This window comes from Shewanella cutis (assembly GCF_022410515.1).
GTDB lineage: Bacteria > Pseudomonadota > Gammaproteobacteria > Enterobacterales > Shewanellaceae > Shewanella > Shewanella cutis.
In genome coordinates this window covers 57672-115342 of the sequence record NZ_JACSDI010000011.1, presented here as the reverse complement: position 1 = coordinate 115342, position 57671 = coordinate 57672, and the positions used below count along the sequence as shown (strand labels likewise).

Here is a 57671-nt window from a genome sequence, read left to right as displayed (position 1 = left end):
GCTGCGCCCTTAGCTAAGCAAACGAGGTTACCTAACACCATGCCAAAACAATGGTATAAAGGTACCGGGATGCAGAGCTTGTCGTTACAAGTAAACTTCATCGCCTCGGCCACTAAGTAACCGTTATTCAAGATGTTATGGTGGGATAAGGTCGCCCCTTTGGGGCTGCCTGTGGTGCCAGAGGTAAATTGGATATTAATCGTATCATAAGGACTAAGCGACTCAGCGATTTGCTCGAGCGCTGCCCTGTCATCAGGCGTCACGTCAACCAATAAATCATCAAAGTTCAACATGCCGGGAGACTTTTCAGCCCCCATGCGGATCACAAACTGCAACTCGGGCAACGTTTTGGCCTGTAATTGCCCAGCGTTACACTCCATAAGCTCCGGTGCTAACTCGTAGAGCATCTGCAAGTAGTTACTGGATTTAAATTTGTCAGCGCAGATCACCGCTCGGCACCCCACGTTAGTCAGGGCATATTGTAATTCTTCAGGCCGATAAGCGGGATTAATGCACACCATGATGGCGCCAATTTTGGCGGTGGCAAACTGGGATAAACACCATTCAATATTATTAGGTGACCAAATACCGACCCGATCACCGGGGCCTATACCCAATTTGAGTAAACCTGTGGCAAGGGCATCAATTTGCGCAAGATATTGACGGTAATTCCAACGAATATCTTGATGGTTAACGACAACTGCTAACTGTTCGGGATAGGTGCTAGCGATATCGTCAAGGTATTGCCCTATGGTTTTTTCAACAAGTTCCGGGGCATTAGGCCCCCGGAACTCACTGTATTTAAGGGGACTAATGGTTTGATTAGTTGCTTGAGTGATTGAAACAGACATTAAGGCCTCCGTGCTTTTTATTATGATTAGCGGGGTTAAAACTAACCAATCCACGGAATATGTCACAAGCAAAAAAGCACGGTATTAGACTAAAGAGTAAGGTCATTCCCTCCCCACAAAGCCCACATTAACGGCTAATATACGCAACTGGCTTGTTGGATGCAGGCGACTCTAAACGCTGCAGGCGCTCCATAATGGCAAACAATACTCCTTGACGGCGCATATTTTCTAACACGCCTGGGCTGAAAACCTCTAAGCGTGTCATCGCGGTTAATAGCAGGCGACATTGGGTAGCACTCGCCTCTTGAATATATGCAGGCTTATCAACTAAGTAACTGTTGTTATACCAATAATCCCAAGTGAAATTAGCCAGTAACCAGCCCTGCGAGGTTAAATCGCTAATAAATTCCAACATACGCTCACGATGTATACTCACATCACCCGCGGTGAAATCCTTAAGATATTTAGTGTATAAGCCGCAGTTTGTGGTCATTTCTGAAGTTTCCATAGCACACCTCACTGTCTCAATATCACTCTTACGAAGTCGGGTTTTGATAAAAATTAGATTGGGACCAAAAACGGCCAACTTTGCAACTATCCGCGGCGCTATTGCACCGCCGCATAATGCATACCAGTCTCAATAATGGCAACAGGGTAAGCGGTGTTAACTGAACACTGACTTAACGCTCCAGATAATGGCTCTGAATACGGTTATCAGAATACGGTTAACTGTGAGGCACACAGAAAGTAAGATAAACTCAAGGAATTAACGCAATAAAATGGCTATTTCTATGAAGGATGAAAGATGAACTATTGGCTTATGAAATCGGAGCCCGACGAATTTAGCATCGAAGATCTTAAAGCAAGACCCAATCAAACCGAACCCTGGTTTGGGATACGTAACTACCAAGCGCGTAACTATATGCGCGATGTGATGCAAATTGGTGATAAGGTATTTTTTTACCATTCAAGCTGCAAAGTACCCGGTATTGTCGGCATTGCCGAAGTGGTAACAAATGCTTATCCTGACAGCACAGCCTTTGATCCCGAATCAACCTATTTTGACCCTAAGTCAGATCCTAGCAACCCAAGATGGCTAAGGGTCGATATTCGCTTTGTGGAACAATTTAAGCAAATCATTCCACTGAGTTTGATTAAAAGCTTGCCACAATTAGCTGATATGTACTTAGTATCCAAAGGTTCAAGGCTGAGTATTCAACCCGTTACCGCTGAGCAATGGCAAGCCGTACTGATGCTCACCCGATAACACCTTATATTGAGCTAAAATTCACCCATACGAGGTTGAATTTAACAGGGAGGAAGAAAGTATGAATAGATTCACCACTTCACTGATTGGCGGAGTCGTTTTCAGCTTAATCGCCCCGATAGGCGCTTTGGCAAAACACGATAATGATAAAAAGGACAAAGAGTTACCCCCTGGCTTACAGAAGAAAGTCGATAACGGCCAACCTCTCCCGCCTGGGTGGCAGAAAAAACTGCGGCGAGGCGATATCTTAGACTACGACATTTATGATCGCGGGCGCGTGGTTGTGCCCTTAGACAAAGATGGCAGGATCAGCATCCAAGTTGAAGGCTCTATCATTAAGCTGGATGAAAAGAGTCGCAAAATCCTTGATATCGTCAATATCATTACTGATTAGGCGCAACACTTATGGGTACGCTCTACTATTTTTAGAGCGTACCATCGTTGCATACAAAGCTTTTATCCCACTTCCCTTGGCTTTCTTTCGATTGCCACATCAATATTGCTATATTAACAACGCATGTTACAACTAAGTAACATGCTGATATTTATCATATCTTTACGCTCTGCAGTTTGGTCGTGAATCGGTAGGATGTTAGACTCTACAAATATTAAGCTGCACATAAACATAAAATGAAATGGCTACCGCGGTGCGCAATAACTGAAGTCATATCGATGCTAAGCATCTTAAAACCTTCGCGTATAACACTGCTTCGACTCAATAAAACAAGCATCAAAAAAGCCGTTATGTCGCCAATCTAAAGGGATGATGCGCTTGAAGTATAAGCCGAATTGCATGCATCCCATCCAAATAATGATCGCAAACTGACGCTGGATTTTGAATATGGAACAGACTTCACTTCAACGAGTTAAGCAAGCGATTGTTGCGGGATTCTGGGCATCTTTGGCCAGTATTGTCGTGGGTTTTCTATTCAAACTTTGGTTAGCACAATGGGTAGCCAAAGCCGATCTTGCACTCTATCACACTGTTATCGATATCATTTCCTTGTCGCTGATCCTGATGACAGGGTTTCGCTCCTCTATGGTGGTAACCTACTCACAAACCAAACAAGATGTGGATATCACCAATATATTCCGCTACAGCTTAATCGCAATGGTGCTGCTCGCGTGGGGCGTTGTGCTACCTTATATCAAACACAAACTCCACCTTAATGTAGAATATTTTCAATTGGTTGGCATTATTTTGAGTATGGGACTCAAGGTCTATTTCACCAATCAAATCGCCATGTACCGGCTATATGCCATTTCCAATCGCGTGACATGGCTTGAGCCGCTTGCGCAAGTGACCAGCTTTTTATTTTGTTTTTATGGGTTACAACAAACTGCCATTGCATCTCTCTTTTATAGCATGACACTGTCATCGCTTATCGTTGCTTTATATATGTACTTAACACGGCGTAAGGATATCGCCACACCGCCCTTAACTGCAGTGCATTTTGATACAGATTTACGCAATTTTATGAAGAAAAGCCTAACAGCCTCGATGGAAGCGGGTGCCAGTATCTTGATGATTTACATTACCGTACTACTGACGATTGCGTATTTCAGCATAGATGAGCTAGGGGATTTCCAAGTAGTAGTGCGGCCGATGATCACATACCTCACCCTGCTTTTTGTCTTCCCCATTTACCGTTTTGTACTACCCGAAGTCGCAGTGTGCGTGCGAGAAAAACGCTTTGAGGAAGTTCAGCAAATTAAATCATGGCTGACAAAGGTTTCGTTGTGGATCAGCGGAATATTTTTCGTGGTGATGTTATTCGCGAGTAAGCCATTGGTTGCTTGGTTATTCCCCGAGCAATACCTTAAAGCGGCCCCAGTGTTAATGCATTTTTCTATGTTCTTTATCTTTATGATGCTTAATGGCTATCAGTTAGCCAATCTCAAAGCCCATGGCTATTTTACCCATAGCCTACTCATCCGCCTTAGCGGTATCCTCGTACTGATTGGCACTTTCTACGCTTATCGACTGTATACAGAAAATGTTGTAGCGGTGATTTTGGCCTTAGGCACAGGTTATTTAATGATGTATTTGATATCGAGACAGGTTGAAAAGCAGATTCAGCAAGGTCTTAAACACAAATAAAACCCGCTTAAGCAAACCAAAAACGACAATAAAAAGGCATCTCAAGAGCTTGTTTGGGATGCCTTACCAATAGAAAGCGCGATGACTCGATTTTACGGTTTATGTCGATTCGACCGATAACTTAACGGCCATCAATCATACGACCAAGACCACCGAGGACTGAACCTTCGCCGCGGTCGCTACCACCCGCTGATGGTGCATGAGCAATAATACGATCCGCCATCCGTGAGAACGGCAGACTCTGTAACCATACCGTGCCATGGCCTTTTAAGGTGGCTAAAAATAGTCCCTCGCCACCAAAAAACATCGATTTTAACGAGCCTGCGCGCTCGATATCGTAGTCAATGCCAGGGGTAAAACCGACGAGACAACCGGTATCGACCCTTAAGGTTTCACCTTTCAGTTCCTTTTTAATCAGCGTGCCACCCGCATGGATAAACGCCATGCCATCGCCTTGTAAACTCTGCAAAATAAACCCTTCACCACCAAAAAAGCCCGTACCTAAACGGCGGTTAAACTTCATGCTAACGCGAGTTCCGAGGGCTGCAGCAAGAAAACTGTCTTTCTGGCAAATCAGCTCGCCACCATATTGGGCGAGATCGATAGCTAAAATCGTACCGGGATAAGGCGCGGCAAAGGCGACTTTGCGTTTTTGATGCCCGAGGTTAGTAAAGTGCGTCATAAAGATACTCTCCCCAGCCAACGCCCGTTTACCTGCCCCCATCAATTTGCCAAAAAAGCCTGAATCCGGCTCGGAGCCATCGCCCATTTTGGCCTCGAAGCTAATATCCTGCTCCAGATAATTCATTGCCCCCGCTTCGGCAATCACAGTTTCGTTGGGGTCAAGTTCGACCTCAACCAACTGCATACTGTGGCCGATAATTTCATAATCCACTTCATGACAACGTCTAGACATACGATTCCCCTTTACTCTGGCAGTCCTTATTGGCTGGGCGACCACATCCACATCGCCCCAATTCTGTGAGCCACTTTATGACATAAAATGTCAAAAGGCGATTAATTTTTATCTCAATTTTGCAGCAGAAAGTTGTTTCAAAACATGACAAGTAGCAGCGGATTAACCTAAACCCACCCCATTAAACTGCTCTGCCTTAGCAAATTCCTCTAGGATCAATTCAGTAAACAGCTTACCCGCACGGCCCAGGGGGCGCTCAAGGGTCGACACTAATTGGGGGATAAAGGTATAACGACTGCCACCGACAAAGTCGACCTCCACCAACTCACCGCTCAAAAGTTCCGCTTGCACTAAAAAGTCTGGTAGCCAGCCAAAGCCGAGTCCTTTTAATAACGCATTCTTTTTCATAATAAAACCAGAAAGATAAAACACTTTATCGCCACCGAATTGCAGCTCATCACGGTAAGTTTTATTGGGGGAGGAATCTTCGATGGTCAGCTCAACATGCTGCTGTAACTCAGGCAGACTGATTTTTTTTAATAGTGCCAGCGGATGTGAAGCACTCGTCACCAGCACGCTAGTAATCGCTGGCAGCGGCTGTGGGTGATAATAGGGGCCAGTGCGGTAGTCTTTAACCAACATCAGATCCGCATTATCACGTTCGAATCTATGCTGCACACCGCCGAGAAACTCCATGTTGAGCTGAATTTTCGTCGGGATTTGATGCTCAGCCATTCGTTTAAGCGCAGTCATAATCGGCTCCATCGGCAAGGCGCCATCGATCACTAACTCCAGTTTTGGTTCCCAACCTTCACTAAAACGACTGGCAAGATGTTCAATATTGGCAAGGTGTTGTAACAGTCTTTGCCCCTCGGCCAAGATCACCCGCCCTTCACTCGTCAGCTCGGCGCGGTATTGGTCACGGCTAAAAAGTTGCACACCTAAATGTTCCTCTAGCTTTTTGACCTGATAGCTAACCGCCGATTGCGCCTTGTGTAAACGCTCGGCAGCCTTAGCAAAACTGCCCTCTTCCACTAACACTTGCAGGACATTAAAAGCATCAATATCGATGCGCATGGGGACTCCTTGGCGCGAATAAAAATGTCACGCAAACGCTACGAAGCGTAAAGCAGTTAATACCATCTATTTTTTAGATGGAGATGACAGATTTATTATTCTTTTTTTTGTTCATCTAAGCAACTAAATTGATAAGAAGATCACAGTAATGCAACTTGCAACATAACAATAAGCCCTGTAGAGCACTGCTCGCAGCGCATAAAACTCAAGGATCCACCATGCCATTTTATGTGAAACAAGGCCAAGTACCCCATAAGCGCCATATCGCATTTGAGAAGGAAAACGGCGAGCTATATCGTGAAGAGCTGTTTTCAACCCATGGTTTTTCCAATATTTACTCGAATAAATATCACCACAATATGCCAACTAAGGCGCTTGAAGTCGCTCCTTACCGCCTCGGTCACGGTGCCCAATGGGAAGATTCTTTAGTTCAAAACTATAAATTGGACTCTCGCACGGCCGATCGTGAAGGCAACTTTTTCAGCGCCCGCAATAAAATCTTTTATAACAATGATGTGGCACTTTACACCGCAAAAGTCACCCAAGACACCGCTGAGTTTTACCGCAATGCCTACGCCGATGAAGTGGTCTTTGTGCACGAAGGTGAAGGCACGCTCTACAGTGAATATGGCACCCTAGAGATTAAAAAATGGGACTACTTAGTGATCCCACGCGGCACCACACATCAGCTCAAATTTAACGATTACAGCAATGTACGTTTATTCGTGATTGAAGCCTTTTCAATGGTGGAAGTGCCTAAGCATTTCCGTAATGAATACGGCCAGTTACTCGAATCAGCGCCCTACTGTGAACGCGATTTGCGCACGCCCGTTTTGCAAACTGCCGTGGTTGAGCGTGGCGCATTCCCGCTGGTATGTAAATTTGGTGATAAGTACCAACTGACAACACTAGAGTGGCATCCGTTTGATTTAGTGGGCTGGGATGGCTGTGTTTACCCTTGGGCATTTAACATCACCGAATACGCGCCAAAGGTAGGGAAAATCCATTTACCGCCTTCGGACCATCTCGTGTTTACCGCCCACAACTTTGTGGTGTGTAACTTTGTGCCGCGCCCCTACGATTTCCACGAGCGCGCCATTCCCGCGCCTTACTATCACAACAACATCGATAGTGACGAAGTGCTGTACTACGTTGATGGCGACTTTATGAGCCGCACCGGGATTGAAGCTGGCTACATCACCCTACATCAAAAAGGCGTGGCGCACGGCCCGCAGCCCGGCCGCACCGAAGCCTCGATTGGCAAAAAAGAAACCTATGAATATGCAGTGATGGTGGACACCTTCGCCCCACTGAAACTAACCGAACATGTGCAAAATTGCATGAGTAAAGACTACAACCGCTCCTGGCTAGAAAACTAACGCTGCACCGCAGCTTGAGTGAATGGCTTAACTAAGCCGACTAGCCGTAAGTCACCACAGTTTACAAAGCAACAAGAGTGACTGCGTGTTGAATTAATCAAGAGGAACAGATCATGGCAAGCGAACTCAATCCACTGGGCTTACTCGGTATCGAATTTACCGAATTCGCCAGCCCCGACAGCGATTTTATGCACAAAGTGTTTATCGACTTTGGTTTTTCACTGCTGAAAAAAGCCAAAAATAAAGACATTTTGTACTACAAACAAAATGATATTAACTTCCTGCTCAACAAGCAGCGCGAAGGCTTCTCTGCTAAGTTTGCCAAATCCCACGGCCCTGCGATTTGCTCTATGGGCTGGCGTGTAGAAGATGCCAGCTTTGCTCACCGTGTGGCGGTGGAGCGTGGTGCAAAACCCGCCGATGATGCCAACAAAGATCTGCCCTATCCGGCGATTTATGGTATTGGCGACAGCTTAATTTATTTTATCGACACCTTTGGTGCCGACAACAATATCTATGCCACTGACTTTGAAGACTTAAGTGAACAAGTTATCACCCAAGAGAAAGGCTTTATTGAAGTCGACCACTTAACCAATAACGTCTACAAAGGCACCATGGAGCATTGGGCCAACTTCTACAAAAACATTTTTGGTTTTACCGAAGTGCGCTACTTCGACATCAGCGGCGTACAAACTGCACTGGTGTCTTACGCCCTGCGCTCACCCGATGGCAGCTTCTGCATTCCGATTAACGAAGGTAAAGGCAACGATAAGAACCAAATCGATGAATACTTGAAGGAATACAATGGTCCAGGCGTACAACACTTAGCCTTTAGAAGCCGCGATATCGTTAAATCTTTGGATGCGATGGAAGGCAGCTCTATTCAATGCTTGGATATTATTCCTGAATATTACGACACCATTTTCGATAAAGTCCCGCAAGTGACCGAGAACCGTGAACGTATCAAGCATCACCAAATTCTGGTGGACGGTGACGAGTCAGGCTATTTATTGCAGATCTTCACTAAGAACTTGTTCGGCCCGATTTTTATCGAAATCATTCAACGTAAGAACAACTTAGGTTTTGGTGAAGGTAACTTTACCGCACTGTTCCAATCGATTGAACGCGATCAAATGCGCCGTGGCGTGCTTTAATCGCAGCCTTTAATCTCATAAAAAAGAAAAACGGTACGCACTGCGTACCGTTTTTCTTGCTAAAAATATCGACTTCGCCGTCAAGGTGCAAACCAATTACTCGACATTAACGTTCCTGTGATAATCCACATCGATAGGTTTGATAACCTTACAAGGGTTACCTGCAGCCACGCAGTTCGACGGAATGCTCTTATTCACGACACTACCAGCACCGATGACACAATTATCGCCAATGGTCACACCGGGTAACACAGAGACGTTTCCACCCAGCCAGACATTATTACCGATTTGAATTGGCGCGCCGTATTCAATTGTCTGCCGCGCAATAGGGTCGATAGGATGCGTCGCAGTTGAAATCATCACATGAGGACCAAACATCACGTTATCGCCAATCAAAACGGAGCAAACATCCAGTATGGTTAAGTTGTGATTAGCATAAAATTGCTTACCGATATGGATGTTGTAGCCGTAATCGCAAAAGAAATTAGGCTCAATGTGAGCGCAGACAGGAATATCGAGCAGGCCACGAAGATGCGTCATACGCGCATCAAGCAAAGTCGGATCGGCCTGATTAAACTGATGGCAAATAGATTTCGCCCGCATCCGCTCAGCCAATAACGCATCATCCCAAGCCTTATAAGGCTGGCCCGCCAACATTTTTTGTTTCTCAGTCATGGTATTGTCAACATTCGGTCAATAATGGCTTCACCCTAACAATCGATTGATGAAAGTTCAAGGACTGCCTCATAGGCGATTGAGTGCCCTCTAATGGCATACCATTTAGCTAACAGCCAATGTACATCACATTCAAGCATTCAATATCAATCGAGACCAAAGACATTATCTTTGTTGCTCATAACACTAGGGCGTGTTGACGTTTCAGGGTTGTTTTTGCAGCAATTTGGCTGGCTTTTATGCAAGGCAAAGTCCGTGCTGTGTAGTTATTCTGCATAAACGGACGTTAACGCGGCAGAAAAGCCAGCCCAATGCTGCAAGCCCTTGCTCTTACTTTCTGTCATAAGAGCCGCTCGTCATTTGAGTAGAATAACGACACATCATTCCTCGTTTCGCGAGCACAAGCTTGCCAGAACGAACAAAATCTAATCTCGAAACGTCAACACGCCCTAGAGTTCGGCAAATAAATACACTAAACATAAGCTGTTAAGCGGCATGACCGGATTTGTCCAAATCATTCGGCTGTGACGCCCAGCTTCGCCGAAAATCTCGAGCAATAAATCCGAAGCACCATCGAGTGCTTTGGGATGTTCAATGCAAGATTGATGAACATTTAGCACCCCTTCTAAGCGGTAAATTTGTTTTATTCGCGAAAGCTCACCACAAGCCTGTTTCAATTGCGCAATGGCATTCAGGGTTGCAAGACGACAGGCAGCGTAGCCTTCACTCACAGTATGATCGGTGCCCAATTGTCCTTGATACAGAAGCTTACCCTCTAAATAGGGAAACTGACCCGAGGTCATTAATTGGCTGCCAACAATTGAATAGGGTTCGTAATTCCCTAGAGCCGCAGCAACCTCAGGTAATTCAAGCCCAGCCGCTACTAGCCGCGATTCCGGAGTGTTCATCATAATGTCACCTCCTGAGATGTGACATTCGCAGGATTAAGCAGCGGGGCTAACCACGTCGTCAAATGCGAAGGATTGGCTGCCAACCAGTTCGCAGCGGCCTCATCTTCCGTCATTCCATGTCGATTAACCGCATAATCGAGTTCTGCAACAATTTGATTAGATAACACTATGTTATCAAGTACTTGAATTTGTGCCGGCGAGAAATTAATCGCTAACTCGCGTTCACGGGCGAGCAAAACCGCTTTATCTTTTCCCCCGAGTAACCCTTTTGAGTCCTGAAGATCACGAATACCGTATTGATGGTGTAAAAATTGCGGATGCCACAATGGCACAATTACCCAGTCCCGTACTGACACTGCCGATTCAAATGCCGCCACACAATCAGCTTGAGTACCCGTTCGAAACTGATAGCCCGCTGCGGTTAATTGGTATTCACGCATGATATTTTTAGAGAAACGGGTAATACCCGCCCCCTCACCAATACCTTGAATCACCGGTCGCATCCGTTGTTTTACCTCAGGTTTTAGCAGATCTTCGATGCGAGAAACCGCATCCTCTGGCACATAATCCGGTACTCCCCAGAGTGCGTACGGCTCGTAATGTAGTCCCAATTCACGCGTTGCGACTTGGGTCTCAACATCCTGCTGATAAACGCCATGACTGTGAGGCAACCAAGCTGAGCTCAACAAATCTATCTGCCCAAGTTTGAGCCGATGAAAATTTGCCTCGTGCAGCGCATAACTTATTTCAACTTGTTTGCCCATTAACCGCATTACGTGGGCAACAACCGCCGCCGTTACTCGATGAAAACTTAGATCTGTAACGCCTAACTGGATCAGTTGCCCTGAGGCCTGCATCTGAGGCTTTTGACCATGTTCATATTGATTTTCTTGATTGATATTCGGTAAATTCATCGCTATCGCTCCGAGGCTTAATAAACTAGATGAGGCCATGCCGCCGACACTTAGCGCCTGTAATAGTTGTCGACGCTTGAGGTCGATTGCTGTCATTTATACCAATCACATTAAATATCTAATCAGTTCAGAGCCTCACAGGCATCTCAATCCAAGGCGCATTGACGAAGAAATGGTTATTCCCTTTTAAGTCAATGTAACACGGGAGTGAGATGCCTGCGAGGCTCCCGCAGGGCGGGGTTGAACGGGCTTTATACTGCGTTTAAGGCTTTCGACAGAGCACCACTATGCCTTCAAGCCTTCGCCTTGTCTAAAGCCCGTTTAACTCCCGCTGAATGAGCAGATATTTAATACGATTGGTATTAGGCTTCATCCTCAGGTAGAATCGCGAGCCTTGCCATTGCAATCCCGACCACCGCGTTATCCCTAGAGTAAGGAAAAATCATCTCCACAGTGATACCGTTTGGATCTTCGAGAAATAATTGATGTTCAAGAATTTCTGGAACAATTCGCTCCCTAAACGGGTATTTTAGTCGGCATAAATGCTGCTGCATTTGAGCAAGATCTGTCCCCCGAAACGAAAAATGATCGACTCGACCGGAGCCAAACTGGGCTGGACTTTCTCCTAAATAGGCATCCAAGGCCCGGCTACCGGCCTCCACTAAATGCAGCACGGGTTTATCTGCCGCATAGAGCCAATGTCCAGGAAAGCCAAACCGAGGTCGCCATCCCAGTGTTAAACCCAACACATCTTGAAAAAACGCGACGGTTTCGGCCAACTTCGGGGTACGGATGGTAAAGTGATCTAATCCAACAATGTTCATATGACTTTCTCCCTGTGAGTGTTAATTGCCAGGCACACCAGCAGCTAAGGGTTTAAAACGAAAGATATAATACGGCGGCATGTTTTCTGCTTTGCCATGATTTAACGGCGCGGATAGCGGTAATTGTGCTGCGCCCGAATACAGGTAGCCGTCTTTGCCAAAGCTCACGCCATCGGGCCAAACCATAAGTTCATCATAGGCATAGCTTTGATACTGGCGCGTGTTCGCGGGGATGATGCCAATAGCACGCTCGCCCACTTCGGTAAGGTAAAGATTATTAGCAGCATCAATACTGAGGCCACCGTTGTTGGGTTTGTCGGCGTAGGCTTCCACCTTGGCAGATAAAGCTTGAGGGCTTAAATCCGGATTGAGCAAATCCTCCATCGCTACTCGGTAAACTTTGTCCTTGTTCATCGGTGCAAAGTAAAGCCAATGCTGAGCGCTATCTAAAGCGATACCATCGGCGCCAACATATACGTCAATTTGTTTAGGTTTGGCGCTGTGGCTATCGATAATAAGTGGCCGCTGCAAATCAGGCATCACACTGTTATCACCTTGCAATACCCGGCGACTCTTACCCGTGGTGAGATCGACTACGACTAAGGCAGCTTTATCACCAATAGGACCCGTCGCAATGCCTTCGTCCGCGATGATGATGGCTTGATGGCGAGATGAAATCACAAAGTCATTGTGCTGTGACTCAGGGAGCGATACGGGAAAAGGCAGATGAATAATCCGATCTAACTGATTTTTAAGGGTATCCCACGCAACCAACTTAGGTTCGATTCGAGGCTCTGCTTGACCCGAGTCAAGTAGCCATACTTTATCTTGATTATCGGTACGCAGTCCTAAAACCCAATTCAAGCAGGTATCGGGATCTTTGGGTTTACCTTGGGGATCATGACAAAGCTGCCAATCTGAATTGGGAAAAGGTTTAACTTTACCATCAGCCAACAATTCACCCACCTTGACTTTGGGTTGATAAAAAGGGTGATAACTAAAGATAAGCCTATCGCTTGAGGTAAAACTAATGCCACCTACAGCACCATCGAGGCTGGCGTAAACCTCAGGTTGAACCTGAGCAATGGCCTGTTGACTTTGCTGCTGTGCTATTACTTGTGATACAACCAACACTTGGCTCACCAATAACAGATTAAGCACAAAGGTTTTATGGTAAGAACGTAATGCATATTTGTTCATTGGTCTAACCCTCTTTAGAACCCGCTAAGAAGGTCAAACTCGCTTCACCCAGTCTATGCTGCCACAGATAAAACCCAACTAAAGCGGGAGTAGCATTGGCATCTATCGGTAATTTGGCCACATCTAAAGCATGAACAGTCCACACATATCTATGCTCACGACCTTTGGGCGGGCAAGGTCCAAAAAATCCTGGCTTACCTAAATCCGTATTAGCTTCAACTGAACCAGTAGGCAATTCACCGCCATTGACACCACCTGCTAATGTATTGATTTCTTTTGGAATGTTGTAGACCACACGATGCCAAAAACCACTCCCTGTTGGGGCATCTTTATCATAAAAAGTAATCGCAAAACTTTGGGTGCCCTTAGGGGCATGCTCCCAAGTTAAAGAAGGTGCGATATTTGCGCCTGAACAGCCAAAGTTATTCCAATAATAGTCGGCAGGAATTAACTCGTTAGGTGTTAAATTACTTTTTAAGTTAAACGAGGTTTGCGAACTCTCTAATAAGATTGCTTCAGTCGCGTTAGCTTCCGCATTAATACTGGCCATATTAACAATAATCACCGCTGCTATTAGTGAATATTTAATCGGATAACCAATTGAAAATTTTTGCATAATAAAATCAACTCACAGTAAAAAGTGTCATGATGATTAAGCATAACCTGGCTCAATATTTTGATAAGCCACACTTTACTGATATGAGTTTCAAAAATTATTAGATAATCGCCATGGATTAATCCTTAAAAAAATAGGTTATGCTGTTTTATCAGAGGCATTATTTATGCGTATTTAACCTAATGTTAGCTGGTAATATAAACTGATTTTATCACACATCTATATCATAAAAGGAGGATAACTCTATGGCATCAACTCTCTATCAACCTTGGTTTCCCCTTGAGCGCAGCCTAAGTCCTTACCCCCTGATTAACTGCCAACTCAATAACTTATCGTTAACGCTTAGTTGGCAAGGACAAAGCAGCACGCCTCTAGCCATGGAAATTTATTTTCCAACTATCGCAGGGCTTCAAATCATTGATGAGTCCAGCTATCAAACCTATTGTCATCAACTCAATAATAACGAAACAGCATTCCCTTTAGAGCCAGAGTTAAATATTGATTTTATCAAGCGTGATGACTTTAGTTTGCCTTGGCCAGCATGGAAGTCGGTAAGAAATGCAAGACTACATTGTTATGGGCAGTTAGGTGAGCATATTTATCAGAATTTATATAGTTATTATATTATTGGCCAAGAGACGGTTTATTTAATTGATACCGAATGTGAACCCGTAATTACTCAGTTATTGATTTAACTATAATAACTTTCATCGATTTCAGCGTATTACCTTTATGGTTACAGCCGTTTGTAATAGTAAGTAACACAATCTAAAGAAAGTCAGAGCACGGATCCGTTGCTAAATCAGTCATTTTGATTACACTAGCGTTCCGGTTATTTTCACATCGAGATCCAAAAACATGCCAGATTTTGCCTTACTTGCAGTTTTTATTCCGACTTTTTTCTTTGTTTCTATCACGCCCGGTATGTGTATGACACTTGCCATGACACTTGGGATGAGCATTGGTGTGCGCCGCACCCTGTGGATGATGCTCGGCGAGCTTGTGGGTGTGGCCTTAGTCGCTACCGCAGCGGTCATGGGCGTGGCCAGCATTATGCTTAACTACCCTGAGGTTTTTCAGATATTTAAATGGGTGGGCGGCATTTACTTAGGCTATATCGGCGTGCAGATGTGGCGCGCCCGAGGCAAGATGGCCATGCTCAGCGATGATGACACCAACCCAAGAGCCAGTAACTTCACGCTGATTTCGCAGGGCTTTATTACCGCCATTGCTAACCCTAAGGGCTGGGCGTTTATGGTATCACTCCTACCGCCGTTTATTAATGCTGAGCGCGAAGTCGCGCCGCAGCTCCTTGCCCTGCTTAGCATAATTATGCTGACAGAGTTTACCTCCATGTTGGCCTACGCCAGTGGCGGCAAGAGTCTGAGGATCTTTTTAAGTCGCGGCGATAATATTCGTTGGTTAAATCGTATTGCTGGTAGCCTAATGATTGGTGTAGGGATCTGGTTAGCGGTGAGCTAATCAAACAAGCCGTCTTGAGTGATATGTGCTTAGCATATCACTTTTTGTATAGCATCATTCGCGTCGCGCCAACGGATTTGTTAACGCGACGCTTTACTTTTATGGTGGTTATTGGCCCTTTTTATAGGGCAACACTTCACACATCTGCAGCATATACACTTGCATTTGCGCGGCTTCCTCCTCGGTAAAATGCGCAATCGCTCGCTTAAAGTCAGGATGGGCAATATTGTGATAGGAATAGAGTGCCACAGGCTCAAAACCGCGCAGCACTTTATGTTCCCCCTGCGCGCCGGCATCAAATAGATCAATCCGATGGGCGATGCAGTATTTAATGCCCTGATAATAACAGGCCTCAAAGTGTAATCCTTCGAGCTCGACAATACTGCCCCAGTAACGACCAAACAAGCACCTCTGCCCAAGCTCGTTACAGCCTATAAAATACAGCGCGCTAGCTAACTTCTGCCCTTTCGCATCACTCACCACGAGCAAGACAATGTGCTCGGCCAAACGCTCGGCAATCATGTTAAAAAATGTTGGAGTTAAGTAGCCGCGATGCCCGGAACGTTTAAGGTAAGTTAGTTGATAACATTCTATAAAATGCTGCCATTGCTGACTGTTAATATCCGCTCCCGCGACAAACTCATATCGCAAACCATAGGGCTGGAGCTGGGCGCGCTCCTTAAGGATGTTTTTACGCTTACGGGAGGTTAGCGCCGCTAAAAAGGCTTCGAAATCTTTATAGCCACGGTTATGCCAATGGAACTGGGTGCTTAAACGCCGAAGTGCGGTGTGATTAGATGCCTCTGCAAATAGCGCTTGCTGCGAAGACGAGACAAATAAGCTATGCCACGAGGACATTGGCGCATCCGCATTCGCTAATTGCTCATTTAAACACGTAAATACGGCGCGAGTTAGCAGCTTGACCTCCGCAGCGGAAAGCGTAGGCGATAGCCCTAACCGCCGCCCCTGCACTGGTGTAAATGGGATGGCATTTAACAATTTAGGATAATATTCAAGGCCATGACGCTCATAGGCCTGCGCCCACGCCCAATCAAACACATATTCGCCATAGGAGTGGTTTTTTTGATAAAGCGGCATCAATGCCAGCAGGGGTAAATCGATAAAATCTGCGACATCTTTTTGGCTAACAATGACAGCATCCGGCGCTAATTCTTGCACAAATTCACTGCCTGTTGCGTCGAACACACACAAATGATGTGGCCGCCAGCCCGTCGCGGCACAGGCCGACAAACTCTGCTCTAAGCTGAGGAAATAAGCATGCTGGCAAAAGGGATTGCCCTTCCCCATCAATCGGTCCCAGCTGTTAGCGTCAATACTCTGCACCACGCTGGCAAAGGCCAATATCAGTTGTCTCATTCGTTGAATTCTTATCCGTTAAACACATTAAGCCAAGATCCAATGTTGCAATTAAGCCTAATTCTCGGCACATTGCATAGCTATAATGAAAATAAATTCAGGATTGAATATGCGCCGCGCAGAACCTTTTAGACCTCTAATTCTCGCCATCGCCATGGCACTGCCTTTGTTGTCTTCGCCCACTCTCCATGCTGATGAGCCTTCGATTTTCAGCCAAATGGCTACGGCACAACCCGTATGGGCAAAACATGGCATGGTCGCCAGCCAAGAAATGTTGGCCAGTCGCACAGGGGTTGAGATCTTGAAACAAGGCGGTAATGCCGTCGACGCTGCGGTGGCGGTCGCATTCAGTTTAGCGGTTACCTTACCCCGCGCGGGCAACATTGGCGGCGGTGGCTTTATGCTTGTCCATCTAGCCAAAGAAAATAAAACCATTGCCATCGATTACCGCGAAATGGCACCTTCGAAAGCGAAAAAAGATATTTTCCTTGATGAAAAAGGCGATGCAGTAGCCAAACTGAGTCGCGAGCATGGCCTGGCGGTCGGTGTACCTGGCACCGTAATGGGCATGAGTTTAGCCCTAGAAAAATATGGCACTATGACAATGGCGCAGGTCACGGCGCCCGCCATCAAAATGGCACAAGAAGGGATAAGCGTCAGCCCTGATTTAGCAGTATCACTTGCAGGCTTAAAGCGCCGAATGAGTCAATGGCCAAGCACCGCAGCGATTTTCTACAAGGCCGATGGTAGCGATTATCAAGTCAATGATATGTTAAAGCAGCCAGAACTTGCCCACTCCCTGCAACTCATCGCCGAGAAAGGTACCAAAGGGTTCTATGAAGGTGAAACCGCAGAAAAGCTAGTTAAGGCCGTGCAAGAAGCTGGCGGTATCATGACCTTAGAAGATCTAAAACACTACAAGGCGGTTGAGCGCGAACCGGTGCGGGGCCAATACCGTGGCTATGAGGTGGTTTCTATGCCCCCACCGTCTTCGGGTGGTGTGCACATCATTGAAATGCTCAATGTACTGCAGCAGTTCCCTATCGATGAGTTTGGCCACAATACGGCACAAACCATTCATGTCATGGCTGAAGCCATGAAGCATGCCTACGCCGATCGCAGCGAATACTTAGGCGATCCCGATTTTTATACAGTGCCCGTCAAGCAGTTAACCGATAAGCATTACGCCCAAAAGATTGCCAGCCAAATAGCGCTAAATAAAACCACTCCCAGCAGCGAAATTAAACCCGGTAATCTAGCGCCCTATGAGAGTGACCAAACCACCCACTTCTCGGTAGTCGATAAATGGGGCAATGCGGTGTCTAACACTTACACCTTAAACTTTAGCTACGGCTCAGGTTTAGTCGCCAAAGGAACCGGGATTTTACTCAATAACGAAATGGATGATTTCTCCGCAAAACCAGGCAGTCCAAACGGTTACGGCCTAGTGGGTGGCGAGGCCAACTCGGTAGAAGGTAACAAGCGTCCACTAAGTTCGATGAGCCCAACCATAGTGATGAAGGATGGCAAACCCTTCTTAGTGACAGGCAGCCCAGGCGGTTCTCGCATCATAACCACCACGCTGCAAATCATTATGAACGTAATTGACCATGGCTTAAACATTGCTGAAGCCAGCAATGCCGCGCGGGTACACCACCAATGGCTACCCGATGAACTGCGGGTCGAAACCAGCCTTAACCGCGATACCATTTCATTGCTCGAAGCCAAAGGCCACAAAGTTAACGTACAATCGGCCATGGGCAGCACTCAATCCATTATGGTGACTGAACAAGGGATTTTTGGCGCCTCTGACCTTCGCCATTCTGGGAGCGAAGCGGTGGGTTACTAAACACCAATTATCTAGATGTGATGCTTAAAGAAATAGATAGAACACATCGGGAATAGTATAAAACTAAGCACTGACCTATTTGAGTTAAGTCATGTAACTAACTTTCGATAAGGTAACAACCGACGCCTTCCGCAAGGATATCTTCTCGAAGGACGGCAGTGACAATCCTGTGCTGATGTTTAATGATTTCCGAGGTATAGAAGCGAGAATTGAACCACTACTGCGCAGCCGAGATTTACTCGTGGACGATTCAAAAACCGCATGGTGAAAACCATACGGGAGATGTTGCAAATATAAAGACAAGAAAACAAACGGGGAGCAATAAGCTCCCCGTTTTACTTTCTATTTAAAGAGTTAATTAATTCTTACAGGTAGAGATAGCACCTGAGTTGCAACACCACTTGGGGTTTCAACTTCAACAATAAAAGTCCCCGAGTTTGGCTTATCCTCACCTTTGATGGACACACTGAACTCTCGTCCCGCATTATAATTGCTACTTGGCCATGTATACTCAGCACCGCTTGCTATAGAACCTGCACTGGTTTTGAATCGAACAGTACTGCCCGCTGGCATTTGCTGATTATGTAAATCGGAGATAGTTAAATACACAGTAGCAGCATCTTTACCTATAATATCAATGCTTTGATCTTTACTTAAGCTGTAACTATCATCAATAAGCACATCTGCTCTAGGTGTTGCATATGCAGCACTGCCCGACATCACGATCACTAAACTTCCCCGAACATAGAGTGATTTAGAATCTGATACACCATCAGCACAAGCTGCATGAGCAGGTACAGAACAAAGTACACCATTATATTTGCTATCTTTCAGGTCAAATACACCATTCGCGTTAAAGTCAATCAGCTCTTCTAAGTCACCACCCGCTTGACCTCCCGACTGCTGAGGGTTGAAAATACTGTCCTCATTGTAGTCGTTAAAAGCGTCATCCAAATCGAATGGTTTACCACTCACATCTTTTTGATTTAAAAAAGCACTAACTTCAGATGCATCAAAACGACCATTACCATTGAGATCAGGAAAAGACTCTTCTCCAATCGCCGTTGCAGTGATTGTTGCCCTGCCGCCATATTTTTGACCATAGAAGTTACCTAAATTAGTGGCAAGAGTTGCAACAGGAGGGCGAACCATTGCACCTGTGGCATCAATCAGAGTTTGTCCCTCAGGTTTGGCAAGCTGGCTAGTCCAAACAACGCTACAAGTACCTTTAACTGTTTGACAAGCATCCTCAATCGCCCCACCCTCAGTTGTGAACGAAACGGTCGTACCATCTGGTACAGGGTTATTAAATGCATCAGCCAAACGCGCTGTCACGGTCACTTTAGTACCATCAATATCCCAACCTTCAGCATTCAAAGTCGATGCAGATAGTGAAAAACTATCTTGGTCAGGAATGCCTGTAGATACAATTAATTGACTAGATTGGCTAGAAATAACAGGGGATGAACCAGCAACAGTTCCAGTTACACGAACAGAAGTTGCAACAGTACCGGTTTTAACAACTGTCTGCACAATACCTTGATTGTTCGTTGTTGCGCTCACAGGGTCTAACTCAATACCACCGGTAGTGGTGTTAAGGCTGAAATTAACCAACTGATTACTAACAGGATTACTGTTAGTATCTAACACTTTAAACTTAACTTCGGATGACTCTACACCACCCGTGCCTAAGATGGCAATGTTTTGTGGTGTAGCGGTTAGAAATACAATACTTCCCACATTTGCGGGCAATACATTAATGGAACCCGTTGCAGAAAGATTCAAACCACCAGCATTCGCAGTCACATTGATTGGATCAGGTCCGACACAACCTTTAGCTAAATAGGTTGTTGTTGCTACGCCGTTAACTGAAGGTACAGGAGAACTAATTACCGCTTCAGGAGATGCTTTAGTTGAGCAGGCGGAAGAAAACTTCACATCTACAGGCTGAGTAAAAGGTTTGCCTTGATCATCTTGTATCACTACAGAGATGGTTGCTGTTCCGCCGGCAGTTAACTCAGCAACACTGACATTTGCCTTACCCACAACAAATGGATTGCCGCTCCCCATGACAACATTAGTTGCGCCAACAACAACGACAGCTGTGCCTTTCTCACCACTCGCTAGGGATGCAGTAATAGTTCCTGCACCTAAGGTGTTACCTGCATAGATGTCGACACTCGCCTTTCCTTGGCTATTTGTTACTGCAGTTTTTATTGGTAAGTCACCAATATCATTTTCAAAAGTCACAATTGTAGGTTTATTAATACCTGTTACTGTTGCAGTGAGTTTTCCTGGATTTAATGAGGTGATAGTTTGGATTGCGGTTCCGTTAGTGTCAGTGAGAGCAAGATTAACCTGTGCACCACCGCCAGCCTCACCGCCATCGCCCTTCATTACAAAACCAATTTTGCCAGATTCACCAGTATCAATCTTAGCTGTAACGGTACCAGCCCCAGCGATGGTTGCTGTGTTTAGTATGATAGTCGCTAGGCCTTCACTATTTGTTAAGGCAGTCGCTGTTGAGGGATCAAAAGAACCTATATTTGTGTTGCTTAAACTAAATGTAACTAACTCCCCCGCAAGTGCGCCCGCTTTTGAATCAACAACTTTAGCTGTTACAGTGGCTGGAGCCAGTGCTGAAATATTGGTATTGGAAATCCCCATAGTAACAGTGATAACACTTGGGGTGGGCGTGGTGCCAGAGCCATCATCAGAGATACTGCCTCCGCCTCCGCATGCAACCAAGAAAAGTGAACATAATCCTGCGAGAAAAACCTTATACGCTGACTTCATTGTCAGGCTCCCTGTTACTCTAATGATAATACTAAAATTGACGCTTATAACTTATAGGCTAACATTACACAATTTTCACGTGACTTTACCATTGATCTCTTATTTTATTTCGCATATTTTTCACATAGTTTGACATTAGAACTCATTTAAACTTCTGCATTTTCTTGCTAGGCTTGTCGTCGCCAATATTAGAACGTATAAAAAACACACAGGACCCCCCCATGGCAACCTCATTACAAAATAAACTCGGACTGACCAGTAAAATCTTAATCGGCATGGCAACCGGCATTATACTCGGACTTATTCTGCGCAATTTGTTCCCCGACAGTATCTTTATTAAGGACTATATCACCGACGGTTTTTTACATGTGATCGGTACGATTTTTATCTCAAGCTTAAAAATGTTAGTGGTTCCACTGGTGTTTATTTCATTAGTTTGTGGGACTTGTTCATTAAGTGAGCCATCTAAGTTAGGGCGTTTAGGGGGTAAAACCTTAGCCTTTTATTTATTCACAACTGTCCTTGCATTAGTGTTGGCCGTGTTTGCTTCGGTCATAGTCCATCCTGGGGATGCGACATTAGCTAACGAAAAGTTAAATTATGTGGCAAAAGAAGCTCCCAGTTTTGCTCAGGTCATCATTGACATGATGCCTACCAATCCGGTGCAAGCTATGAGTGAAGGAAATATGCTGCAAATCATTATTTTTGCAGTTATTTTTGGTTTCTCCATTGCTCATCTTGGGGAGCGAGGTAACCGTATCGCCCAGCTTTTTGATGACCTAAATAACGTAATTATGCGGGTAGTAACACTAGTTATGCAGTTAGCGCCCTATGGTGTGTTTGCTCTGATGGCAAAATTAGCCTTGACCTTAGGTTTAGAAACCTTTGGCAGTGTCGTTAAATACTTCTTCCTTGTACTTACGCTGCTACTTATTCATAATTTTGTGACCTATTCAATCTTACTTAAAGCATTTTCTGGATTAAATCCGCTGGTTTTCATTCGCAAAATGCGCGATGTGCAGCTGTTTGCTTTTTCAACGGCAAGCTCTAACGCAACCTTACCTATCACCATTGAAGCCTCTGAACACAGACTCGGTGTCGACAACAAAATTGCCTCTTTTACCCTGCCATTAGGCGCGACCATTAACATGGATGGTACTGCGATTATGCAAGGTGTAGCCACGGTATTTATCGCCCAAGTATTTGGTATTGAATTATCGCTTACCGATTATGCAGCGGTGGTTATAACTGCAACTTTGGCATCAATTGGTACTGCGGGTGTTCCGGGTGTTGGCCTTATTATGCTTGCTATGGTGCTTAACCAAGTAGGCCTCCCCGTTGAAGGTATTGCCTTAATTATTGGTGTCGACAGACTATTGGATATGGTTCGTACTGCGGTTAACGTCACCGGCGATTGTGTGGCCACAGTCATCATCGCCAAATCAGAAGGCGAATTTAATGAAACTGTATTTAACAATACTCAAGCAGGCAAAGTTGCCCCTAGCTTCGATGAACAAGTCCATAAAATAGACTAAAAATACCTCTATAATTTTCGGTTAATGTTTATCCTCCAAGCCCAACATTGTTGGGCTTGCTTATTATTGAATATCGTCAAATCGTTGTTTTGTGAACAAGCAAATAGAATAGTCCTTTAAATATCGCTATATTAGCCCACATCAATATTGTTATTGGAGAACATTATGTGGTGGAGAGTGAGTTGGATTATTGTTGCCTATTGGCTGTTAAGCGCACATTTTTTACGGTACGACCAACTCGTGTTCACCAGTATTTTTGCCTTAGCGCCTGTTGGCTTAATCATTAAACATCCAGTTATCATTCGTCTGCTGCAAGCCGTTTTGTGTATCAGCGTTATCATCGTTTGGAGCACCACAGCAATTGATGCCGTACAGATGCGGATCTCCCACGGCGCGCCTTGGTTAAGACTTGCGCTCATCATGGGTGGCGTAATGATATTTAGTTTAGGAGCGGTGTGGGGCGCCAATGACATCTGGCGCAGAGCGAAAAGTACTTATGTTAAGGCCCAATAGCCACAAAAATATGCTTTAAAGATAATGACTTTAAAGACAATAGATTAGGGCGTATTGACGTTTCAGGGTTATTTTTTCAGCAATTTAGCTGGCTTTTATGCAAGGCAAAGTCCGTGCAGTGTAGTTATTCTACATAAACGGACGATAACGCAGCATAAACATCAGCCAAATGCTGCCCGAAGGGGTCGTCTGGCAAGCGCTTGCGCTTATTTTTTGTCATAAGAGCCGCTCGTCATTTGAGTAGAATAGCTACACATCATTCCTCGTTTCGCGAGCACGAGCTTGCTAGAACGAACAAAATTTAATCTCGAAACGTCAACACGCCCTAGTACTTATTTTCACCACAGACTTACCTCGGTCAGCCAAGGTTAAGTTGTTATTGGCTAAGATAAGACAATATTTGGCTCCCGCGTATATTTTGCGTACACTGAGTCCAGTCGACGTTAAGGCATGAGTATTATGAGAATTTTGGTTGTTGAAGATGATCTTATTTTATCCCACCATCTAAAAGTACAGTTAAGCGACTTGGGCAACCAAGTTCAAGTTGCCCTCACCGCCAAGGAAGGGTTCTTCCAAGCGACCAATTACCCCATAGATGTCGCCATTGTCGATTTAGGTTTACCTGATCAAGATGGCATTAGCCTTATCCAACAATTACGTGAAGAAGGCGTTAAAGCCCCTATTCTTATCCTCACGGCGAGGGTAAATTGGCAAGATAAAGTTGAAGGCCTTAATGCGGGCGCTGACGATTATTTAGTTAAACCCTTCCAAAAAGAAGAGCTTGTCGCAAGGCTTGATGCCTTGGTCAGACGCAGCGCCGGATTTGTCAAACCTGTCATTACCAGTGGTGAGTTAAAACTTGATCTTGCCGCTAAACAAGTAACGCTCGGCAATGACATTATGGAAGTCACCGCCTTTGAGTATCTTATCCTCGAATATTTAATGCGCCATTGCCACGAGGTAGTAGCAAAGCAGCGGTTGCTAGATGTGATTTATGGCGACAAAGAAGGCGACCCAAATACCATTGAAGTTATGGTGAGCCGTTTACGTAAAAAACTCACCCGCGATGGAATAGATAATCCGATAGCAACAATCCGTGGCCAAGGATATAAATTCAATCTGCCATGCAACTAAGACTCAAGTTTAAGAAACGCTTACTCACGCGGATGTTTCTCACCTCGCTATCCATCATCACCTTAGTGGGGTTTGGCCTCGCATGGATGGTAAACGTTCTGCATGCTCAAAATAGTTATAACGAAGAAACCGCCCAGCTCATCGCCGAAATTCCTCAAGTAGCCGCCGAACTGAGGGAGCATGATCTCATCCCCGATACCAGCGCTTGGTTAGAGGAAAACAACAAGCAAGAACGCTATGTGATTGCTAGTTGTGATGAAAAGTTTAAACAAGTATGGACCTCATCCCTCGCTGTCGACCGTGGCCTATTCGATACCTGCGAACGATTTAACGAAATCCGTAACGACTCTCCGCCCTATTACCTCACCATGGCAGATGACAGAGGTTACTTTGTGTATTTGCTCGCGGTTGAAATCGCAGGTGTGCATTACAATCTACTGGTGATGAAAGACGCCGCTAAACTGGAGCAGGAATATAGCAAATTCAGTAAACGTACCTATATCCGTCTTGCCATGGTGCTCGCATTAGCCCTTATTTTATTGGTTAGTGCCGCGTATTGGGGGATGCGCCCGCTCGTCAGAATGCAAAATGAACTTCAGTCGATTAACCAAGGTAAGACGAAATCTCTGTCTGAAGGCTATCCCGTTGAACTCGAAGGGGTAACTCAAGCGCTTAACCAGCTATTACAACAATCGAGCGCTCAACAGCAACGCTATCAGAATGCAATGAATGATCTGGCACACAGCTTGAAAACTCGCCTCGCCGCCGTTCATGCCATTACCGACGACACAAGTCTCAATAAACAATCTGCCAATGAAAAAATCATGGAGCAGATCAGCCAAATGGATCAACTGGTTAAATATCAACTAAAACGCGCCATGTTAGGTCGCCAAGGGTTAAAGCAAGAACACACCCCCATTGCGCCACTTGTTGAACAACTCGCACAAATGCTATTTAAGATTTACCGCGATAAACAAGTACAATTCAAAGCCAACATTTCGGCTAATTTATTGTTTCCCGGCAATAAAGGCGATTTGATGGAACTTTGCGGCAACTTAATGGAAAACGCCTTTAGATTATGTATTAGCCAAGTACAGGTGACCGCACATTTTAATGAGCAGGGTGATTTTGAGTTAATCGTCGAAGATGATGGCCCAGGCGTAGAAGAGCAATTGCGACAAAAAATTATTCAACGGGGCGTGAGAGCCGACACCCAATCCCCAGGACAAGGGATTGGTTTAGCCGTATGTGATGAAATTGTCAGTAGCTATGGTGGAAGCCTGAAAATAGAGGAAAGCCATTTAGAAGGCGCACTATTCAGGATTACCATCCCAGCCTGACCGTTTTATGCATAAACAGCATATAGCTGCTCGGCCCGATTAAACATCACCCAAGAGGTGGCAATGTATTTATCATTACTGATAGGCATATTGCCGCGATGGGAATGGGTAAAGCCTGCTGGCGCAATCACCATAGTGCCTTTTTTAGGCGAAATCTTACGTTGCTGGTAATAAAACTCGGTCTCTCCCCCCTCCTCCACATCGTTTAAATAAAACATATAGAGCACCACACGGTGTAAGGCTTCATTGTGGTTTAGTTGAGGGAATTGCTCCGAATGCCAGTGGGGATATCCACCTTTATTCATTTGATATTTTTGGATATTAATACTGCCACTACGGTATAAATATTTGACTAATGCCTCCGCTCTAGGCTTACCTAAACGCTCAAAATTGCTCGGTGTTAAGGTAACCGCTTGACCTTGCTCATCACTGACTGAAACCGCCACAGCCCCCATTAGTGCCATTGCATATTGGCTAAAATAGTCTGCCGTTCCCTTAAGAGTGTAAGATAGCAATTCATTTTTAAGTGGCTCTAAATCGGAGAAATTATCTAATGTAAGATCTCGACTGATCTTTTTTTCAAGGTCAACACCATTGCCGGTTTGCCCATCAACGACGCCAGAGTGCTTTTCAAACGCAAGAATGAGACGATCACATAGATCATCAGGTATTGCATTAGGGTATACTTCGATAAAATCCATATATGCTCGATGCTTCGGCTATTTTCTACACTTACTATGCTGACATGTTAGTTAAGTAATTGTAAAGCTGCATCAATAACAGAATGCCGACCACCTTTTGAATTGATGCAAAACGGAAGTAGAATGCCTTAGTCACTCTCTACCGGCAGTAAATGTTAACACGTGGTAACGCACTGTACGTTGGATTGGTTATTTTTAACTCAGCCCATGAGGTCTGCAAATAGCCGCCTTGCCTAAAGTGCGTTAAACTCCCGCGGTTCTCTAAATCTTCAGGTTGTCTGGGGATAAAATAACTTCATTGGCTTCGCGATAACAGAAATATGAAAAAAAGCTGTAAAGTCTCAGTTCATCAATTACAGGTAGGGAATTTTGTGCGTTTACCCGTAGCCTGGAAAGATCATCCTTTTTTATTCAGTAGCTTTCACATCAAACAGGCTGCGCAAATTGAATTAATTAAAAATCTTGGTATTGAACACGTTATCGTCGATTTAGAGCGCAGTGAAATCGCCCCCTTAAATCCTGAAGCGGTGAACCCCATAACACTGCCTCCCAGCCCTGAACTCCATGATCTTAAAAACGATATGGATATCTACAAGGCTGAGCAAATTGAAGTACAAAAGAAACTTCGCCGAGATATTCATAAAACCGAGCAAAATTTCACTCGTTCAGTTGCCATGATGCGCAGTCTGATCTCTAAGCTACGCAATCGACCATTAAATGCCGTTGATGACGCCAAGGTGTTAATTCACAGTATGGTGGAACAACTCTTAACCTCCGACAATCTGGTGCTGCATTTAATGAGTGATGCCAAGCAAGATGAGAGCATTTATTATCATTCATTAAATGTCTCCATCCTCTCCATGCTGATTGCCAAAGAGATGGAATGGGACCGTAGTGAAATCGAATTAGTCGGCTTAAGCGCTCTGTTTCATGATGTGGGAAAACTCAAAGTACCCCCGCAAATTTTGAAAAAAACCACACCTTGGTCTGCACCCGAGCTTAATTTTATTAAGCAGCATCCTCTACTTGGGGTTGATTTACTCAAGCTAGCAGAGAATTTTCCTGAGGCCGCACTCCCTGCGATCATTAATCACCATGAGTTTCTGGATGGCAGTGGTTATCCCAAAGGGTTAAAGGAAGCGGACCTTGATAAGATGTCTCAATTATTAGCGGTCGTGAATGAATATGACTCCCTGTGTTATCCCAGTAACCAAGGTAAAGCACGTATGCCCTACGCCGCATTAGGACATTTGTATAAGCAATATAAAACGAAATTAAATCAGGAATATATTGGCAAAATGATCAAAATGCTGGGCATTTATCCGCCCGGAAGTGTGGTGGAGTTGTCAAGCGGCCAATATGCCATGGTGATGTCGGTTAACTTGCAAAAACTACTTTGCCCTAAAATCCTCGTTTACGATGCATTAGTACCTAAAGATCAAGCGCCGATTGTCGATCTCGAAGTTGAAGGGATCAGTATTGTCCGCTGCCTCCCCGCTGCAGCTTTACCTGAAAAAGTACACGAATACCTCAACCCACGGGAACGTGTCAGTTATTACTTTGGCGGTGAGAGCCGCAAGTAAAACATCAATAAAAAGCCGGAGAGACTCCGGCTTTTTACTTTTTAAAATCCGTAACTTAATTAAAGCCAGTGTTTACGTTTAAAGAAGAAATAGGTTCCTGCAGCACTCGCGAGCATCATTAAAATCGCCATAGGATAACCATATTGCCATTGCAACTCAGGCATACCGTTAAAGTTCATCCCGTAACTACTCGCAATCAGTGTCGGCGGAAGAAAGACTACGGCCGCAACCGAGAAGATTTTGATGATCTTATTCTGCTGCAATCCACTGAAACCCATCGCAGCGTCCAGCAAGAAGTTTAACTTGTCGAAGATAAACTGGCTGTGAGGCATTAAAGACTCGATATCCGAGAGCATCTCACGTAAGTCCTTTAAATGTTCATCAGACAATTGACCGCGGTAGTACCGCTGCATATAGCGTAATGAACGCTGGGTATCGAGCAAACTTAACCGAATTTTCCCGTTAGAGTCTTCCTGCAGCGTAATCAGCTTGAACACATCATCGAGTTCTTCGCTGTCGAAAACCTGTTCGCCAACATTTTCAAGCACGGTATACACGTCCTCAATTAAGTCGGAGAGGTAATCCACTTTTAAGTTAAACAGTTCGAGAAATAATTCCTGAGGGGTAGAAACTTCTAGCCGACCTAAACGCAAATAGTTACGTAAGAGGCGGATAAGTCCGACATCTTCTTCACGGATAGTCAGTAGGAAATTGGTACGTAGGTTAAAGGAAACGTTCACGCCACGCACATCTTGCCCTACTCGCTGTGGGAATAAAGAATTGATATGCAAACCATCGCTGTTTTGATAAAAACGCGCCGAAGCCTCAATCTCATTGATATCTTCTTCGTCAGGTACTTCTTCAACAGAAAAATGACTTAACCATTCTCGCTCTGCATCATCAGGTTTATAAAGATCCAACCATATGGTCGACGCCGGAATACTGTCTTGAATGTTAATCTCAGTCACCGTCAACTGACGGTTTTCATAGACGTAGGCAGTAATCATGTGTCCTCCTGAAAAAAACTTAAGCTAAAAGTCCACTTAAGTGCAGGCTAAAAAATTGTCGCTAGTTTAACGCATAACTTAGTAATGAAAAGGCGGGAGCGATAAATTCATAAAATAAATCTGTTTTAGTCTTCCAAGATCTCCAACCGCTCGGCATTTGAGAAGCGAATATGCACGCCCTCAACCGTGACCATCTTAGCTTCTGAGATATCGCCTTTACGGGCATGATAAACACCAGCATGTTCACCCGATGGAGACACAATGGTCACTGTCACCACTTTGTGCTGATCGCGCCAGTACCATACACTGTAGCTTAACAAGCAAAGTCCCAGTAACAAAAATGCCCCACTCATTCCATAACGGCGCCATAAACTTTGCGACACTGGCGCCTCGGACACTGTCACTTGAAGCGCGCCAGGCTTACGCTTAACGAGCAGCAATATCGCCATAATGATAACGGCTAAGGTGAGCAGTAATTTTGTTAACAAGATAAACTCCAGAGGAACCAACTCGCAGCATTATAATCGACAAATCAATAGGAAACTGTCATTACGATCAAGCTTATGCAACTCAGACTAATCGTATTGGACATTAACCTTGAATAGAATATAACGCCAGAAGATGACAAACAAAGGAATGCTAAAAAGCCTCGAACAGTTTTGCCATCCTTCGAATTTGAGTTAACGGCACACCATGGCGATTACGCTCGGCGCACAGCTTTTGATGAACAGAGTCTGACGGTTCGCCTACTAGCACGATACGCACTTGATAATCGAGCGATTTGGCAGCAGCTTCATAGGCCATGTATTCCCAGCGACAAAGATTGGTATTATCACAAATCACGATAGGCTGGGCATTGCTTAACGCTTGAATAAAAGCGGTTAAGTTACGCTGATGGTATTCGGAAAGTTTTTTCGCGTCGAATCGGTACACATCTCCCTCGTAGAAAAAACTATCGGTCGAGAAAATCCCACCTTGGCGGAGACGCAATGCATCCTCCAAAGTCAGGTTGGCAATAAACTGCTCAACCCAATGGGATTTTCCACTTCCGGGCAAGCCACGCATGATAATTGCAAGTTTTTGCTTCATCAGTTAGTCACTCATTCGGACAAATCGGAGCCAATGACTTGTCCGGCCAAAATGGTCTCCACGAGTTTAGGTACTAAGTTACCCGCTTTACCAGTTAAATGATATTGAAACTGACTGTGCCTATCGGGTGAGACTAAATTGACCTCCACTGTTTGCGCGCCATGATGATTGGCCGTATCGACAAACCCAGCCGCCGGATACACTGTGCCCGATGTACCAATAGCAATGAACAAATCGCAGTTATCGAGTGCATCGTGAATTCTGTCCATCCCCTGCGGCATCTCACCAAACCACACCACATGAGGACGTAGTCTTTGGGCGGGAATGCAGCAGGTACAGCAATTATTCACCCCAAAAGGTTCTCTTAATAAAAAGGTTTGACGCGAGCGCGGGCAGCGACCTTTAGACAATTCACCATGCATATGCAATAAGCGTCTTGAGCCAGCACGCTCATGTAAATCGTCAATATTCTGAGTCACAACCAATAATTGACCAGAAAATTCAGCCTCTAATTTGGCTAAAGCAAGATGCGCCGCATTGGGCATCACGGTGCCACTGTGCAACTGCTCCCAACGACTGTTATAAAATCGCTCAACCAGCTCGATATCGCGGGCATAACCTTCGGGAGTCGCCACATCTTCAATATGGTGCTCTTCCCACAAACCATCTTGATCGCGAAAGGTACGTAATCCCGATTCAGCTGAAATGCCCGCGCCAGTTAACACCACAATATGCTGGTACATACCGCTTCCTTTTATTGTAATTATTCTATCCATTGTCCCGAATTATTACTTTCGTGAACATTATTCCTTGGTATAACCTTACAAAAATTATGCTTGAATTGCCGCAATTTATTGCAATTTCGCGCTAAGAGACACAATTTATCTGCATCTAGCCCTATAAAGCCAGAACAAAGGTTTAAGTTTTTAATTTGACCCCCTATAATGGCAGCACTATCCACGGATGAACCTATTGGTTCTGCAATCAAGAGATTAGCAATGACAGATGGAAATCAAGCGCTCAAAAAAGCCGGTTTGAAAATCACCCTGCCACGAGTCAAGATCCTCGAACTGATGCAAGGACCTGAAAACCAACATATCAGTGCAGAAGACTTATACAAGAAACTGCTCGATTTAGGTGAAGAAATTGGTCTAGCAACAGTTTACCGTGTATTAAACCAGTTTGATGATGCCGGTATCGTATCTCGCCACCACTTCGAAAGTGGCAAAGCGGTATTCGAATTATCGACTCAACATCACCACGATCACTTAGTTTGCCTCTCCTGTGGCAAAGTAATTGAGTTTTCTGATGAAGTGATTGAACGTCGCCAAGACGAGATCGCTAGCAAGTACAATATTAAACTGACCAACCACAGCTTATATTTGTACGGTCATTGCACTAACGATAAGTGCGATCATAACGACGAGTAAGCAGATTTAGCTCAATCTGGATATCAACCAGACAGACCTAATAAAAAACCAGCCATCTAGGCTGGTTTTTTTGTTGAAACGCTCAAGCACTGTTAGAGCACCTTCGCGTACACATTCACTTTATGCCCCATAAACTCGCTAGGTTCACGCCAATGCATTCCTATGCGTTTAGCGACACCTTCAGAGCCAATATTACCCTCTAGGATCAATGCAATGATTTGCGTAATACCAAACTGCGGGAACACGCTAATTGCCGCTTGAGCAGCTTCGGTACCAATCCCCTTGCCCCAATACTCGGGAAAATAGCGATAGCCAATTTCGACTTCATTATATTCGGGAATAAACTTTGGCCCGCAAAAGCCAATCACTTTATTATCGGCTTTATGCTCGACGGCCCAGCGTCCAAATCCATGCTGCTGATAATCCTGCGAAATCACGTTATGGAACAGCTCCCGCGCCTGCTCACGATCAGTAAAAGGTACGGTTGGAATGTATTTCAACATCGCAGGGTTAATGTTCATTAAATAGAGGGCATCGATATCCTGCTCGGTAAAGGGTCTAAGTATTAAACGCTCAGTTTGTATAATCATATTGGCTTCCTTGGTATTGCCCTCTACACACTAATATCCAGAGCTGCGATTAACGGTGAAAGTCACCGCTTCGCTCTGGCTGATACATAATTTCTTCGATACGCACTTTGACCATTGAGCCTGCTGGGCCTGGCCACTCAATTTCATCCCCTTGTGATAAACCCAATAAAGCACTGCCCACGGGCGCGAGGATAGAAATGGTGCCCTCGCCTGCCGCATCCTTGGGATAAACTAACCGTAAGCAGAAGGTATCTTGACTGGATGACACGCTAAATTTTACTTCAGAGTTCATCGTCACCACATTCCCTGGCATTTGCGCTGCGGGCACAATATCGGCTCGGTCAAGTTCCGCCTCCAATGCCGCACGCCCCGGGAAGGCGTTTGCAGGTAATGACTCCAGCAGACGCTCGATTCTTTCTAAATCGATTTCTGACATAATAATCTTTGGTGTATTCACTGTCTTTCCCTCGTGTAAATAGATGCCCCTTAGGGTTAAACATCTGTGCTGGCCTATCCTCCCCCAATGGGATAAACCGATAAAAAAATACGCTCGCAGCTTAATGCCGCAACCGCGTGATAATTAAGTACAAGATTTATTGCTGAAATAGCCGTGGGGCCATAAGCACAAGGCTTAGGTTGTGGCTCTACCAATACAATCGAACGTTAACCGAATAACGATATCGAGTAGAGAAGCTCAATCTAACCCTTTGTAAATAAAAATGCTAGCCTGCGCGGTGTTAGCTTGCCCATTCTCACACTTTACTGCTCGGCACTGGCTAACAGGCGCGCAATAAAAAAGGCGCCTTAGGCGCCTTTTCGTGTGTTAACGGTTAGATTACCAACCCGTTTTAGCACGCAGCGCTTTGCCGATATCCGCTAACGAGCGGACAGTTGTCACGCCCGCTGCTTCTAGTGCAGCAAATTTGTCAGCAGCAGTACCTTTACCACCGGCGATAATTGCACCCGCATGACCCATACGCTTACCCGCAGGCGCAGTTACACCCGCGATGTAAGACACAACTGGTTTAGTCACGTGAGCTTTGATGTAAGCAGCCGCTTCTTCTTCAGCAGTACCACCGATTTCACCGATCATCACGATGGCTTCAGTCTGTGGATCGTTTTGGAACATTGCCAATACGTCGATGAAGTTAGTACCTGGAATTGGGTCACCACCAATACCTACGCAAGTAGATTGGCCGAAACCTTCGTCAGTGGTTTGCTTAACCGCTTCATAGGTCAGCGTACCAGAACGAGAAACGATACCGACTTTGCCTTTTAAGTGGATGTGACCTGGCATAATACCAATCTTACATTCACCTGGAGTGATAACACCCGGGCAGTTTGGACCGATCATGCGAACGCCAGTTTCTTCTAGCTTCACTTTCACTTCCAGCATATCCAGTGTTGGGATACCTTCAGTGATACAAACGATTAGCTCGATACCACCGTCGATTGCTTCAAGGATTGCATCTTTACAGAAAGGCGCTGGAACGTAGATAACAGAAGCCGTGGCGCCAGTTGCTGCAACAGCGTCTTTCACAGTGTTGAACACTGGCAGACCTAAGTGCTCAGTACCACCTTTACCAGGAGATACACCACCGACCATTTGCGTACCGTAATCGATCGCTTGTTGAGAGTGGAAAGTACCTTGACCACCGGTAAAGCCTTGGCAAATTACCTTGGTATCTTTGTTAATTAATACAGACATTATTTGCCCTCCGCAGCTTTAACTACTAGCTCAGCCGCATCAGTCAGACTGTTAGCTGCAATGATATCAAGACCTGATTTAGCTAATACTTCACGGCCTAATTCAGCGTTAGTACCTTCTAAACGCACTACAACTGGAACTTTAACGCCCACTTCTTTAACAGCGCCAATGATACCTTCTGCGATCATGTCACAACGTACGATACCACCGAAGATGTTAACCAGAACGGCTTTCACATTGCTGTCAGACAGAATGATCTTAAATGCTTCAGCAACACGTTCTTTGGTCGCGCCACCACCTACGTCGAGGAAGTTAGCTGGCTTGCCGCCGTGCAGGTTAACGATGTCCATAGTACCCATCGCCAGACCAGCACCGTTCACCATACAACCTACGTTACCGTCTAATGCCACGTAGTTCAGTTCAAACATCGCAGCATGAGCTTCACGGGCGTCATCTTGAGATGGATCGTGCATTGCTTTGATTTTGGGTTGACGGAACAGTGCGTTACCATCGATACCAATTTTACCGTCTAAGCAGTGCAGGTTACCTTCAGTGGTGATAACCAATGGGTTGATTTCTAATAAAGCGAAATCGTGGTCAACGAACATCGTTGCCAGACCCATGAAGATCTTGGTGAATTGCTTCATTTGAGTTGGGTTTAAGCCCAGTTTGAAGCCAAGATCACGCGCTTGGAATGGTTGAGGACCTGTCAGCGGATCAATGATCGCTTTGTGAATGAGTTCTGGCGTTTCTTCGGCCACTTTCTCAATCTCAACACCGCCTTCTGTTGATGCCATGAACACCACACGACGGGTAGCACGGTCAACAACTGCACCTAAGTACAGTTCGTTCGCGATGTCGGTGCAGCTTTCTACTAAAATTTTAGCAACCGGCTGACCTTTCTCATCAGTTTGATAAGTCACCAGATTTTTGCCTAACCAGTGTTCGGCAAAGGCTCTGATTTCTTCTTTATCGCCAGTGACTTTAACGCCACCCGCTTTACCGCGGCCGCCTGCGTGTACTTGACACTTAACAACCCATAAATTTCCGCCAATACGGCCTGCCGCTTCTACAGCTTCTTGGGCTGTATCACAGGCAAAGCCTTCTGACACTGGTAAACCATATTCGGCAAATAGGGATTTTGCCTGATACTCATGCAAATTCATGATGATCTATCCATATACTTCTAATCAAATCCAACTGGCCCAAGGGGCCAGTCACGAGGGTATGTCTTACTTTTGTCTTTAACAAACTCTTTAAACTGAATCGTTTATCGAGTTGGATTACAGATCAAGCAGCAGACGAGTTGGGTCTTCTAAGAAGTCTTTAATGGCGACTAAGAAGCCAACAGACTCACGGCCATCAATAATACGATGGTCATATGAGAGAGCTAGGTACATCATGGGCAGGATTTCAACCTGACCATTGACTGCCATTGGGCGATCTTTAATAGCATGCATGCCTAAAATCGCGCTTTGTGGCAGGTTTAAAATTGGGGTAGACATTAACGAGCCGAATACACCACCGTTAGTCACAGTGAAGTTACCGCCAGTCATATCCGCCACAGTCAGCTTGCCATCACGGCCTTTGATCGCCAGATCGCGTACTGCTTTTTCGATATCAGCCAGACTCATAGTGTCGGTGTCACGTAGCACTGGCGTTACCAGACCACGTGGTGTAGATACTGCGATGCTGACGTCAAAGTAGTTGTGGTAAACGATATCGTCACCGTCGATTGATGCGTTCACTTCTGGGAAGCGTTTCAAGGCTTCTGTCACGGCTTTCACGTAGAAAGACATGAAACCTAAACGGATACCGTGGCGCTTTTCAAAAATATCTTGGTATTGCTTACGGATATCCATGATTGGCTTCATGTTCACTTCGTTGAAGGTCGTGAGCATAGCAGTAGAGTTTTTCGCTTCTAACAAACGGTTAGCGATAGTTTTACGTAAACGTGTCATTGGCACACGTTTCTCGCTACGACCAGCAGCGAGTGGCTGTACCGCGGGAGCCGCTGGGGCCGCTGCCGCTTTAGGTGCAGACTTGATGAAGGCTTCAACGTCTTCTTTAGTGATACGACCGCCAACACCAGTGCCCTTCACTTTGCTGGCATCAACATTGTGCTCAGCCAGTAAACGACGAACTGAAGGACTTAACGCATCGTTTGATTCATCACTTGCCGCTGCAGGAGCGGCGGCTTCTGCTTGCGCTTTAGTCACTTCTTGGCCAGAAACTGCGCCAGCGATGAACTTAGCAATGACTTGCTCGCCCAATACGGTGTCGCCTTCGTGGAACAGGAATTCACCAATATGACCATCTTCTGGTGCAACCACTTCCAATACCACTTTGTCAGTTTCAATATCGACCAGATTTTGATCACGAGAAACTTGCTGACCCACTTTTACGTGCCAAGTGGCGATAGTCGCATCGGCAACAGATTCTGGCAGTACGGGTACCTTGATTTCGATACTCATGAAAAACGATCCTTTTTTATATAATGTCTATTACTACAGTCTTAGCTATTACAGCTTTAGGGCACTGTTCACTAAAGATTCTTGTTGGTGAGCATGCAACTCAGGGTAACCACAAGCTGGTGCAGCAGACGCTTCACGGCCAGCATAGGTCAGTTTTGCACCCGCAGGGATAGCAGCCCAGAAGTGATGTTGGCTAGAGTACCAAGCACCTTGGTTTTGCGGCTCTTCCTGACACCAAACAAAATCCTTCACATGTTGGTAGTCAGCTAATGCAGCAACCATTTCTTCATGTGGGAACGGATATAACTGTTCGACACGGATTATTGCAATGTTATTGATGTTTTCTTTACGGCGTTTTTCGAGTAGCTCGAAGTACACCTTACCGCTACAGAACACCACGCGATCGACCTTGCTCGCTTCTAACGTATCGATTTCGCCAATCACGTTTTGGAAGCTGCCATTGGCCAATTCGTCCATGCTAGAAACCGCTAAGGGGTGACGTAGCAATGACTTAGGTGACATCACCACCAGTGGACGACGCATTGGGCGCACCACTTGGCGACGCAGCATGTGGTAAACCTGTGCTGGTGTTGATGGCACACACACTTGCATATTGTGATTAGCACAAAGCTGTAGGAAACGCTCTAAACGGGCGCTTGAGTGCTCTGGACCTTGACCTTCATAGCCGTGAGGCAACAACATGGTCAAACCGCATAAACGGCCCCACTTCTGCTCACCAGAGGACAAGAACTGGTCGATAACCACTTGCGCACAGTTAGCAAAGTCACCAAATTGCGCTTCCCAAATGGCTAAACCACTAGGCTCTGCCGTTGCGTAACCGTATTCGAAGGCCAGTACTGACGCTTCAGAGAGTACTGAGTCAGTAATATCGATTGGACCTTGGTTTTCAGCAATATTACGCAGTGGTAAATACGTAGTCGCATCGTTTTGGTTATGCAGAACCGCATGACGGTGGAAGAAAGTCCCGCGGCCAGAGTCTTGACCAGTAATACGAACACGTTGCTTATCTTCAAGAATCGTTGCGTAAGCTAAGGTTTCAGCAAAACCCCAGTCAAGTGGCTTCTCCCCTTTTGCCATGGCGACACGGTCACTATAAATCTTAGCAACACGGGATTGCAGAGAATGACTTTCAGGCACGTAGCTCAGCTTATCGGCTAGTTTCTGCAAACGTTCGATAGGCAGTGAAGCGTCATAGGCTTCATCCCATTCGCGACCAATATAAGGAGTCCAATCTACGGTATGCAGTGTCATTGGACGCCATTCTTTCACTACGCAATCACCTTGGTCTAAAGCATCGCGGTAAGTGTTGATCATGCTGGTCACGTCATCGGCAGCAATGGTGTTTTCTGCGATCAGTTTGTCAGCGTAAATCTTACGTGGCGTTGGGTGTTTCTTGATCTTGGCATACATCAGTGGCTGAGTTGCACTTGGCTCATCAGCTTCGTTGTGGCCATGACGGCGGTAACACACTAAATCAATCACCACATCACGTTTAAATTCGTTACGGTAATCAACGGCTAACTGCGCAACAAAGGCAACCGCTTCTGGATCGTCTGAATTTACGTGGAAAATCGGCGCCTGTACCATCTTAGCAATGTCAGTACAGTATTCAGTTGAACGCACATCGTGGTGATTTGAAGTGGTAAAGCCCACTTGGTTGTTCACAACGATGCGGATACTGCCACCCACTTTAAACCCACGGGTTTGAGACATGTTGAATGTCTCTTGCACAATACCTTGACCGGTAATCGCAGAATCTCCGTGGATAGTGATAGGCATCACCTGTAAACCATCTTTGCAACCACGACGGTCTTGACGAGCGCGGACTGATCCCATCACCACAGGGTTAACGATTTCAAGGTGAGACGGGTTGAAAGCCAGCGCTAAATGCACATTGCCACCCGGTGTTTCAAAGTCAGATGAAAAACCTTGGTGGTACTTAACGTCACCGGAACCATGGGTATCAGCATGTTTGCCCGCGAACTCGTCAAACAGTTCAGCTGGACGCTTACCTAATACGTTCACGAGGACGTTTAAACGACCACGGTGAGCCATACCGACCACGATTTCTTTAGTGCCAGCTTCGCCTGCGCGATAAATGATTTCGCGCATCATTGGCACTAACGCATCACCACCTTCTAAAGAGAAGCGTTTTGCACCAGGGAATTTAGCGCCTAAATATTTTTCAATGCCTTCAGCAGCATTTAGGCCTTCAAGAATGCGGGTCTTAACGCTTTTATCGTAGTTGGCTTTACCTAAGGATGGTTCGAGACGCTGTTGGATCCAACGCTTTTCATCGGTGTCGGTAATATGCATGTATTCGGCGCCGATAGAACCACAATATGTGGCTTTAAGCGCTTTAACTAAATCCGCCAACTTCATGGTTTCGCCGCCATGGGCGAATGAACCAGTGTTGAACTCACGCTCCATGTCTTCTTTGGTTAGACCGTGGAATGCGGGATCTAAATCGGCAACAGGTTCACGTTTCCACAAACCTAATGGGTCAAGGTTAGCACCTTGGTGACCACGGAAACGGTGGGCGTTGATCAGCTGTAGCACTTTAACTTGCTTAGCATCCAACTCAGGATCAGTCACACGAGCAGCGCTCTTATGACGTCCTTCCATCGCTAAACTGCGAAAATAATCACGTACTTTGGAGTGAGCCGCTTCTGGCGCGTCTTTAGAGGCACCGTTAACCGGAGGGAGATTATCAAAAACCGCACGCCAATCGTCAGAGACTGACTGAGGGTCTTCTTGATAGGCTTCATACATCTCTTCTACGTAGGTCGAATTTGCACCACTTAAGTGAGATGATTCGAGCCAGGCTTTCATGATGCCTTGGTGCATTTCTATTCCTTTCAAACTTTATACACGTGCTTAGCCATAGTTTTTATATGTAATCTCAGGTCATGACCTTTGATACATAATTTCTGCCGCTCTAGAATATCCAGATTTCACGGCGCGTTGTCTTCCATTACATACACAAAAGAGCCACCTTCTATGCCCAGAAAGTGACTCTTTGAGAGCTATATTATTATTGATTTCAGCTCAGGTTCTCGCATTACACCGCTCGCTTAAGCAGCATTGACTTAATATGACCGATTGCTTTGGTCGGATTAAGTCCTTTTGGACAAACGTCAACGCAGTTCATGATGCCGTGGCAACGGAATACGCTGTAGGCGTCGTCCAGCTCAGAAAGACGTTCTTCTGTTGCTGTATCGCGACTGTCGATCAAGAAACGGTAAGCATGCAGCAGACCGCTAGGACCGATAAACTTATCAGGATTCCACCAGAATGATGGACAAGCCGTTGAACAACAGGCACACATGATACATTCATAAAGACCATCTAAATGGGCACGTTGTTCAGGTGACTGTAAATGTTCACGAGCAGGCTGCTTATCATCGTTGATAAGGAAGGGTTTAATCTTCTCGTATTGCTTGTAGAACTGAGTTAAATCAACCACTAAATCACGTACAACTGGCATACCTGGCAGTGGACGAATTTCCAACTTCTTACCTTTAAAAGTAGAGATTGGGGTAATACAAGCCAGACCATTTTTACCGTTCATGTTCAGACCATCGCTACCGCAAACACCTTCACGGCAAGAGCGACGAAACACTAAGGTTGGATCTTTTTCTTTTAACTTGATCAGTGCATCGAGCACCATCATGTCAGTGCCATCAGCCACTTCAAGGCTGTAATCCTGCATGTAAGGTTTTGTATCTACATCAGGATTGTAGCGATAAACTGCAAATTCCAATTTCATCTTTGCAACTCCTACTAGTAGGTACGTTTCTTCGGCGGGAAGGCTTCACGCAACTTAGGTGCCATATTCACAGCACGACGGTCCATGGTTTCTGTCACTGGGTCAAACAGACTGTGACATAACCAGTTTTCATCGTCACGCTCTAAATAGTCTTCACGTGAGTGAGCACCACGGCTCTCTGTACGGAAGTTAGCAGCATAAGCGGTAGCAATCGCCGTTGCCATCAGGTTGTCCAATTCTAAACACTCAATACGTTGAGTATTGAATTCGCGAGAGTTATCAGACAACTTAGCATTTTCTAAACGCTTACGGATGGCTTTTAACTGCTCTAAGCCTTCAGCCATTGCATCGCCACGGCGGAATACTGAGAAGTTTAATTGCATGCAAAGTTGTAAATCCTTACGGATTTGCACTGGGTCTTCGCCATCTTTATTGCTTTCCCAGCGTTGTAAACGTGCCAGAGAAGCTTGGATGTCGGCATCAGTGGCATCCTTAGGATCCGCAGTCTCATCGAGTGCTTTACCTAAGTGTTGACCCGCCGCGCGGCCAAAGACCACTAGGTCGAGCAATGAGTTACCACCTAAGCGGTTCGCACCGTGCACAGATACACAGGCAATCTCACCCACAGCAAACAGACCGACTACATCTTGCTCAGTACCATCAGTATTCTTACGAATAACCTGACCACTCACCTTAGTCGGCAGACCACCCATCATATAGTGACAAGTTGGTAAAACAGGGATTGGACCATCAGCCGGATCGATGTGAGCGAAGGTACGGGACAATTCACACACGCCAGGCAGACGGGCTTCTAAGGTCTCTTTACCTAAGTGATCGAGTTTTAGTAAGCAGTGTGGGCCTAATGGACCATCTAAACCACGGCCTTCACGGATTTCGGTCATCATAGAACGTGCAACCACGTCACGAGATGCCAAATCCTTCGCGTTTGGCGCATAACGCTCCATGAAACGCTCGCCGTCTTTGTTTAGTAGGTAACCACCTTCACCACGACAACCTTCAGTCACAAGTACACCCGCACCAGCGATACCGGTTGGGTGGAATTGCCACATTTCCATATCTTGCATCTGAACGCCAGCACGCATTGCCATACCGACACCGTCACCAGTGTTAATGTGAGCGTTAGTGGTAGAAGCGTAGATACGACCCGCACCGCCTGTGGCTAACACAGTGGCTTTGGCTTTGAAGTAAACGATTTCACCGGTTTCGATTTCAATCGCAGTACAGCCTACGATGGCACCGTCTTGGTTTTTGACTAAATCGAGGGCATACCACTCAGAAAACACTTGTGTTTTGTGTTTAACGTTCTGTTGGTATAAGCAGTGAAGCAGTGCGTGACCGGTACGGTCGGCCGCTGCTGCGGTACGTGCCGCTTGTTCACCACCAAAGTTTTTAGATTGACCACCGAAGGGACGTTGGTAAATCTTACCGTTATCGAAACGAGAGAATGGTAAACCCATGTGCTCAAGTTCAATAATGGCTTCTGGACCGGTTTGACACATAAATTCGATAGCGTCTTGGTCACCGATAAAGTCGGAACCTTTTACAGTATCGTACATGTGTTGTTCCCAATGGTCTTCATGGGCGTTACCCAGCGCAACGGTGATACCACCCTGCGCAGACACAGTATGAGAACGAGTTGGGAATACTTTAGATAAAAGCGCACAGCTCTTACCTTCTTTAGAAATCTGTAGTGCTGCACGCATACCCGCGCCACCGGCGCCGATCACTACAGCATCAAATTCGCGTACTGGAATACTCACTTAGACACCCCACACAATAACAATGCCGGCCGCTAAATAGCAGAAAACGGTAACGACAAAGGTGAACTGTAAAACACCGCGTAACGATGTGCACTTGACGTAATCCGTCAATACTTGCCATACACCAATCCAAGCGTGGACAAGCAGTGCAACCAGCGTAAGCAGTGTAAACACTTTCATAGGCAGAGCGCTGAAGAGGCCATGCCAAGCGTCATAGGTGAGAGGGGAACTACATGCAATAAAGCCAACCATAAAAATGGTGTAACAGGCGAGGATTACTGCACTAGCGCGTAGTAGAATAAAGTCATGAACACCACTGCGTCCAAAACTTGCTGCATTGGTTACCATACCCATAACCCCGCTAAAATTGAAAAGGCTACCGTTAACACAAATACAGCTTTCGCTGAGGCGGTGCCCGAAGCCAACTCTTCCCAACGACCCGTATCCATCACTAAGTGGCGCAGGCCACCGAATAAATGGAAGGTCAGTGCAGTCAAAATGCCCCAAATGATGAACTTCACGACAAAGTTATCAAACAGAGATTGTACGCCTGCGAAACTTTCAGCGGAGGCTAAAGATGAATTTAGCAACCAAATAAGAATGCCAACAGCGAATAGCATGATGACACCGGACACACGGTGAAGAATTGACACAATCGCTGTTGCAGGAAAGCGAATGGTCTGCAGATCTAAATGGACAGGTCTTTGCTTTTTCACGTTCTGCTCACTCAGCTCCATTGAGCATTTTTTTTGTTATGTGAACCGCTTTTGTACAAACGTTAAACTGAGGGATTAATCACAGCAAAAGTAAACACAAAAGCAAAGTTTGAACAAACGGATAACTATTTGAACACTCACTCATTTAACATGTAAACAAAGGGTGTTTTTACATCATCGTTTGCAGCCATTATTTGGCGGAGGCAAGTATACTCGTGGGAAATGTCAAATACAAACATCACAGAATGCAAATTTTGTTTTTTTAAGAAAATTTTCGCGTAAGTGCCAGCTGCGGCAAGGAAAGTAAAGCGTTTTATACCATGGTCTAACAAATTTAAACGCTTATTTAAATTGAAATGTGATCTAGAATGGCTGTAAAGTAATGGCGGTTTGACATGCCGCACTCACAGATAAGAACGAAGTAAGGAGAACGGGGTATGGCTGATTTAAAAGCCAAATTAGAATTACCAGGGAACGACTCGATAGAGTTGCCAGTAAAGCAAGGAACCGCTGGTTTTGACGTAATCGATATCAGTAAACTCGGCAGCAAAGGTTACTTCACTTTTGATCCGGGTTTTCTTGCGACAGCCTCCTGCGAATCTGCAATAACCTACATTGATGGTGATCAAGGTATATTGTTACACCGCGGCTATCCAATCGAGCAACTTGCCGTTGACTCCGATTACCTAGACCTGTGTTATCTGCTGCTTTACGGTGAACTGCCGACGAAAGAGCAATATGCTGAATTTGTACACACAGTAAAAACCCACACTATGGTGCATGAGCAAATCGCCTTCTTCTTTAGAGGCTTCCGTCGTGATGCTCATCCTATGGCGATGTTGTGTGGTGTCACTGGTGCATTGTCTGCGTTTTACCAAGACTCACTCGATGTCAACGATCCGCGTCACCGCGAAATCGCCGCTTATCGCCTAGTCTCCAAAATGCCAACAATTGCCGCAATGTGCTACAAGTACTCTTCTGGCCAGCCATTTGTGTACCCACGCAATGACTTGAGCTATGCGGGCAACTTCTTAAGCATGATGTTTGCTGTTCCTTGTGAAGAGTACAAGGTAAACCCAATTGTTGAACGTGCAATGGATCGTATCTTCATACTACATGCTGATCACGAACAAAACGCCTCAACGTCAACCGTGCGTTTAGCGGGTTCTTCTGGCGCGAATCCATTTGCGTGTATCGCCGCGGGTATTGCTTCTTTATGGGGCCCTGCACACGGCGGCGCAAACGAAGCTTGTCTACAAATGTTAGAGGAAATCGGTTCAGTAGATCGTATTCCTGAATTTATCGCCCGTGCGAAAGACAAGAACGATCCATTCCGCTTAATGGGCTTTGGCCACCGTGTTTACAAAAACTTTGATCCACGTGCCAAAGTCATGCGTGAAACCTGCCACGAAGTCTTAAAAGAGCTGAAAGTACAAGATCCGTTATTAGATGTTGCGATGGAGCTTGAGCGTATTGCGCTTGAAGATGAGTACTTCATTTCGAAGAAACTCTATCCGAACGTTGATTTCTACTCTGGCATCATCATGAAAGCCATTGGTATTCCTACCAGCATGTTCACTGTCCTGTTTGCATTATCGCGTACAGTCGGTTGGATTGCTCACTGGAAAGAAATGTTGGATCAACCTGGTCACAAAATCAGCCGCCCACGTCAGCTTTATACTGGCGAGACGGCCCGTGATTTCGTCGACTTAGATAAACGCTAAACACTGCATTTATCGATTCAAAGCGCCCTAGGGCGCTTTTTTATTGGCTTTTTGTTTTTTTGCCGACACACAACCTCTGCTGACTACCTTATACCAATCACATTAAATATCTAATCAGTTCAGAGCCTCACAGGCATCTCAATCCAAGGCGCATTGACGAAGAAATGGTATTCCCTTTTAAGTCAATGTAACACGGGAGTGAGATGCCTGTGAGGCTCCCGAAGGGCGGGGTTGAACGGGCTTTATACTGCGTTTAAGGCTTTCGACAGAGCGCCACTATGCCTTCAAGCCTTCGCCTTGTCTAAAGCCCGTTTAACTCCCGCTGAATGAACAGATATTTAATACGATTGGTATTACTTATTGGGTGTACTGTTATCCGTGATAAAAGCTTATTTAGCATTTTTCATCACTTTTTAAACTTTTTAGCTACATTTAGCGTATTCCACATAGTGCGTAATCACCATTAATATAAATTTAAGCTACAAAACAGTACGTTAGCAAATGGCACGATTTATGCTAAAGCATTCATTAGTGAAATTAAACAATAGGTAACACTCTTATGGAAAAGTCTAAAATTGTGAAGTTCGCCCTGCCCGTACTATTAGTGTCAATGTTGGCGGCGTGTGGTGAAGAAGAAGTGGCTAAAAAAGAAGAAAAATATGCCATTCCCGTTGAAACCACCACCGTCATTCAGGGAAATGTCTCTTCTTTTTATAGCACCACAGCCACCCTTGAAGCCCCACAGGAAGCCAACGTGGTGAGCCGCATTGCAGGGCTAATTGAAGTCATTAATGTAGAAGAAGGCGACCGGGTAAAAAAAGGACAAAGTCTGGCCATTATTGATGCTAAACGTCAGCAATATGATTTAGACCGTTCAGAAGCCGAGGTCAAAATTATCGAGCAAGAGTTAAACCGCTTAAAGAAAATGAACAATAAAGAGTTTATCAGTGCCGATTCTATGGCCAAACTTGAATACAACTTACAAGCAGCCATTGCTAGACGCGATCTTGCCGAGTTGCAAGTGAAAGAAAGCCACGTGGTTTCACCAATTGATGGCATTATTGCCAAGCGTTATGTGAAAGCGGGCAATATGGCAAAAGAATTCGGCGATTTGTTCTACATCGTGAATCAAGATGAACTGCACGGCATTGTGCATTTGCCAGAGCAGCAATTAACCAGTTTGCGCTTAGATCAAGAAGCTCAAGTCTTTAGCAATCAACAAAGTAAAAATGCAATTAACGCGAAAGTGTTACGTATCAGCCCTATCGTTGATCCACAAAGTGGCACCTTTAAAGTCACTTTAGCTGTCCCCAATCAAGATGCACGCTTAAAAGCAGGCATGTTCACACGGGTCGAACTGAAATATGACACCCATGAAAATGTTATTACCGTGCCCTATAGCGCCCTCATTAATCAAGACAATAAGCAAGCACTGTATGTGATTGACGGTACTAATGCCAACCGCCGCGAAGTCGAAATTGGCTACCGCGAAGGTGACGCTGTCGAAATTGTGTCCGGTATCAAACCTGGCGAAGTCGTCGTGACCCGCGGTCAGCAAAATTTGAAAGACCAGTCCTTAGTTGAAGTCATTACTCCACTCGATTTGGCCTCAGCAAAGAACTGATAGGAGTCTTTCATGTCAATCATCAGCACCTCAGTTAAACGGCCAGTCACGGTATGGATGTTCATGCTGGCCATTATGTTATTTGGTATGGTGGGATTTTCACGCTTAGCGGTCAAACTCCTGCCCGATTTAAGCTATCCTACCCTGACGATCCGCACCATGTACGACGGCGCGGCCCCCGTTGAAATTGAGCAACTTGTCTCTAAACCGATTGAAGAAGCCGTCGGCGTGGTTAAAGGCTTACGTAAAATCAGCTCGATTTCTCGCTCAGGCATGTCAGATGTGGTGCTCGAGTTTGAATGGGGAACCACCATGGATATGGCGAGCTTAGATGTACGTGAAAAGCTCGATACTATCGCCCTGCCGCTGGATGTGAAAAAGCCCCTGTTGCTGCGCTTTAACCCAAACCTTGATCCTATTATGCGTCTCGCGTTGTCGGTACCTAATGCCTCTGAAGCCGAGCTCAAGCAGATGCGTACCTACGCAGAAGAAGAGCTTAAACGCCGTTTAGAAGCACTATCAGGCGTGGCTGCGGTGCGTTTATCCGGCGGTTTAGAGCAAGAAGTTCATATTCAGCTTAATCAAGAAAAACTGTCGCAACTAAACCTTAATGCCGATGACATTAAGCGTCGTATCAATGAAGAAAACATCAATCTCTCGGCAGGTAAAGTTATCCAGGGGGATCGCGAATATCTGGTACGTACCCTTAATCAGTTCAATTCCTTAGATGAACTAGGACAAGTTATCGTCTATCGCGATGCACAAACCCTAGTGCGCCTGTTTGAAGTCGCCATTATTACCGATGCCTATAAAGAGCGCAGCGATATCACTCGCATTGGTAGTCAGGAATCGATTGAACTGGCTATCTATAAAGAAGGCGACGCTAACACTGTCGCTGTCGCCAAAAAATTGCGTGATGAGTTGGTGAAGATCAACAAAGATCCTCAGCAAAACAAACTGGAAGTCATTTACGATCAATCAGAATTTATTGAGAGTGCCGTCAGTGAAGTCACCTCTTCAGCGCTCATGGGCAGTGTGTTAGCCATGCTGGTGATTTATTTGTTCCTGCGCAATATTATCCCGACGCTGATTATCTCTATCTCAATCCCATTCTCAGTGATTGCCACGTTTAACATGATGTACTTTGCCGATATCAGCCTAAACATCATGTCATTAGGCGGTATTGCGCTGGCGATTGGTCTGTTGGTTGACAACGCAATTGTAGTACTCGAAAACATCGACCGCTGCCGCAGTGAAGGTATGAGTAAATTGGATGCCGCGGTAACAGGGACTAAGGAGGTTGCAGGCGCGATTTTCGCCTCGACGATGACAACACTTGCGGTGTTTGTTCCCTTAGTATTTGTCGATGGGATTGCTGGCGCCCTCTTTTCAGATCAAGCTTTAACGGTGACCTTTGCCCTCTTGGCCTCCTTGCTGGTTGCGTTAACCTCGATTCCAATGCTCGCCTCACGGGAAGGATTTAAGATCTTGCCTGAGCTTATGAAGAAAACCCCCAAGGAGAAACCGACCACTAAACTTGGTAAATTAAAACACTATAGTGCGACCGTGTTTTCCTTCCCAATTGTTTTGTTATTTAATTACTTGCCGAGTGCCTTACTCACCTTTGTGTTAATTATTGGCCGCTTCTTCTCTTGGCTGCTTGGTTTGATAATGCGCCCTTTGAGCAGTGGCTTTAATTTTGTGTACCATAGTATTGAGTCCATCTATCACAAGCTCCTTGCAATAGCGCTGCGTAAGCAACTCGCTACCATGCTATTCACCCTAGGGATCACTAGCGCTTGTATTAGTCTGCTTCCCCGTCTGGGTATGGAATTAATTCCACCGATGAACCAAGGGGAATTCTATGTTGAGATCTTGCTACCTCCTGGTACCGCAGTGGGTGAAACCGATAGGATACTGCAGCTGCTCGCGTTATCGATTAAAGACAGGCCCGAAGTTAAACATGCCTATAGTCAAGCCGGCAGCGGTGGTTTAATGACCTCAGATACCGCCCGCGGCGGTGAGAACTGGGGGCGTTTACAGGTCGAGCTTGTGGATCACAGCGCCTATCATCAAGTGACTCAAATACTGCGAGATACCGCTCAGCGCATTCCAGCACTTGAAGCCAAAATCGAGCAACCAGAACTCTTTAGCTTTAAAACGCCACTTGAAATTGAGCTAACAGGTTACGATTTAACCTTACTCAAACGCAGTGCTGACAGCTTAGTTAGCGCACTTTCGGCTTCAGATCGCTTTGCCGATATCAATACCAGTCTGCGAGATGGTCAGCCAGAGCTAAGCATCCGTTTCGACCATGCTCGTTTAGCGGCATTAGGTATGGATGCCCCCACTGTCGCCAATCGTATTGCCCAGCGCGTTGGTGGCACTGTCGCCAGTCAATACACGGTTCGTGATCGTAAGATTGATATCCTCGTTCGGAGTCAACTGGATGAGCGGGACCAAATCAGCGATATTAATACGTTAATCATTAACCCTGACAGCTCTCAGCCGATTGCTCTTAGCGCGGTGGCCGAAGTATCACTGCAATTAGGCCCCTCGGCGATAAATCGTATCAGCCAACAACGGGTTGCCTTAGTGTCGGCCAACCTAGCCTATGGCGATTTAAGTGATGCAGTGGCCGAGGCGCAGCGAATTCTAGCGGCACAGGTGTTGCCAGCATCAGTTCAAGCCCGCTTTGGTGGTCAGAATGAAGAAATGGAACATTCATTCCAATCACTTAAGATTGCGTTGATCCTTGCCGTGTTCTTAGTGTACTTAGTGATGGCGAGTCAATTTGAATCATTACTGCACCCATTACTGATTTTATTTGCTGTCCCCATGGCCCTCGCGGGTAGCGTGCTTGGCCTTTATATCACCCAAACCCATTTGAGTGTGGTGGTATTTATTGGACTGATTATGCTCGCGGGGATAGTTGTCAATAACGCCATCGTGTTAGTGGATAGGATAAATCAGTTACGTTCAGAGGGCGTGGAAAAGCTTGAAGCTATCAGGGTAGCGGCCAAATCCCGTCTTCGCCCGATTATGATGACGACCCTCACCACAGTATTAGGTCTACTGCCCATGGCGCTAGGGCTAGGCGATGGCGCTGAAGTCCGAGCACCTATGGCGATCACCGTTATCTTTGGTCTGAGCCTATCGACACTCTTGACCCTAATTGTAATCCCTGTGCTCTACGCCATGTTTGACCGTAAAAAGTTTGACCATACAAACATTGTTTCTACAGCAGAGCAAGACGCGACAACGCTAACTGTGGAGACTCGCCCATGAACCTCACTCGTTTAGCAATAAAACGCCCTGTCACCACCAGCATGTTTTTCTTTGCAATCTTGCTGTTTGGTCTGGCTTCTAGCCGTCTGTTACCGCTAGAAATGTTCCCTGGTATCGATATTCCGCAGATTGTGGTGCAAGTGCCTTACAAAGGCTCTACACCCGCGGAGGTCGAACGCGATATTACTAAGGTAGTCGAAGAGTCGCTCGCCACCATGGGCGGTATTGATGAGCTTGAATCTGAGTCTTCTCAAGAAGGTGCAGAGATCGAAATCAATATGAAATGGGGCGAAAACGTCGCGACTAAAAGCTTAGAAGCGCGGGAAAAAATCGATGCGGTACGGCATTTATTACCAAGGGATGTTGAACGGGTATTTATCCGCCAATTTTCTACGGCCGATATGCCCGTTTTGACCATACGCATTTCGAGCGACCGCGAGCTCTCTGGGGCATTCGATTTACTCGATAAACAGTTAAAACGGCCATTGGAGCGGGTTGAGGGCGTCTCAAAGGTGAGCCTCTATGGCGTAGAACAAAAACAGATAGAGGTGCGGATCAATGCCAACCGTTTGGCTGCAAGTGGTTTTTCAGCAACGGAATTACAAGCTCGTCTCGGCCGCGAAAACTTTGTCTTAAGTGCAGGCACCTTAAGGGAAAGCAACTTAGTTTATCAAGTTTCACCTAAGGGCGAGTTTAAAAATCTCGAGGACATCAAGGCGTTAGTATTAGTTCCAGGCTTAACCTTAGGTGATGTGGCAGATGTGCAGTTTTCTCTACCTGAGCGCAGTGAAGGACGTCATCTAGATCAACACTATGCTGTGGGTCTGGATGTGTTTAAGGAGTCTGGTGCAAACTTGGTGGACGTGTCTGATCGCGTGCTTAAGGTGATTGAACAGGCCAAACAAGACCAACAATTTCAAGGTATTCGCTTGTTTATTATGGAAGATCAAGCATCCGGAGTGAAGTCTTCCCTAACGGATCTACTGCTTTCTGGATTAGTGGGCGCCCTGTTGTCATTTATCGTGCTGTATCTATTTCTGAGAAATTTCAAAATGACCATGATTGTGGTGTCATCAGTACCGATTTCCATCGGTATGACATTGGCCGCCATGTATCTGCTCGGTTACAGCTTAAATATTCTGTCGATGATGGGCTTACTACTGGCTGTAGGTATGCTTATCGATAACGCAGTAGTGGTCACCGAAAGTGTACTACAAGAAAAACAAGGTAACTCTGTCAATTCGAATCCCCAAGACAATGAAAACGCGGTAATGACAGGAGTCGATAAGGTGAGTCTTGCTGTGCTTGCGGGCACCTTGACCACGGCGATTGTATTTTTACCCAATATTTTTGGCGTCAAAGTCCAACTCACCATTTTCCTTGAGCATGTGGCGATTGCGATTTGTATTTCGCTGGCTGCATCACTTTTGGTCGCTAAAACATTAATTCCATTAATGTTAACCAAGTTCCACTTTGATATTGAGGCAGATAATACCGCCGGTAAATTGCAAAATTTCTACAATCGTAGTCTCAATTGGGTACTTATCAGACCTTGGCGTTCAGGGCTGATTTCAGTAGCGATTCTTGCTTCAACGGCCCTACCGATATCAATGGTGAAACAGGATCAGGAGGATAGCCAAAGTAAGGAGCGGATTTACATCAACTATCAAGTTGAAGGTCGCCATAATCTCAATGTGACAGAAGCAATGGTAAATCAAATGGAAGATTATCTTTATAAGAATAAAGAGCAATTCCATATTGATACTGTATATAGCTACTATGCCCCAGACGATGCATCATCGGTGATTCTGCTGAAAAAGGACCTGCCAATGCCGCTTGATGAACTAAAGCAAAAAATTCGCAGTGGCTTTCCTAAGTACTCTATCGCCAAACCCCAATTCGGCTGGGGTGACGATAACTCGGGCGTACGCGTCACACTTACTGGTCGTTCCACCTCCGAACTTATTCATTTGAGTGAGCAAGTATTACCACTACTAACGAATATCAAAGGGTTAGTGGATGTACGATCTGAAGTCAATGGCGCTCAGCAGGAAGTGGTGATCCGCATTAATAGGCAAATGGCAGCAAGGCTGGATTTAAAACTGAACGAAGTGGCTTCCAGCATTTCAATGGCACTAAGAGGGACTCCACTGCGTTCATTTAGGCACGATCCAAACGGAGAACTGCGTATCGAAATGGCCTATGAGAAGGAATGGCAAAAATCCCTTGATAAGCTCAAACAATTACCGGTAGTACGAATCGATCAGCGCCTCTATACGCTTGATAATCTTGCCAGTATCGAAATCCAACCCAGATTCGATACCATCAAGCACTATAATCGTCAGACCTCGCTCTCTATCGGAGCAAACCTCGATAATATCACCACGGAAGAAGCCCAAACTAAGATCAAACAAGTGATGGAGAATGTGCGTTTTCCTGATGGTTACAACTATTCACTGCGGGGCGGTTTTGAGCGACAAGAAGAAGATCAGAGCATCATGGTCATCAATATGCTGCTTGCCATTGCCATGATTTATATTGTGATGGCGGCCTTATTCGAGTCCTTGTTATTGCCGACTGCGATTATTACCTCAATCCTATTCTCTATTACGGGCGTGTTTTGGGCGTTGCTACTCACAGACACCCCTATGTCAGTCATGTCGATGATCGGTATCCTGATTTTAATGGGGGTTGTGGTGAATAACGGTATCGTCTTGGTGGATCAAATCAACCAAATGACGCCCGAACTCGATAAGCTTTCGGACACGATTCGTGAAGTGTGTATTACCCGTTTGCGTCCGGTGTTAATGACGGTTGGAACCACGGTTCTAGGCCTTGTACCATTGGCCATGGGCGATACGCAAATTGGGGGCGGCGGCCCGCCCTACTATCCGATGGCGATAGCGATAATCGGCGGTTTGTCTTTCTCAACCTTGACGAGCCTATATTTGGTGCCGTTATGTTATCAGATGCTTTATAGAATGCGTTACCGCGCCTCGGTGCAACTGGGTGAATCCCATCGCTTCGCCCAAAAACTGTTACCCTGGACGGCCAGATAACGATATGAAAGGTTAGCTTGACACCTAAGATGAAAAGGCTGCATCGCAGCCTTTTATTATTTTGTTAACACCTTAAAACGTATCATATATAACTGTTCAAGGTCGGGGTAAATCTCGGCAATCACCAGTCGCAGTTCAGCTAAAGTCATGTTTTCTTGTTGGGCATGCAACGTCGTGAGTTCAGACAGTGTAATTGGCGCCACTTCCAACACTTGGATATCACAAAACCAACGGTGGGTTTCGAAAGTCGACACGGGAAGAATCTGGCCCGGTATCACATGGGATTCAGCCTCATTTCGCAACGTAATCGTTTTCTTCCCCATCAAAATATCGTGCTCAAAGCGTTCAAAAAAAGTAATCTCAGTCAACAAAGTTAATCCCTCTATTTATCCCGTCACAAATACAGATAGCACGCACAAAATACAGCAAAACATGGTCAGTTTGCGCTATTTAAGTTAGAATTCGACCTCAATTGAGCCATTGGCCTCATATTCCTGCGCTTAGCGGGTGCGAACGACATTAGAGACTTTATGAACAAGAAACAAAAGATCATCAAAAAAATTGCGAAACGTGCTAAAGCCAGACTGAATAAAGTCGATCCAGCCACCATTGGCGCACCCGCAAAATCTGGCTATATCTCTAAGGCAGAACGCGCCAAGATCGCAGCACTTGCTGCGGCTGCAGAAGTAGAATCAGCAGCAAGTGAGCCACAAGAGGCAACAACTGAGCAATAATATTGTTTAATGAAAACAAACTTATGCGCTAATAAGACTAATAAGTAATGCCACAGCCAGACTGTGGCATTTTTATTTTAACTAGCAATTCGTTGCTCATTAAATACATTAACGCCTCGAATTATCCTGTTGCCCAATTAAGGGTAAAACAGGCTCCATTTCTTGATCTTCCGTTAATTGCGCCATTTGCGCGCAGGAGGATGAAAGTGGGCTAGTTGCACTCGGTAGATTCTGTGCCACCTCATTCGTCATCAATTCGTCCGCATCGGTTGCTAAGCTAACAACACCATGCCCGGTCGATGTCAACGCAACCTTGTCGACTAAGCGATAGGCAACCCATACACCTACAACACCGAACAGAATAGAACCAATGACCTGGCCGATAAGCACACCGTAAACCCCGCCCAACTGCGCGCCAACATAGACAAAGGGGACAGTACCTAAAGTCGCCTTGCCCACATTAAACAAGGTGGAATATTTGGCCTTACCCAAATTATTAAAGGAAGCGTTTGCGACAAATAAAATGCCAGAGAAGATAAAAAACACCGCAATATAGCTGCAGAAAAACTCAATAAGCGCCGCACTATCGCCCTTCATATCAAACAAACTAACGACCTGCGTTTTAAGTAAGAACAAGAGTAACGACATCACCACCACATACAAGGTACAAAATTGAATCGCCTTCGTTAAACTTTCGCGCACCCTATCGAATCGTCCTGCCCCAAAGTTTTGTCCAACAATAGGCCCAATGGCACCTGATAAGGCAAAAATCATCCCAAAAGTGACAGGCACCAACCTGCCGAGTACCGCCCAACCCGCAACATAAGCATCACCAAAATCCGCAATTGCCCGTGTCACAAACGCATTGCCAATTGGCGTGGCAATGTTAGTGAGAATGGCAGGTCCTGCAATCGCAAAAATCGGTTTAAGATCGGCCTTAAAATCGCTGCGATAAAACTTGCCGAGGAGTTGATGTTTGACCATAACACCACGCCCCGCAATGACAAATACCGTAATCCGCGCCAAGACCGATGCCAATGCAGCCCCTTCGATCCCCATCGCAAACAGGAAGATAAAAATAGGATCAAGCACGGCATTCACGCCGCCACCCGCGAGGGTTGACATCATCGAAAGCTTTGCATCCCCCACGGCACGCAGCGCGCCGCCAAGGGCCATCGCAAGGCAAATAAAAGGTAGTGAAGGTACTAAAATATACAGATAACTCTCTGCAAGCTCAGCAGTATGACCACTCGCACCAACAAGCGTGACTAATTCAGGAATAAAAGTCGTCACTACGATGCTGACGAACACACTGATTAACGTGGTCACCACCGCACTGTTGAGCAATAGGCGTTTAGCTAACTCGACATCCTTGGCGCCGATAGAGCGAGACACCAACGCCCCGAGGGCAATGGAGAGGCCAATGCCAATTGAGGTGGTAAAAAACGAAATACTGCCCGCATAACCTACTGCTGCGGCTAATTCATGTTCGCCCAATAAGCTTAAGAAGAAAATATCGAGTAAATCGACCACAAATAATGCTGAAATCCCCACGGCAGCGGTCGAACTCATCACAAGAATATGGCGAAGAATCGAACCTTCAACAAACTTAGCTTGGGTCATGGGGTTGTTTTACCTTAGTCATTGCAAAAGCAAAGGCCAACAGAGAATTGTTGGCCTTTGCTTTTATAGTCATCGATGGGTATTAAGGTCAAGCACTAAAGCAGCTTATACCGCAATTGGACTCATCTTCGTTTGGTGATAACGCAGACGAGTGATTGACAATGCGATTAACGCAAGCAGTGTTAACGAACCCATCACCACCCCTTGCCACTCGGCTTTATGCCAAAACAGCATCAAATATGGCCCACCTAAGGCGGCACCTAAGTAGTAGCAACACAGATACAGCGAAGTCGCCTTGGCGCGATCGCGGCTTGCGCGCATCGCCACAAAAGAGTTACAGCAACTGTGGGTTAAGAAAAAACCACAAGCTGTCATCAAAAAGCCTATGCAAATGGTGGCGGTGGTATCAAACAGAGTCAATAAACTGCCCAACAGCATCAAACACCAAGACCATTGATATAACCTGTGCTGACCAAATTTTGCCAGCCACTTAGCGGTAAAATAGGAGGCCACAGTGCCACTGGAATAACACAAAAAAATCAAGGTCGCTTGGAAACGGCTCCACTCATAGGGAGCAGCCATCAAATGCAACTGAATGAAGCTAAATTGGTTCACCATCATCATAAAAGTGATCCCACCAATGGCATAGGCAAAACGCATTTGCGGATCGGTTAGATGGTGGCTAAAACCATAAAAATCCTGTAATAACCGTGCCCGTTTTGAGACTGAAGGCGCCGAGGTTTGAGCGCCCGACATCACCTTCGCATCCGCGACTGAAGGCAATAAATAGCTCGTCAAGGCAACGCCTGCGAGGGTGACTAAAAACAACAACCACATGGACTCTTGCCAAGATAAAAACTGCGACATCATCCCGCCAAGTAAACGCCCAGCAATACCCCCTATGCTGTTGGCCATAATATAAATGCCCGCGGCTTTGAGCATAGTGCTTGGTGAGAGTTGCTCCTTAAAATAGGCCATCGCAATAGCGGGCACCGCGGCGAGCAATATGCCTTGTAAAAAGCGCACATATACAAGTGCATTAAAATCCTCAACCCAAATCAGCAGCAGATTCGACAACGCCAATAACCAAAGGCTGACGACAATTGGCGTATGCCGGCCGATACGATCAGATACCACCGCATAAATTAATAGGGAAAATGCCAAGGAAAAACTGGTCACAGAGAGAATAAGCGTCGCCTGTGAGCCCGATACGGCAAAATGCTCGGCGAGCAGCGGCAACATACCCTGCATTAAATACAAATTGATATACACCACCACGGAAGCCACACACAGGGCCCACATCAGTCGGGTATCACGTTGTTTATTGTCGATAATAGTGTCTAACACGGCTTGCACTTTTTGCCTCGATTAACGCATCACTCTCAAGATAGACAAAGGTTAGCACTGGGCATAACATAACAATAATAGATAATTTATATCGACTTTATTGATTTTTGTTATGGAAAATTGTTGATAACTGACATGGTTATCGCAAATTGTCGCGCGTAAGCGTGCATCACAAGCAAAAGGCTCACACCATGGATATACGCCAACTTAAACACTTAGATGCACTTGCTATTACTGGCAGTTTTACGGCGGCGGCCAAAAAACTCAATATGGCGCAACCCGCTCTAAGCCAAAGTATTAAACGGCTCGAACTATCCCTTGGCGTCACCCTGATCAACCGCACCAGCAATAAGCACGATAAACACCTGGCACTGACTGCCGAAGGCTTAGTGTTACACCAACATGCCACCTTGATCCTCAAACAAATTAAACAGGCTGAAGCGCAAATTCGCGCGATGGCTAATTTGACCTCAGGTGAAGTACGCATTGCCGTGCCGGGCATGTTGGGTTCTTTTTACCTACCTTCACGACTCATGGCCTTTCGCCATCAATACCCAGAGTTAAAGCTCTCTCTCTTTGAAGGTGGCACTCGCGATGCACTGCGGATGTTGCAACAGGAAGAAGTGGATATCGCCATTATTACCGCCCAAGATCTGCAACCCGACTTTGATAGTCAGCTATTGATCCGCGAGCAAATGGTTATTGCCATGGGCGCAGAACACCCACTCGCGGAGATTCCCGCTGTGAGCTTAAACGACTTCTTTGACCATGAACTGGTAATGTTCAAAACTGGCTACTTTCACCGCGAGTGGATCCTCTCTCAGGCAAAAGACTTGGGTAAAAAACCCAATATAGCCTTTGAAACCAATCTGATTAACTTGATCAAACAAATTGTGTCGCAGGGATTTGGCATCACCAGCGTGCTCGAAATGGCCATCAGTCCTAAGGATGACATCCTCGCGAAACCCTTTGACCCACCAGTATTTTTAAATCTGCATATCGCCTGGAAAAAGCAGCGCCCTGTGAGTCAAGCCGACCGCGCCTTTGTGGAATTTTTGATGAAAAATCGATAGTAAACGGAAAATAAAAAGGGCCGATAATCTCGGCCCTCATCAGGGTTAACCCTTATACATGCTAGGGTCTACCGGTTTGAGCTCGAACAACTTAGCGCAGTTTACGACGACCAAAGGCAAATGGCAGCAGAAGTAAACTTAACCAACCTAAAGCACCACCGTCATCTTTCTTCGGTGGCGTATCGGTAATAGAGACAGACACGACACTCGAATCGCGATTACCATGATTATCCGATACCGTCAGTTGGAAAGACACCGTTTGTGCAGCTCCATCCACATTAGGTGCAACTAAGTTTAATTTGGCCGCGGTGGGGTCAAAATTAAAGCTTGTACCACCTAACTGAGTCCACTTATATGTCAGCGGATCATTATTGGCATCAGCGGATTTACTGGCATCAATAAACAAAGGCTTACCTTCT

At 45.7% G+C, this 57671-nt stretch carries 51 protein-coding genes (2 of these 51 cut by a window edge); 20 read left to right on the top strand and 31 right to left on the bottom strand.

Annotated features, from left to right (window positions below):
• Nucleotides 1–851 carry the 5' end (the start) of an AMP-binding protein gene (locus H9J30_RS14740; RefSeq protein WP_240131671.1) on the bottom strand. It extends 874 nt beyond the left edge of the window, so 851 of the gene's 1725 nt are visible here — the first part of the coding sequence; the start codon lies at nt 849–851; its stop codon lies beyond the left edge, outside the window.
• Between the two features lie 127 nt (nt 852–978).
• A complete protein-coding gene (locus H9J30_RS14735) occupies nt 979–1359 on the bottom strand; it encodes a DUF6508 domain-containing protein (RefSeq protein ID WP_240131670.1) in 381 nt (126 codons plus the stop codon).
• A gap of 297 nt (nt 1360–1656) precedes the next feature.
• Between H9J30_RS14735 and H9J30_RS14730 the strand changes: the two genes are divergently transcribed.
• From H9J30_RS14730 to H9J30_RS14720, 3 genes are all read left to right on the top strand, one after another.
• Nucleotides 1657–2118, top strand: a complete 462-nt coding sequence (locus H9J30_RS14730; protein WP_240131669.1) for an EVE domain-containing protein — start codon at nt 1657–1659, stop codon at nt 2116–2118.
• A 61-nt stretch (nt 2119–2179) separates the two neighbouring features.
• Complete coding sequence (locus H9J30_RS14725) at nt 2180–2512, top strand: hypothetical protein (protein ID WP_240131668.1); 333 nt, start codon at nt 2180–2182, stop codon at nt 2510–2512.
• A 447-nt stretch (nt 2513–2959) separates the two neighbouring features.
• Nucleotides 2960–4219 carry a lipopolysaccharide biosynthesis protein gene (locus tag H9J30_RS14720; protein ID WP_240131667.1) on the top strand — a complete coding sequence of 420 codons (1260 nt, stop codon included), beginning with the start codon at nt 2960–2962 and terminating at the stop codon, nt 4217–4219.
• Between the two features lie 121 nt (nt 4220–4340).
• Here H9J30_RS14720 and H9J30_RS14715 read toward each other — a convergent pair whose 3' ends face one another.
• Together H9J30_RS14715 and H9J30_RS14710 are read right to left on the bottom strand one after the other, a co-directional pair.
• Nucleotides 4341–5135, bottom strand: coding sequence for a TIGR00266 family protein (locus H9J30_RS14715; protein WP_240131666.1), 795 nt, complete (start codon nt 5133–5135; stop codon nt 4341–4343).
• Between the two features lie 162 nt (nt 5136–5297).
• Nucleotides 5298–6212 (bottom strand): LysR family transcriptional regulator, encoded by a 915-nt coding sequence (locus tag H9J30_RS14710; RefSeq protein WP_218738415.1) that lies wholly within the window; start codon nt 6210–6212, stop codon nt 5298–5300.
• Nucleotides 6213–6430: 218 nt separating this feature from the next.
• Between H9J30_RS14710 and H9J30_RS14705 the strand changes: the two genes are divergently transcribed.
• Together H9J30_RS14705 and hppD are read left to right on the top strand one after the other, a co-directional pair.
• Nucleotides 6431–7591 carry a homogentisate 1,2-dioxygenase gene (locus H9J30_RS14705; protein ID WP_240131665.1) on the top strand — a complete coding sequence of 387 codons (1161 nt, stop codon included), beginning with the start codon at nt 6431–6433 and terminating at the stop codon, nt 7589–7591.
• A gap of 113 nt (nt 7592–7704) precedes the next feature.
• Nucleotides 7705–8745, top strand: a complete 1041-nt coding sequence (gene hppD, locus H9J30_RS14700; RefSeq protein ID WP_240131664.1) for a 4-hydroxyphenylpyruvate dioxygenase — start codon at nt 7705–7707, stop codon at nt 8743–8745.
• 96 nt (nt 8746–8841) lie between these two features.
• On the opposite strand, the gene H9J30_RS14695 is transcribed toward hppD, so the two are convergent.
• The 6 genes from H9J30_RS14695 to H9J30_RS14670 form a co-directional block, all read right to left on the bottom strand.
• Nucleotides 8842–9420 (bottom strand): sugar O-acetyltransferase, encoded by a 579-nt coding sequence (locus H9J30_RS14695; protein WP_240131663.1) that lies wholly within the window; start codon nt 9418–9420, stop codon nt 8842–8844.
• Nucleotides 9421–9869: 449 nt separating this feature from the next.
• On the bottom strand, nt 9870–10331 hold the full coding sequence (locus H9J30_RS14690) for an Atu1372/SO_1960 family protein (protein ID WP_240131662.1): 462 nt from the start codon (nt 10329–10331) through the stop codon (nt 9870–9872).
• The gene (locus H9J30_RS14685) at nt 10328–11341 is read right to left on the bottom strand and encodes a glycine betaine ABC transporter substrate-binding protein (RefSeq protein ID WP_345796054.1); all 1014 of its coding nucleotides are present in this window, start codon (nt 11339–11341) and stop codon (nt 10328–10330) included. Before H9J30_RS14685 ends, H9J30_RS14690 begins: the two co-directional genes overlap by 4 nt.
• A 266-nt stretch (nt 11342–11607) precedes the next feature.
• Nucleotides 11608–12069: a VOC family protein gene (locus H9J30_RS14680; protein ID WP_240131661.1), complete on the bottom strand. Its 462-nt coding sequence runs from the start codon at nt 12067–12069 to the stop codon at nt 11608–11610.
• Between the two features lie 21 nt (nt 12070–12090).
• Nucleotides 12091–13269, bottom strand: a complete 1179-nt coding sequence (locus H9J30_RS14675) for an L-dopachrome tautomerase-related protein (RefSeq protein WP_240131660.1) — start codon at nt 13267–13269, stop codon at nt 12091–12093.
• Nucleotides 13270–13273: 4 nt separating this feature from the next.
• Nucleotides 13274–13885 (bottom strand): YbhB/YbcL family Raf kinase inhibitor-like protein, encoded by a 612-nt coding sequence (locus H9J30_RS14670; RefSeq protein WP_240131659.1) that lies wholly within the window; start codon nt 13883–13885, stop codon nt 13274–13276.
• 245 nt (nt 13886–14130) lie between these two features.
• On the opposite strand from H9J30_RS14670, the gene H9J30_RS14665 reads away from it, so the two are divergent.
• Both H9J30_RS14665 and H9J30_RS14660 read left to right on the top strand, forming a co-directional pair.
• Nucleotides 14131–14580 carry a hypothetical protein gene (locus H9J30_RS14665; protein ID WP_240131658.1) on the top strand — a complete coding sequence of 150 codons (450 nt, stop codon included), beginning with the start codon at nt 14131–14133 and terminating at the stop codon, nt 14578–14580.
• A 163-nt stretch (nt 14581–14743) separates the two neighbouring features.
• Nucleotides 14744–15367 (top strand): LysE family translocator, encoded by a 624-nt coding sequence (locus tag H9J30_RS14660; protein ID WP_240131657.1) that lies wholly within the window; start codon nt 14744–14746, stop codon nt 15365–15367.
• A gap of 108 nt (nt 15368–15475) precedes the next feature.
• Here the strand turns inward: H9J30_RS14660 and H9J30_RS14655 are convergent, their stop codons facing one another.
• Nucleotides 15476–16744, bottom strand: a complete 1269-nt coding sequence (locus tag H9J30_RS14655) for a GNAT family N-acetyltransferase (protein ID WP_240131656.1) — start codon at nt 16742–16744, stop codon at nt 15476–15478.
• A 109-nt stretch (nt 16745–16853) separates the two neighbouring features.
• On the opposite strand from H9J30_RS14655, the gene ggt reads away from it, so the two are divergent.
• On the top strand, nt 16854–18593 hold the full coding sequence (gene ggt, locus H9J30_RS14650) for a gamma-glutamyltransferase (protein ID WP_240131655.1): 1740 nt from the start codon (nt 16854–16856) through the stop codon (nt 18591–18593).
• A 354-nt stretch (nt 18594–18947) separates the two neighbouring features.
• Here the strand turns inward: ggt and H9J30_RS14645 are convergent, their stop codons facing one another.
• Entirely contained in the window at nt 18948–21389 is a 2442-nt protein-coding gene (locus H9J30_RS14645) for an Ig-like domain-containing protein (protein ID WP_240131654.1), read from the bottom strand.
• 221 nt (nt 21390–21610) lie between these two features.
• Between H9J30_RS14645 and H9J30_RS14640 the strand changes: the two genes are divergently transcribed.
• The 4 genes from H9J30_RS14640 to H9J30_RS14625 all read left to right on the top strand — a co-directional run bounded on the left by H9J30_RS14640 (nt 21611) and on the right by H9J30_RS14625 (nt 25911).
• Nucleotides 21611–22924: a dicarboxylate/amino acid:cation symporter gene (locus H9J30_RS14640; RefSeq protein ID WP_240131653.1), complete on the top strand. Its 1314-nt coding sequence runs from the start codon at nt 21611–21613 to the stop codon at nt 22922–22924.
• A 165-nt stretch (nt 22925–23089) separates the two neighbouring features.
• A complete protein-coding gene (locus H9J30_RS14635; RefSeq protein WP_240131652.1) occupies nt 23090–23437 on the top strand; it encodes a hypothetical protein in 348 nt (115 codons plus the stop codon).
• Nucleotides 23438–23896: 459 nt separating this feature from the next.
• Nucleotides 23897–24571 carry a response regulator gene (locus H9J30_RS14630; RefSeq protein ID WP_011072043.1) on the top strand — a complete coding sequence of 225 codons (675 nt, stop codon included), beginning with the start codon at nt 23897–23899 and terminating at the stop codon, nt 24569–24571.
• On the top strand, nt 24562–25911 hold the full coding sequence (locus tag H9J30_RS14625) for an ATP-binding protein (protein WP_011072042.1): 1350 nt from the start codon (nt 24562–24564) through the stop codon (nt 25909–25911). Before H9J30_RS14630 ends, H9J30_RS14625 begins: the two co-directional genes overlap by 10 nt.
• 5 nt (nt 25912–25916) lie before the next feature.
• On the opposite strand, the gene H9J30_RS14620 is transcribed toward H9J30_RS14625, so the two are convergent.
• A complete protein-coding gene (locus H9J30_RS14620) occupies nt 25917–26612 on the bottom strand; it encodes a 2OG-Fe(II) oxygenase (RefSeq protein ID WP_240131651.1) in 696 nt (231 codons plus the stop codon).
• A gap of 320 nt (nt 26613–26932) precedes the next feature.
• On the opposite strand from H9J30_RS14620, the gene H9J30_RS14615 reads away from it, so the two are divergent.
• A complete protein-coding gene (locus tag H9J30_RS14615; protein ID WP_240131650.1) occupies nt 26933–28195 on the top strand; it encodes an HD-GYP domain-containing protein in 1263 nt (420 codons plus the stop codon).
• A 59-nt stretch (nt 28196–28254) separates the two neighbouring features.
• Here the strand turns inward: H9J30_RS14615 and corA are convergent, their stop codons facing one another.
• The 4 genes from corA to cobB all read right to left on the bottom strand — a co-directional run bounded on the left by corA (nt 28255) and on the right by cobB (nt 31034).
• A complete protein-coding gene (gene corA / locus H9J30_RS14610; protein WP_240131649.1) occupies nt 28255–29202 on the bottom strand; it encodes a magnesium/cobalt transporter CorA in 948 nt (315 codons plus the stop codon).
• Between the two features lie 125 nt (nt 29203–29327).
• Nucleotides 29328–29690 carry a hypothetical protein gene (locus tag H9J30_RS14605; RefSeq protein ID WP_240131648.1) on the bottom strand — a complete coding sequence of 121 codons (363 nt, stop codon included), beginning with the start codon at nt 29688–29690 and terminating at the stop codon, nt 29328–29330.
• 151 nt (nt 29691–29841) lie between these two features.
• Nucleotides 29842–30291: an ATP-binding protein gene (locus H9J30_RS14600; RefSeq protein ID WP_240131647.1), complete on the bottom strand. Its 450-nt coding sequence runs from the start codon at nt 30289–30291 to the stop codon at nt 29842–29844.
• Nucleotides 30292–30302: 11 nt separating this feature from the next.
• Nucleotides 30303–31034: a Sir2 family NAD+-dependent deacetylase gene (cobB, locus tag H9J30_RS14595; protein ID WP_240131646.1), complete on the bottom strand. Its 732-nt coding sequence runs from the start codon at nt 31032–31034 to the stop codon at nt 30303–30305.
• Between the two features lie 255 nt (nt 31035–31289).
• Between cobB and fur the strand changes: the two genes are divergently transcribed.
• Nucleotides 31290–31721, top strand: a complete 432-nt coding sequence (fur, locus tag H9J30_RS14590) for a ferric iron uptake transcriptional regulator (RefSeq protein WP_011716738.1) — start codon at nt 31290–31292, stop codon at nt 31719–31721.
• 92 nt (nt 31722–31813) lie between these two features.
• On the opposite strand, the gene H9J30_RS14585 is transcribed toward fur, so the two are convergent.
• The 10 genes from H9J30_RS14585 to sdhC all read right to left on the bottom strand — a co-directional run bounded on the left by H9J30_RS14585 (nt 31814) and on the right by sdhC (nt 42801).
• On the bottom strand, nt 31814–32311 hold the full coding sequence (locus tag H9J30_RS14585) for a GNAT family N-acetyltransferase (protein WP_240131645.1): 498 nt from the start codon (nt 32309–32311) through the stop codon (nt 31814–31816).
• Between the two features lie 49 nt (nt 32312–32360).
• Nucleotides 32361–32768: a nucleoside diphosphate kinase regulator gene (rnk, locus tag H9J30_RS14580; protein ID WP_240131644.1), complete on the bottom strand. Its 408-nt coding sequence runs from the start codon at nt 32766–32768 to the stop codon at nt 32361–32363.
• A 378-nt stretch (nt 32769–33146) separates the two neighbouring features.
• Nucleotides 33147–34019 (bottom strand): succinate--CoA ligase subunit alpha, encoded by an 873-nt coding sequence (sucD, locus tag H9J30_RS14575; protein ID WP_240131643.1) that lies wholly within the window; start codon nt 34017–34019, stop codon nt 33147–33149.
• Complete coding sequence (sucC, locus tag H9J30_RS14570) at nt 34019–35185, bottom strand: ADP-forming succinate--CoA ligase subunit beta (RefSeq protein ID WP_240131642.1); 1167 nt, start codon at nt 35183–35185, stop codon at nt 34019–34021. The genes sucD and sucC overlap by 1 nt, the downstream gene beginning before the upstream one ends.
• Nucleotides 35186–35302: 117 nt before the next feature.
• Nucleotides 35303–36493, bottom strand: a complete 1191-nt coding sequence (odhB, locus tag H9J30_RS14565) for a 2-oxoglutarate dehydrogenase complex dihydrolipoyllysine-residue succinyltransferase (RefSeq protein WP_240131641.1) — start codon at nt 36491–36493, stop codon at nt 35303–35305.
• 48 nt (nt 36494–36541) lie between these two features.
• Nucleotides 36542–39361, bottom strand: coding sequence for a 2-oxoglutarate dehydrogenase E1 component (gene sucA / locus H9J30_RS14560; protein ID WP_240131640.1), 2820 nt, complete (start codon nt 39359–39361; stop codon nt 36542–36544).
• Between the two features lie 214 nt (nt 39362–39575).
• On the bottom strand, nt 39576–40283 hold the full coding sequence (locus H9J30_RS14555) for a succinate dehydrogenase iron-sulfur subunit (RefSeq protein WP_240131639.1): 708 nt from the start codon (nt 40281–40283) through the stop codon (nt 39576–39578).
• A gap of 14 nt (nt 40284–40297) precedes the next feature.
• Nucleotides 40298–42064 carry a succinate dehydrogenase flavoprotein subunit gene (sdhA, locus tag H9J30_RS14550; RefSeq protein ID WP_011072028.1) on the bottom strand — a complete coding sequence of 589 codons (1767 nt, stop codon included), beginning with the start codon at nt 42062–42064 and terminating at the stop codon, nt 40298–40300.
• Complete coding sequence (gene sdhD / locus H9J30_RS14545) at nt 42065–42412, bottom strand: succinate dehydrogenase, hydrophobic membrane anchor protein (RefSeq protein WP_011072027.1); 348 nt, start codon at nt 42410–42412, stop codon at nt 42065–42067.
• Nucleotides 42406–42801 carry a succinate dehydrogenase, cytochrome b556 subunit gene (gene sdhC / locus H9J30_RS14540; RefSeq protein ID WP_037417467.1) on the bottom strand — a complete coding sequence of 132 codons (396 nt, stop codon included), beginning with the start codon at nt 42799–42801 and terminating at the stop codon, nt 42406–42408. Before sdhC ends, sdhD begins: the two co-directional genes overlap by 7 nt.
• 416 nt (nt 42802–43217) lie before the next feature.
• Here sdhC and H9J30_RS14535 point away from each other — a divergent pair, with 416 nt between their 5' ends.
• The 4 genes from H9J30_RS14535 to H9J30_RS14520 all read left to right on the top strand — a co-directional run bounded on the left by H9J30_RS14535 (nt 43218) and on the right by H9J30_RS14520 (nt 52475).
• Nucleotides 43218–44504, top strand: a complete 1287-nt coding sequence (locus tag H9J30_RS14535) for a citrate synthase (RefSeq protein ID WP_240131638.1) — start codon at nt 43218–43220, stop codon at nt 44502–44504.
• A gap of 559 nt (nt 44505–45063) precedes the next feature.
• Nucleotides 45064–46128, top strand: a complete 1065-nt coding sequence (locus H9J30_RS14530) for an efflux RND transporter periplasmic adaptor subunit (protein ID WP_240131637.1) — start codon at nt 45064–45066, stop codon at nt 46126–46128.
• A gap of 12 nt (nt 46129–46140) precedes the next feature.
• Nucleotides 46141–49416 (top strand): efflux RND transporter permease subunit, encoded by a 3276-nt coding sequence (locus H9J30_RS14525; protein WP_240131636.1) that lies wholly within the window; start codon nt 46141–46143, stop codon nt 49414–49416.
• Nucleotides 49413–52475, top strand: a complete 3063-nt coding sequence (locus H9J30_RS14520; RefSeq protein WP_240131635.1) for an efflux RND transporter permease subunit — start codon at nt 49413–49415, stop codon at nt 52473–52475. The genes H9J30_RS14525 and H9J30_RS14520 overlap by 4 nt, the downstream gene beginning before the upstream one ends.
• 56 nt (nt 52476–52531) lie before the next feature.
• On the opposite strand, the gene yqfB is transcribed toward H9J30_RS14520, so the two are convergent.
• Nucleotides 52532–52846, bottom strand: a complete 315-nt coding sequence (yqfB, locus tag H9J30_RS14515; RefSeq protein WP_275679635.1) for a N(4)-acetylcytidine aminohydrolase — start codon at nt 52844–52846, stop codon at nt 52532–52534.
• A 159-nt stretch (nt 52847–53005) separates the two neighbouring features.
• Here yqfB and H9J30_RS14510 point away from each other — a divergent pair, with 159 nt between their 5' ends.
• The gene (locus tag H9J30_RS14510) at nt 53006–53209 is read left to right on the top strand and encodes a DUF2986 domain-containing protein (protein WP_047537234.1); all 204 of its coding nucleotides are present in this window, start codon (nt 53006–53008) and stop codon (nt 53207–53209) included.
• Between the two features lie 108 nt (nt 53210–53317).
• Here the strand turns inward: H9J30_RS14510 and H9J30_RS14505 are convergent, their stop codons facing one another.
• Together H9J30_RS14505 and H9J30_RS14500 are read right to left on the bottom strand one after the other, a co-directional pair.
• The gene (locus tag H9J30_RS14505) at nt 53318–54832 is read right to left on the bottom strand and encodes an MATE family efflux transporter (protein ID WP_240131634.1); all 1515 of its coding nucleotides are present in this window, start codon (nt 54830–54832) and stop codon (nt 53318–53320) included.
• 105 nt (nt 54833–54937) lie between these two features.
• Nucleotides 54938–56188, bottom strand: a complete 1251-nt coding sequence (locus tag H9J30_RS14500) for an MFS transporter (RefSeq protein ID WP_240131633.1) — start codon at nt 56186–56188, stop codon at nt 54938–54940.
• Between the two features lie 182 nt (nt 56189–56370).
• Here H9J30_RS14500 and H9J30_RS14495 point away from each other — a divergent pair, with 182 nt between their 5' ends.
• Complete coding sequence (locus tag H9J30_RS14495; RefSeq protein WP_240131632.1) at nt 56371–57252, top strand: LysR family transcriptional regulator; 882 nt, start codon at nt 56371–56373, stop codon at nt 57250–57252.
• Nucleotides 57253–57343: 91 nt separating this feature from the next.
• Here the strand turns inward: H9J30_RS14495 and H9J30_RS14490 are convergent, their stop codons facing one another.
• Nucleotides 57344–57671 carry the 3' end of a S8 family serine peptidase gene (locus H9J30_RS14490; protein WP_240131631.1) on the bottom strand. Its footprint extends 3575 nt past the window's final position, so 328 of the gene's 3903 nt are visible here — the last part of the coding sequence; the start codon falls outside the window, past its right edge; it ends in the stop codon at nt 57344–57346.

What these genes read in the sequence shown, in the direction of transcription:
- H9J30_RS14735 (WP_240131670.1), bottom strand. Translation starts at nt 1,359, where the DNA reads ATGGAAACTTCAGAAATGACCACAAACTGCGGCTTATACACTAAATAT.
- H9J30_RS14730 (WP_240131669.1), top strand. Translation starts at nt 1,657, where the DNA reads ATGAACTATTGGCTTATGAAATCGGAGCCCGACGAATTTAGCATCGAA.
- H9J30_RS14725 (WP_240131668.1), top strand. Translation starts at nt 2,180, where the DNA reads ATGAATAGATTCACCACTTCACTGATTGGCGGAGTCGTTTTCAGCTTA.
- H9J30_RS14720 (WP_240131667.1), top strand. Translation starts at nt 2,960, where the DNA reads ATGGAACAGACTTCACTTCAACGAGTTAAGCAAGCGATTGTTGCGGGA.
- H9J30_RS14715 (WP_240131666.1), bottom strand. Translation starts at nt 5,135, where the DNA reads ATGTCTAGACGTTGTCATGAAGTGGATTATGAAATTATCGGCCACAGT.
- H9J30_RS14710 (WP_218738415.1), bottom strand. Translation starts at nt 6,212, where the DNA reads ATGCGCATCGATATTGATGCTTTTAATGTCCTGCAAGTGTTAGTGGAA.
- H9J30_RS14705 (WP_240131665.1), top strand. Translation starts at nt 6,431, where the DNA reads ATGCCATTTTATGTGAAACAAGGCCAAGTACCCCATAAGCGCCATATC.
- hppD (WP_240131664.1), top strand. Translation starts at nt 7,705, where the DNA reads ATGGCAAGCGAACTCAATCCACTGGGCTTACTCGGTATCGAATTTACC.
- H9J30_RS14695 (WP_240131663.1), bottom strand. Translation starts at nt 9,420, where the DNA reads ATGACTGAGAAACAAAAAATGTTGGCGGGCCAGCCTTATAAGGCTTGG.
- H9J30_RS14690 (WP_240131662.1), bottom strand. Translation starts at nt 10,331, where the DNA reads ATGATGAACACTCCGGAATCGCGGCTAGTAGCGGCTGGGCTTGAATTA.
- H9J30_RS14685 (WP_345796054.1), bottom strand. Translation starts at nt 11,341, where the DNA reads ATGACAGCAATCGACCTCAAGCGTCGACAACTATTACAGGCGCTAAGT.
- H9J30_RS14680 (WP_240131661.1), bottom strand. Translation starts at nt 12,069, where the DNA reads ATGAACATTGTTGGATTAGATCACTTTACCATCCGTACCCCGAAGTTG.
- H9J30_RS14675 (WP_240131660.1), bottom strand. Translation starts at nt 13,269, where the DNA reads ATGAACAAATATGCATTACGTTCTTACCATAAAACCTTTGTGCTTAAT.
- H9J30_RS14670 (WP_240131659.1), bottom strand. Translation starts at nt 13,885, where the DNA reads ATGCAAAAATTTTCAATTGGTTATCCGATTAAATATTCACTAATAGCA.
- H9J30_RS14665 (WP_240131658.1), top strand. Translation starts at nt 14,131, where the DNA reads ATGGCATCAACTCTCTATCAACCTTGGTTTCCCCTTGAGCGCAGCCTA.
- H9J30_RS14660 (WP_240131657.1), top strand. Translation starts at nt 14,744, where the DNA reads ATGCCAGATTTTGCCTTACTTGCAGTTTTTATTCCGACTTTTTTCTTT.
- H9J30_RS14655 (WP_240131656.1), bottom strand. Translation starts at nt 16,744, where the DNA reads ATGAGACAACTGATATTGGCCTTTGCCAGCGTGGTGCAGAGTATTGAC.
- ggt (WP_240131655.1), top strand. Translation starts at nt 16,854, where the DNA reads ATGCGCCGCGCAGAACCTTTTAGACCTCTAATTCTCGCCATCGCCATG.
- H9J30_RS14645 (WP_240131654.1), bottom strand. Translation starts at nt 21,389, where the DNA reads ATGAAGTCAGCGTATAAGGTTTTTCTCGCAGGATTATGTTCACTTTTC.
- H9J30_RS14640 (WP_240131653.1), top strand. Translation starts at nt 21,611, where the DNA reads ATGGCAACCTCATTACAAAATAAACTCGGACTGACCAGTAAAATCTTA.
- H9J30_RS14635 (WP_240131652.1), top strand. Translation starts at nt 23,090, where the DNA reads ATGTGGTGGAGAGTGAGTTGGATTATTGTTGCCTATTGGCTGTTAAGC.
- H9J30_RS14630 (WP_011072043.1), top strand. Translation starts at nt 23,897, where the DNA reads ATGAGAATTTTGGTTGTTGAAGATGATCTTATTTTATCCCACCATCTA.
- H9J30_RS14625 (WP_011072042.1), top strand. Translation starts at nt 24,562, where the DNA reads ATGCAACTAAGACTCAAGTTTAAGAAACGCTTACTCACGCGGATGTTT.
- H9J30_RS14620 (WP_240131651.1), bottom strand. Translation starts at nt 26,612, where the DNA reads ATGGATTTTATCGAAGTATACCCTAATGCAATACCTGATGATCTATGT.
- H9J30_RS14615 (WP_240131650.1), top strand. Translation starts at nt 26,933, where the DNA reads ATGAAAAAAAGCTGTAAAGTCTCAGTTCATCAATTACAGGTAGGGAAT.
- corA (WP_240131649.1), bottom strand. Translation starts at nt 29,202, where the DNA reads ATGATTACTGCCTACGTCTATGAAAACCGTCAGTTGACGGTGACTGAG.
- H9J30_RS14600 (WP_240131647.1), bottom strand. Translation starts at nt 30,291, where the DNA reads ATGAAGCAAAAACTTGCAATTATCATGCGTGGCTTGCCCGGAAGTGGA.
- cobB (WP_240131646.1), bottom strand. Translation starts at nt 31,034, where the DNA reads ATGTACCAGCATATTGTGGTGTTAACTGGCGCGGGCATTTCAGCTGAA.
- fur (WP_011716738.1), top strand. Translation starts at nt 31,290, where the DNA reads ATGACAGATGGAAATCAAGCGCTCAAAAAAGCCGGTTTGAAAATCACC.
- H9J30_RS14585 (WP_240131645.1), bottom strand. Translation starts at nt 32,311, where the DNA reads ATGATTATACAAACTGAGCGTTTAATACTTAGACCCTTTACCGAGCAG.
- sucD (WP_240131643.1), bottom strand. Translation starts at nt 34,019, where the DNA reads ATGTCTGTATTAATTAACAAAGATACCAAGGTAATTTGCCAAGGCTTT.
- sucC (WP_240131642.1), bottom strand. Translation starts at nt 35,185, where the DNA reads ATGAATTTGCATGAGTATCAGGCAAAATCCCTATTTGCCGAATATGGT.
- odhB (WP_240131641.1), bottom strand. Translation starts at nt 36,493, where the DNA reads ATGAGTATCGAAATCAAGGTACCCGTACTGCCAGAATCTGTTGCCGAT.
- sucA (WP_240131640.1), bottom strand. Translation starts at nt 39,361, where the DNA reads ATGCACCAAGGCATCATGAAAGCCTGGCTCGAATCATCTCACTTAAGT.
- H9J30_RS14555 (WP_240131639.1), bottom strand. Translation starts at nt 40,283, where the DNA reads ATGAAATTGGAATTTGCAGTTTATCGCTACAATCCTGATGTAGATACA.
- sdhD (WP_011072027.1), bottom strand. Translation starts at nt 42,412, where the DNA reads ATGGTAACCAATGCAGCAAGTTTTGGACGCAGTGGTGTTCATGACTTT.
- sdhC (WP_037417467.1), bottom strand. Translation starts at nt 42,801, where the DNA reads ATGGAGCTGAGTGAGCAGAACGTGAAAAAGCAAAGACCTGTCCATTTA.
- H9J30_RS14535 (WP_240131638.1), top strand. Translation starts at nt 43,218, where the DNA reads ATGGCTGATTTAAAAGCCAAATTAGAATTACCAGGGAACGACTCGATA.
- H9J30_RS14530 (WP_240131637.1), top strand. Translation starts at nt 45,064, where the DNA reads ATGGAAAAGTCTAAAATTGTGAAGTTCGCCCTGCCCGTACTATTAGTG.
- H9J30_RS14525 (WP_240131636.1), top strand. Translation starts at nt 46,141, where the DNA reads ATGTCAATCATCAGCACCTCAGTTAAACGGCCAGTCACGGTATGGATG.
- H9J30_RS14520 (WP_240131635.1), top strand. Translation starts at nt 49,413, where the DNA reads ATGAACCTCACTCGTTTAGCAATAAAACGCCCTGTCACCACCAGCATG.
- H9J30_RS14510 (WP_047537234.1), top strand. Translation starts at nt 53,006, where the DNA reads ATGAACAAGAAACAAAAGATCATCAAAAAAATTGCGAAACGTGCTAAA.
- H9J30_RS14505 (WP_240131634.1), bottom strand. Translation starts at nt 54,832, where the DNA reads ATGACCCAAGCTAAGTTTGTTGAAGGTTCGATTCTTCGCCATATTCTT.
- H9J30_RS14495 (WP_240131632.1), top strand. Translation starts at nt 56,371, where the DNA reads ATGGATATACGCCAACTTAAACACTTAGATGCACTTGCTATTACTGGC.